Source organism: Rhodoferax sp., assembly GCF_044236835.1.
Classification (GTDB): domain Bacteria; phylum Pseudomonadota; class Gammaproteobacteria; order Burkholderiales; family Burkholderiaceae_C; genus Allorhodoferax.
The window spans coordinates 1-57,422 of record NZ_JBIIGC010000012.1 but is presented as its reverse complement, the minus strand read 5'-3'; the positions used below and the strand labels follow the sequence as shown (position 1 = coordinate 57,422).

General features: G+C 63.3%; 52 protein-coding genes, 2 tRNA genes and 1 pseudogene (1 of these 55 running past the window's edge). 29 read left to right on the top strand and 26 right to left on the bottom strand.

Annotated features, from left to right (window positions below; translation table 11 throughout):
- The 5 genes from flhA to aroQ form a co-directional block, all read left to right on the top strand.
- Positions 1–1,157, top strand: partial view of a flagellar biosynthesis protein FlhA gene (gene flhA / locus ACILRC_RS09930; protein WP_395669207.1) — the 3' portion only. The gene continues 916 nt to the left of window position 1, outside the view; the window shows 1,157 of its 2,073 coding nt (coding positions 917–2,073); its start codon lies off the left edge, out of view; its stop codon occupies positions 1,155–1,157.
- Positions 1,154–2,602 (top strand): flagellar biosynthesis protein FlhF, encoded by a 1,449-nt coding sequence (gene flhF / locus ACILRC_RS09925; RefSeq protein ID WP_395669206.1) that lies wholly within the window; start codon positions 1,154–1,156, stop codon positions 2,600–2,602. The genes flhA and flhF overlap by 4 nt, the downstream gene beginning before the upstream one ends.
- Positions 2,595–3,398, top strand: a complete 804-nt coding sequence (locus ACILRC_RS09920; protein WP_395669205.1) for a hypothetical protein — start codon at positions 2,595–2,597, stop codon at positions 3,396–3,398. Before flhF ends, ACILRC_RS09920 begins: the two co-directional genes overlap by 8 nt.
- On the top strand, positions 3,398–4,114 hold the full coding sequence (locus ACILRC_RS09915; protein WP_395669204.1) for an RNA polymerase sigma factor FliA: 717 nt from the start codon (positions 3,398–3,400) through the stop codon (positions 4,112–4,114). The genes ACILRC_RS09920 and ACILRC_RS09915 overlap by 1 nt, the downstream gene beginning before the upstream one ends.
- Positions 4,115–4,242: 128 nt before the next feature.
- Positions 4,243–4,704, top strand: coding sequence for a type II 3-dehydroquinate dehydratase (gene aroQ / locus ACILRC_RS09910; RefSeq protein ID WP_395669203.1), 462 nt, complete (start codon positions 4,243–4,245; stop codon positions 4,702–4,704).
- Here aroQ and ACILRC_RS09905 read toward each other — a convergent pair.
- The 3 genes from ACILRC_RS09905 to flgA all read right to left on the bottom strand — a co-directional run bounded on the left by ACILRC_RS09905 (position 4,685) and on the right by flgA (position 6,275).
- A complete protein-coding gene (locus ACILRC_RS09905) occupies positions 4,685–5,062 on the bottom strand; it encodes a hypothetical protein (protein WP_395669202.1) in 378 nt (125 codons plus the stop codon). The genes aroQ and ACILRC_RS09905 overlap by 20 nt on opposite strands.
- Before the next feature lie 52 nt (positions 5,063–5,114).
- The gene (gene flgM / locus ACILRC_RS09900; protein WP_395669201.1) at positions 5,115–5,426 is read right to left on the bottom strand and encodes a flagellar biosynthesis anti-sigma factor FlgM; all 312 of its coding nucleotides are present in this window, start codon (positions 5,424–5,426) and stop codon (positions 5,115–5,117) included.
- Between the two features lie 93 nt (positions 5,427–5,519).
- Positions 5,520–6,275, bottom strand: coding sequence for a flagellar basal body P-ring formation chaperone FlgA (gene flgA, locus ACILRC_RS09895; protein WP_395669200.1), 756 nt, complete (start codon positions 6,273–6,275; stop codon positions 5,520–5,522).
- Positions 6,276–6,484: 209 nt separating this feature from the next.
- Here flgA and flgB point away from each other — a divergent pair, with 209 nt between their 5' ends.
- From flgB to ACILRC_RS09835, 12 genes are all read left to right on the top strand, one after another.
- Positions 6,485–6,931 (top strand): flagellar basal body rod protein FlgB, encoded by a 447-nt coding sequence (gene flgB, locus ACILRC_RS09890; protein ID WP_395669199.1) that lies wholly within the window; start codon positions 6,485–6,487, stop codon positions 6,929–6,931.
- A 2-nt stretch (positions 6,932–6,933) separates the two neighbouring features.
- The gene (flgC, locus tag ACILRC_RS09885; protein ID WP_395669198.1) at positions 6,934–7,338 is read left to right on the top strand and encodes a flagellar basal body rod protein FlgC; all 405 of its coding nucleotides are present in this window, start codon (positions 6,934–6,936) and stop codon (positions 7,336–7,338) included.
- 19 nt (positions 7,339–7,357) lie between these two features.
- Positions 7,358–7,999 (top strand): flagellar hook assembly protein FlgD, encoded by a 642-nt coding sequence (locus tag ACILRC_RS09880; RefSeq protein WP_395669197.1) that lies wholly within the window; start codon positions 7,358–7,360, stop codon positions 7,997–7,999.
- A gap of 20 nt (positions 8,000–8,019) precedes the next feature.
- A complete protein-coding gene (gene flgE / locus ACILRC_RS09875) occupies positions 8,020–9,288 on the top strand; it encodes a flagellar hook protein FlgE (protein ID WP_395669196.1) in 1,269 nt (422 codons plus the stop codon).
- Positions 9,289–9,322: 34 nt separating this feature from the next.
- A complete protein-coding gene (locus tag ACILRC_RS09870) occupies positions 9,323–10,063 on the top strand; it encodes a flagellar basal body rod protein FlgF (RefSeq protein ID WP_395669195.1) in 741 nt (246 codons plus the stop codon).
- A gap of 18 nt (positions 10,064–10,081) precedes the next feature.
- Complete coding sequence (flgG, locus tag ACILRC_RS09865) at positions 10,082–10,864, top strand: flagellar basal-body rod protein FlgG (protein ID WP_395669194.1); 783 nt, start codon at positions 10,082–10,084, stop codon at positions 10,862–10,864.
- Entirely contained in the window at positions 10,861–11,562 is a 702-nt protein-coding gene (locus ACILRC_RS09860; protein WP_395669193.1) for a flagellar basal body L-ring protein FlgH, read from the top strand. Before flgG ends, ACILRC_RS09860 begins: the two co-directional genes overlap by 4 nt.
- A 66-nt stretch (positions 11,563–11,628) precedes the next feature.
- Entirely contained in the window at positions 11,629–12,783 is a 1,155-nt protein-coding gene (locus ACILRC_RS09855; RefSeq protein WP_395669192.1) for a flagellar basal body P-ring protein FlgI, read from the top strand.
- A gap of 1 nt (position 12,784) precedes the next feature.
- Positions 12,785–13,681: a flagellar assembly peptidoglycan hydrolase FlgJ gene (flgJ, locus tag ACILRC_RS09850; RefSeq protein ID WP_395669191.1), complete on the top strand. Its 897-nt coding sequence runs from the start codon at positions 12,785–12,787 to the stop codon at positions 13,679–13,681.
- Between the two features lie 9 nt (positions 13,682–13,690).
- Positions 13,691–15,721 carry a flagellar hook-associated protein FlgK gene (gene flgK, locus ACILRC_RS09845; protein WP_395669190.1) on the top strand — a complete coding sequence of 677 codons (2,031 nt, stop codon included), beginning with the start codon at positions 13,691–13,693 and terminating at the stop codon, positions 15,719–15,721.
- 24 nt (positions 15,722–15,745) lie between these two features.
- Positions 15,746–17,119 (top strand): flagellar hook-associated protein FlgL, encoded by a 1,374-nt coding sequence (flgL, locus tag ACILRC_RS09840; protein WP_395669189.1) that lies wholly within the window; start codon positions 15,746–15,748, stop codon positions 17,117–17,119.
- Positions 17,120–17,133: 14 nt separating this feature from the next.
- Positions 17,134–17,502: a VOC family protein gene (locus tag ACILRC_RS09835; protein ID WP_395669188.1), complete on the top strand. Its 369-nt coding sequence runs from the start codon at positions 17,134–17,136 to the stop codon at positions 17,500–17,502.
- A 72-nt stretch (positions 17,503–17,574) separates the two neighbouring features.
- Here ACILRC_RS09835 and ACILRC_RS09830 read toward each other — a convergent pair whose 3' ends face one another.
- The 3 genes from ACILRC_RS09830 to ACILRC_RS09820 form a co-directional block, all read right to left on the bottom strand.
- On the bottom strand, positions 17,575–19,023 hold the full coding sequence (locus ACILRC_RS09830) for a PLP-dependent aminotransferase family protein (RefSeq protein WP_395669187.1): 1,449 nt from the start codon (positions 19,021–19,023) through the stop codon (positions 17,575–17,577).
- A 93-nt stretch (positions 19,024–19,116) separates the two neighbouring features.
- Positions 19,117–19,830, bottom strand: a complete 714-nt coding sequence (locus tag ACILRC_RS09825; RefSeq protein WP_395669186.1) for an NAD(P)H-binding protein — start codon at positions 19,828–19,830, stop codon at positions 19,117–19,119.
- A 32-nt stretch (positions 19,831–19,862) separates the two neighbouring features.
- Complete coding sequence (locus ACILRC_RS09820) at positions 19,863–20,171, bottom strand: hypothetical protein (protein WP_395669185.1); 309 nt, start codon at positions 20,169–20,171, stop codon at positions 19,863–19,865.
- 182 nt (positions 20,172–20,353) lie between these two features.
- Here ACILRC_RS09820 and ACILRC_RS09815 point away from each other — a divergent pair, with 182 nt between their 5' ends.
- The 7 genes from ACILRC_RS09815 to ACILRC_RS09785 all read left to right on the top strand — a co-directional run bounded on the left by ACILRC_RS09815 (position 20,354) and on the right by ACILRC_RS09785 (position 26,288).
- Positions 20,354–20,977, top strand: a complete 624-nt coding sequence (locus ACILRC_RS09815) for a LysE family translocator (protein WP_395669184.1) — start codon at positions 20,354–20,356, stop codon at positions 20,975–20,977.
- On the top strand, positions 20,974–21,909 hold the full coding sequence (locus ACILRC_RS09810; RefSeq protein WP_395669183.1) for a DMT family transporter: 936 nt from the start codon (positions 20,974–20,976) through the stop codon (positions 21,907–21,909). The genes ACILRC_RS09815 and ACILRC_RS09810 overlap by 4 nt, the downstream gene beginning before the upstream one ends.
- 27 nt (positions 21,910–21,936) lie before the next feature.
- A complete protein-coding gene (locus ACILRC_RS09805; RefSeq protein WP_395669182.1) occupies positions 21,937–22,548 on the top strand; it encodes a LysE family translocator in 612 nt (203 codons plus the stop codon).
- Positions 22,549–22,581: 33 nt separating this feature from the next.
- Positions 22,582–23,814, top strand: coding sequence for a PLP-dependent aminotransferase family protein (locus ACILRC_RS09800; protein WP_395669181.1), 1,233 nt, complete (start codon positions 22,582–22,584; stop codon positions 23,812–23,814).
- A 22-nt stretch (positions 23,815–23,836) separates the two neighbouring features.
- Positions 23,837–24,454, top strand: a complete 618-nt coding sequence (locus tag ACILRC_RS09795) for a glutathione S-transferase family protein (protein ID WP_395669180.1) — start codon at positions 23,837–23,839, stop codon at positions 24,452–24,454.
- Between the two features lie 4 nt (positions 24,455–24,458).
- Entirely contained in the window at positions 24,459–25,523 is a 1,065-nt protein-coding gene (locus tag ACILRC_RS09790) for a PhzF family phenazine biosynthesis protein (RefSeq protein WP_395669179.1), read from the top strand.
- A 96-nt stretch (positions 25,524–25,619) separates the two neighbouring features.
- On the top strand, positions 25,620–26,288 hold the full coding sequence (locus tag ACILRC_RS09785; protein WP_395669178.1) for a histidine phosphatase family protein: 669 nt from the start codon (positions 25,620–25,622) through the stop codon (positions 26,286–26,288).
- Here the strand turns inward: ACILRC_RS09785 and ACILRC_RS09780 are convergent.
- The gene (locus tag ACILRC_RS09780) at positions 26,279–27,112 is read right to left on the bottom strand and encodes a creatininase family protein (protein ID WP_395669177.1); all 834 of its coding nucleotides are present in this window, start codon (positions 27,110–27,112) and stop codon (positions 26,279–26,281) included. The two genes, ACILRC_RS09785 and ACILRC_RS09780, sit on opposite strands and share 10 nt — an antisense overlap.
- Before the next feature lie 92 nt (positions 27,113–27,204).
- Between ACILRC_RS09780 and ACILRC_RS09775 the strand changes: the two genes are divergently transcribed.
- The 4 genes from ACILRC_RS09775 (at position 27,205) to priA (ending at position 33,663) form a co-directional block, all read left to right on the top strand.
- The gene (locus tag ACILRC_RS09775) at positions 27,205–29,451 is read left to right on the top strand and encodes a protein-disulfide reductase DsbD family protein (protein ID WP_395669176.1); all 2,247 of its coding nucleotides are present in this window, start codon (positions 27,205–27,207) and stop codon (positions 29,449–29,451) included.
- 69 nt (positions 29,452–29,520) lie between these two features.
- Positions 29,521–29,940: a CoA-binding protein gene (locus tag ACILRC_RS09770; protein WP_395669175.1), complete on the top strand. Its 420-nt coding sequence runs from the start codon at positions 29,521–29,523 to the stop codon at positions 29,938–29,940.
- 64 nt (positions 29,941–30,004) lie between these two features.
- A complete protein-coding gene (hemE, locus tag ACILRC_RS09765) occupies positions 30,005–31,132 on the top strand; it encodes a uroporphyrinogen decarboxylase (RefSeq protein WP_395669174.1) in 1,128 nt (375 codons plus the stop codon).
- A gap of 383 nt (positions 31,133–31,515) precedes the next feature.
- On the top strand, positions 31,516–33,663 hold the full coding sequence (gene priA, locus ACILRC_RS09760; RefSeq protein WP_395669173.1) for a primosomal protein N': 2,148 nt from the start codon (positions 31,516–31,518) through the stop codon (positions 33,661–33,663).
- A gap of 21 nt (positions 33,664–33,684) precedes the next feature.
- On the opposite strand, the gene ACILRC_RS09755 is transcribed toward priA, so the two are convergent.
- On the bottom strand, positions 33,685–34,665 hold the full coding sequence (locus ACILRC_RS09755; protein ID WP_395669172.1) for an AEC family transporter: 981 nt from the start codon (positions 34,663–34,665) through the stop codon (positions 33,685–33,687).
- A gap of 118 nt (positions 34,666–34,783) precedes the next feature.
- Between ACILRC_RS09755 and ACILRC_RS09750 the strand changes: the two genes are divergently transcribed.
- Positions 34,784–36,913, top strand: a complete 2,130-nt coding sequence (locus ACILRC_RS09750) for an ATP-dependent helicase (protein WP_395669171.1) — start codon at positions 34,784–34,786, stop codon at positions 36,911–36,913.
- 113 nt (positions 36,914–37,026) lie between these two features.
- Here the strand turns inward: ACILRC_RS09750 and ACILRC_RS09745 are convergent, their stop codons facing one another.
- The 18 genes and pseudogenes from ACILRC_RS09745 to ACILRC_RS09660 all read right to left on the bottom strand — a co-directional run.
- The gene (locus ACILRC_RS09745) at positions 37,027–37,746 is read right to left on the bottom strand and encodes a hypothetical protein (RefSeq protein WP_395669170.1); all 720 of its coding nucleotides are present in this window, start codon (positions 37,744–37,746) and stop codon (positions 37,027–37,029) included.
- A 311-nt stretch (positions 37,747–38,057) separates the two neighbouring features.
- Complete coding sequence (locus ACILRC_RS09740) at positions 38,058–38,627, bottom strand: hypothetical protein (RefSeq protein WP_395669169.1); 570 nt, start codon at positions 38,625–38,627, stop codon at positions 38,058–38,060.
- Positions 38,628–38,810: 183 nt separating this feature from the next.
- Positions 38,811–39,890 carry an alpha/beta hydrolase family protein gene (locus ACILRC_RS09735; protein WP_395669168.1) on the bottom strand — a complete coding sequence of 360 codons (1,080 nt, stop codon included), beginning with the start codon at positions 39,888–39,890 and terminating at the stop codon, positions 38,811–38,813.
- Positions 39,891–40,006: 116 nt separating this feature from the next.
- Positions 40,007–40,082, bottom strand: a tRNA-Phe gene (locus ACILRC_RS09730).
- A gap of 32 nt (positions 40,083–40,114) precedes the next feature.
- On the bottom strand, positions 40,115–40,789 hold the full coding sequence (locus ACILRC_RS09725; RefSeq protein ID WP_395669167.1) for a response regulator: 675 nt from the start codon (positions 40,787–40,789) through the stop codon (positions 40,115–40,117).
- A 36-nt stretch (positions 40,790–40,825) separates the two neighbouring features.
- Positions 40,826–43,099, bottom strand: coding sequence for an ATP-binding protein (locus ACILRC_RS09720; RefSeq protein WP_395669166.1), 2,274 nt, complete (start codon positions 43,097–43,099; stop codon positions 40,826–40,828).
- Positions 43,096–43,728: a DUF4390 domain-containing protein gene (locus ACILRC_RS09715; RefSeq protein WP_395669165.1), complete on the bottom strand. Its 633-nt coding sequence runs from the start codon at positions 43,726–43,728 to the stop codon at positions 43,096–43,098. Before ACILRC_RS09715 ends, ACILRC_RS09720 begins: the two co-directional genes overlap by 4 nt.
- Positions 43,685–45,001: a 16S rRNA (cytosine(967)-C(5))-methyltransferase RsmB gene (gene rsmB / locus ACILRC_RS09710; RefSeq protein ID WP_395669164.1), complete on the bottom strand. Its 1,317-nt coding sequence runs from the start codon at positions 44,999–45,001 to the stop codon at positions 43,685–43,687. Before rsmB ends, ACILRC_RS09715 begins: the two co-directional genes overlap by 44 nt.
- Positions 45,002–45,040: 39 nt before the next feature.
- Positions 45,041–49,258, bottom strand: a complete 4,218-nt coding sequence (rpoC, locus tag ACILRC_RS09705; protein ID WP_395669163.1) for a DNA-directed RNA polymerase subunit beta' — start codon at positions 49,256–49,258, stop codon at positions 45,041–45,043.
- Between the two features lie 20 nt (positions 49,259–49,278).
- Positions 49,279–53,391, bottom strand: a complete 4,113-nt coding sequence (rpoB, locus tag ACILRC_RS09700) for a DNA-directed RNA polymerase subunit beta (RefSeq protein WP_395669162.1) — start codon at positions 53,389–53,391, stop codon at positions 49,279–49,281.
- Between the two features lie 266 nt (positions 53,392–53,657).
- A complete protein-coding gene (rplL, locus tag ACILRC_RS09695) occupies positions 53,658–54,035 on the bottom strand; it encodes a 50S ribosomal protein L7/L12 (RefSeq protein ID WP_395669161.1) in 378 nt (125 codons plus the stop codon).
- A gap of 40 nt (positions 54,036–54,075) precedes the next feature.
- Positions 54,076–54,603: a 50S ribosomal protein L10 gene (rplJ, locus tag ACILRC_RS09690; RefSeq protein WP_395669160.1), complete on the bottom strand. Its 528-nt coding sequence runs from the start codon at positions 54,601–54,603 to the stop codon at positions 54,076–54,078.
- Positions 54,604–54,858: 255 nt separating this feature from the next.
- Positions 54,859–55,554 (bottom strand): 50S ribosomal protein L1, encoded by a 696-nt coding sequence (gene rplA, locus ACILRC_RS09685; RefSeq protein WP_395669159.1) that lies wholly within the window; start codon positions 55,552–55,554, stop codon positions 54,859–54,861.
- The gene (gene rplK, locus ACILRC_RS09680) at positions 55,555–55,986 is read right to left on the bottom strand and encodes a 50S ribosomal protein L11 (protein ID WP_395669158.1); all 432 of its coding nucleotides are present in this window, start codon (positions 55,984–55,986) and stop codon (positions 55,555–55,557) included. It abuts the gene before it with no gap.
- 143 nt (positions 55,987–56,129) lie between these two features.
- Positions 56,130–56,717 (bottom strand): transcription termination/antitermination protein NusG, encoded by a 588-nt coding sequence (gene nusG, locus ACILRC_RS09675; protein WP_395669157.1) that lies wholly within the window; start codon positions 56,715–56,717, stop codon positions 56,130–56,132.
- 2 nt (positions 56,718–56,719) lie between these two features.
- Entirely contained in the window at positions 56,720–57,100 is a 381-nt protein-coding gene (gene secE / locus ACILRC_RS09670) for a preprotein translocase subunit SecE (RefSeq protein WP_395669156.1), read from the bottom strand.
- Positions 57,101–57,208: 108 nt separating this feature from the next.
- Positions 57,209–57,284, bottom strand: a tRNA-Trp gene (locus ACILRC_RS09665).
- Positions 57,285–57,295: 11 nt separating this feature from the next.
- Positions 57,296–57,422, bottom strand: a pseudogene (locus ACILRC_RS09660) (elongation factor Tu); the annotation flags it as partial.

The following is a 57,422-nucleotide window of genomic DNA, read 5'->3' as shown; positions in this document are numbered from 1 at the left end:
CCAACATGCCGCACTTGGTGTTCCTGTCGATCAGCGCGGTGCTGGCCTATGGCGCCTGGATGCTGGCACGCAAGCCCATCGAGGCGCCAGTGGTGGCGCCGCCGCCCACCAGCGACGGCGAGGCCTCCTGGGACGACTTGCAGCCGGTAGACCAGCTCGGCTTGGAATTGGGTTACCGACTGATTGCACTGGTGGACAAAACCCGTCAGGGCGACTTGCTCAACCGCATCAAGGGCGTGCGCCGCAAGTTTGCCCAAGAGGTGGGCTTTTTGCCGCCACCCGTGCATGTGCGCGACAACCTGGAACTCAAGCCCAGCGCCTACCGCATCTCGCTGCGCGGCGTGATTGTGGGTGAAGGCGAAGCCTTTCCGGGCATGTACCTCGCCATCAACCCCGGCGGCATCACCACGCCGCTTTTGGGTACGGCCACCAAGGACCCAGCGTTTGGCCTGCCAGCGCACTGGATCGACGACAAGCAAAAAGAAGCGGCCCAAATGGCCGGCTTTACCGTGGTTGATTCCGAGACTGTGATGGCCACCCACTTGTCACACTTGATGCAAGTGCAAGCCAGCAAATTGCTCAGCCGCACAGAGACCCAACAACTCGTGGAACACGTCACCAAACTGGCCCCCAAACTGATGGATGAAGTCGTCCCCAAAATGGTCTCGGTTGCGGTCTTTCAGAAGGTCTTGCAGCTGCTCTTAGAAGAGTCGGTGCACATCCGCGACATCCGCACCATCGTCGAGTCCATCGCCGAACACGCAGTCAGCACCCAAGACCCGGCTGAGCTGGCCAAGCGGGTGCGCGTGGCGCTGTCGCCGGCCATCGTGCAGCAGATCTACGGCCCCACCCGCGAGCTCAATGTGATTGCCATCGACCCCAGCCTGGAGCGTTTGCTGGTGCAGGCCTTGGGCAATTCCCAGGGCCAGGCGCTGGACCCCGGCGTGGCCGACATGCTCTCTAAACACGCCGCAGAGACTGCCCTCAAGCAAGAAGAAATTGGCGTGCCTGCCTGCCTGCTGGTGCCCGACCCGATCCGCAGCGCCATGGCCCGGCTGCTGCGCCGCGTCGCACCCCGTTTGCAGGTGCTGGCGCACAGCGAAATACCTGAAACCCACACCATCCGCATTGGTCCGATTCTCCGAGGTGCCACATGAACATCCAGCGCTTTACTGCCGCCACATCCCGCGAAGCATTGGCCAAGGCCCGCATGGCCTTTGGCGAGGGCACACTGATTTTGTCGAACCGCCCCACCGATACAGGTGTGGAGGTGCTGGCCACTGGTGAAGACAGCCTGGCCGAGATCGAACCGGGCCCAGGTAGTGGCTACAACGGCGCATCCACGCCCAACCAAGCCAGCGGCAAATCCAAACCCACTGCACCTGCCAAAGAGCCGAGCTACCGCGAAGTGGCAAGCCAGGTCGAGGAAGACGCGGCACAGCTGGCCATGAGCACCCTGTCGTTCCAGGACTATGTGCGCGAACGCATGGCCAAGAAACGCCAGGCCACCTTGCCCGAGCCGCCCAGGCTGATCCACATTGCGCCCGATCCGCTGGCGCGTCCGAGTGCCCCACCGGAGATACGCACCCCAGCACCCGCACCGCGCAAAACTGCGGCCACGTCAGCACCCGAGGCCGGCATACCGCTCAGTATTGAACGTGAGCTCCATGCGATGAAAGCCATGATGGAGGACCGCTTCAATACCTTGCACTGGCTGGGCCAGGCGCGCCAGAATCCCATCCAAGCCAACCTGATGCTCAAGCTGATCCGGGCCGGCTACTCACCCTCACTATCGCGCTCAATCATGGAGCGCATGCCCGAGACCCTGGACGCGCAGCATTCCACCCAGTGGGTGATGGATGTGCTCGAACGCAATCTGCGCACCGACGCTGGGGGCCCCGAGCTGCATGAAGAGGGTGGCGTGTTCGCACTGATCGGTGCCACCGGCGTGGGCAAGACCACCACGGCGGCCAAACTCGCCGGCCTGTGCGCACGTCGGCACGGCCCCAGCAGCGTCGGCCTGATCACACTAGACACCTACCGCGTAGGTGCCCAGGAGCAGCTGCGCGCCTACGGAAAAATGCTGGGCGTGGTAGCCCACCTGGCCCACGACCGCGCCGCCTTGCAAGACCTGCTGGGCTTGCTGGCAGGAAAAAAGATGGTACTGATCGACACCACCGGCCTGGCCCCGCGCGACCCTCGCAAACGCGAAATGCTGGAGCTGCTGGAGATACCCGAGGTCAAGCGGCTGCTGGTGCTCAACGCGGGCGGCCACGGCGACACTCTGGAAGACACCGTGGGCCAGTTCAAGTCCCCCAAGGGGCAGCAAGTGATCTTTTCGAAGATCGACGAGGCGGTCAAACTCGGCCCGGCGATGGACGCAGCGATCCGCCACCAATTGGTGTTGCGCGGCGTAACCACCGGCCAGCGTGTCCCCGAGGACTGGGAAGCCGCCAGCGCCAACAAACTGGTGCGAGCCTCGCTGCGCTCTTCAGGCAACTCCGCCTTCGACCCCAAGATCACCGACTTGGGTTTCCTGTTTAGCCAGCCTTCCGAAGGCGCCCATTCCTTCACACCGGTTGGTGGGGCCCTGCATGCATGAGGCATTGCACCACCAGGCGACGGGGCTCGTGGGCTTGTCGCGCCACAGCGGCGCCAGCCTGGTCGCCATGGTCCAGCATGGCGATGACAGCAGCGAGATGCCCTTGCTTTGGCAACTCTGCAACGCCATGGTCGGCCTGGGCTACCCGGTCACGGTGCTCGATGCCACCCAAAGCGAATCCGCCCCTAACCCTGGTCTGAGCGAGCTGTTGGAGTACCGCTTCGGCAGCACCCAAGGCGAGTACAGCCCGCGGGACTGGAGTGTGCTGCCCTCGGCGCAGGGCCTGCAACGCATGCGCCCCCTGGCTGGCACCCACAGCAAACACCGCCAGCATCCGCTAGAGCGCCTGGGCGAGCTATTCACCCACCACGGCGTGGTCGTGCTGTACGCAGGCGTCGATATGCTGGTGGACTTACTGGGCGGCACTGCAGCGCGGCCCCTGCTGACCGTCGCGCCCCGCAGCACCTCCCTATTGACAAGCTACATTGCGCTCAAGCGCTTGCTGCGCAAAGGTGGCCTGGAGCCCACCTTGTTGCATATGATGGAGCCCACCGCCCAGGACCAGCAGGCGCAGGCACCCAGCGCGGCTTACAGTCTCACAGAGTGCGCCCGTAACTTTTTGAACTACGACGTGAACCCAATTGCAATGGACCTCAGCCCAGGCCCGCAGTCCGAATTGGACCTGCGCCGCCTGGCCATGCGGCTGCTGGAACATGCCCTGCCCTTGCGTGAACACACGCCAGCGCGAACACTACCCACCGGCTCTGCGCAAGGGCCCGAGGCCAGGAGCCACTGATGTACACCGCCAAGGGGCAACTTGACCGCAATGCACTGATCAAGCAGTACCAGCCACTGGTGCGCCGCCTGGCCCACCACATGATGGCCAAGCTGCCTCCCAGCGTGGAGGTCGACGATCTGATCCAGGTCGGGCTGATCGGCCTTGCCGACGCCCTCACCCGCTTCGAGGCGTCCCAGGGCGTGCAGTTCGAAACCTTTGCGACCCAGCGCATCCGCGGCGCCATGCTGGACGAACTGCGCGAGAACGACTGGATGTCGCGTGGCTCGCGCAAGAGTCAAAAAGACATTGAGACCGCGATGCGCAAACTCGAACACAAGCTGGGTCGCAGCCCGGCCGAGTCTGAAATTGCCAACGAACTCGGTCTGACCCTGGCCGACTACCAAAGCCTGTTGGGCAAGGTACGAGGCACCCAACTGGTCTACCTCGAAGACATGTCGGGCCGCACCGAAGACGACGACACCTACCTGGACCGCCATGTTGTCGACACCGAAGCCGACCCACTGAATATGTTGCGCGACCAGCGCCTGCGTGTCAGCCTGGTGCAGGCCATCAAGACGCTGCCCGAGCGCGAGCAATACGTGATGAGCATGTACTACGAGCAGGACATGAACCTCAAGGAAATTGCCGCCGTGCTGGAAGTCACCGAGTCGCGCGTCTGCCAGCTGCACAGCCAATCGATCGCGCGCCTTCGCGCAAAAATGCGATCCCACTGAGCACTGCCGAATGGGGCGTGCAGCGCGCGGCTTGCGCGCATGCGCACCGGCCTGCACTTACGCGGCAAAATCAACACCGGCAAGGCCGCCAGCGCGGCCGCGCGCCCACCACCCCACAGGACCACGCCATGAAAATTCTGATGCTCCACGGTATCAACCACAACATGTTCGGCAAGCGCGACCCAAAGCAGTACGGGACCACCACGCTCGACGAAATCAATACCAGCCTGCTGACGCTGGGCCAAGCGTTGGGTGTGGAGATCGAGACCTTTCAGACCAACCACGAAGGCGCGATGTGCGAGCGCATCCACCAGGGCTACTTTGACAACGTCGACGCAGTGCTGATCAACGCCGGCGCTTGGACGCACTACAGCTACGGCATCCGCGACGCGCTGGCAGTGCTGTGCTGCCCGGTGGTGGAGGTGCACATGTCCAACATCCACGCCCGCGAGCCCTTTCGCCACACTTCAGTGTTCGCCGAAATTGTGGTCGGCCAGATTTGCGGCTTCGGTGCGAACAGTTACTTGCTGGCCCTGCGGGCCGCGGTGGATGCGGTGCGCGCTCGCAGCGCTATGCCGCCAGCACCTTGAACTGACCCGATTGCGGCGCCACCGCACCAAACGGACTGCTACTTTTCCCATAAGTCGAAGGCGCGGGGGTGGGAACCACGACTTGCAGCGCCTGGTGAACGTAGGCACTGCGGCGCGCCAGGCTCTCACGCAACACGCCCATGCCCTGGGCCAGGGCCACAATACGGTGCCGTTGCGCCGCGTCCATCGTCAATACAGGCTGGGCACCACCCAGCAGCGGCGCCAGTTCCAGCACCAGCGCGTGCAGAGTTGCGCTGGCGTCGGCCAGTGCGGGCGCGTCGCCCGTGGCCAAAACAGTGGCGGCCTGGTTGAAGCTGTGCTCCACGCGGTCCAGATGGTCTTGCAAGGGGGTGGTCATATCAGGTCCTAGGCAGCCCCAAATGGCGCGCAGGACCTGCAGGCGCAGCGGCTTAGCGTGCGCGAACTAGCATTTCCTGGGCATTGGCGAGAAGTTTGTCGGCAATCGCTTCGGCATTGACCTCGTAGCTGCCGTCCTCGATAGCTGCTTTCACCGCAGCCACCTTGGCGCTGTCGACATCCGCTGCTTGCGAAAGATCGGGCTTTTCGAGTGCCCGCGCCAGGTTGGAGACCGACACCGACACCGAAGCCGAACCGGCCGAGCTTTTCGCGGACGCAGCAGGCTCCAGGCTCGCCTTTTGGGCGGCAGGCGGGTTGGTCTGGACGACCGACGCGCTGAGATCTGTGGGTTGACCAATTTTCATAGCATGCTCCAAAACCACGGTATGCGTAGCCTCGTACCGTCAGTATCGGCCCGGTTGACGCGGACTTGAGGGCTTTTTTCACATCTGCCCCACTTAGATGGCCAACAGCACGGTACGGGCATCGACCACCGTGCCACTGGCAATGCGGCCATTATCCATGCGCACCCGCGCGGTTTGCCCAACCACACCAGCGGAGAGGGCCTGTGCCAAGCTGGTCACCTCAAATCCTGGGCCTTGGGCCACGACCCGAACCTGTGCACCAGCGGAAAACACCTGGGCCGGGCGGACCATGCCTTCGCGCAGCACCGCACCGGTGCCCAGGGGGCGAGTAGCAACCTGGCCCAACCAGCCGCTGGGCTCTGCCAGCACTGCCTGACTGGCCTGGGCCCAATCGGCCTCGGCCTGTACCAGATCAGACTCCTCCAGTACCGCACCTGCGGGTACCTGGCCGCGCACCACCCACGCCGGGCCAAAGGCCTTCACCTCAACCGGCAAGGTGACATTCCAGCGCGTCACACCGTCCACACAGCGCAGACCAACCCGGCTGCGTCCCCACAAGCGCCCGCCCACGGGCAGGTAGGGCTCTAACTTGGCACAGGGCGTAAGCTTGAGACGGGGGTCCACTTGGCCCACTGCGACCTCTATTCGCAAGGCCACACCGTGGGGAGCGGCTTGCTCGGCTGCAGCCTCGGCCCATTTTTGGGCCACGGCGCTAAGCGAGGGCGCCTGGGCTTGGGCAATACCAGCGAGCAACCCGACCCCGACGAACAAGCCTGCCGTCCAGCGCCGCACCAAGGCGCAAGGCCGATCGGCGAAGGAACGGTTGGTGGTTTGCTGGTATGTACGCATCGCGGCAGCTCCTGTTTTGCGGTTGCCACCCAGGGCCACCGATGCGCAGAACTATAGGCAGGCAACCGAGCGCAAAGCGTCACAAATACGCGCAAAACCCACCGCTATTCCAAAGCTTGCACGACTCAAGTTTTCCCATAATCGTCGCACGCCCCCAGGACCGGGCCCCTCCGCTACCGCCTGGGATCAACCGCATACGAGGTGCTGCCATGCTTGCAAACTTGACCGCCGCGCTGGACTTTCAGGGCAAGGCCCTCGTGGTCCGTGCCGACCGCCAGCGCGTCATCGCCAGCAACATTGCCAACGCAGACACGCCGGGCTATGCCGGGCGCGACGTCAACTTCAAAGAAGCGATGCAGGCCGCCTTGGGCACCTCCAGCAGCCTGACCCTCAAGCCTACGCCGCCATCCGGGGTCCGGGCCGACAGCGTCAGCCATAGCCAGCACATCCCGCTGCAATCCACCTTGGGTAGCCTGGGCGGCAGCGGACCGGCGCTGGAATACACCACACAAAGCCAGCCCGCCATGGATGCCAACAGCGTGGACCTGGACCGGGAACGGGCCAACTTTATCGACAACGCGGTGCGCTACGAGGCCACCCTACGATTCATTAACGGCAGTTCAAGAACGATCTTGAGCGCCATTCAAGGCCAGTAACCATGTCCATGTTCAGCATTTTCAATGTGTCGGGCAGCGCGATCAGCTCGCAGTCGCAGCGGCTCAACGTGGTGGCCAGCAACCTGGCCAACGTCGATGCGGTCGCCGGGCCCGACGGCCAAGGCTACAAAGCGCGCCAGGTGATGTTCGAAACCGTGCCCATGGGCTCGGAGGCCTCCAGTGGCGTCAAGGTCAGCAAGATTTTGGAAAGCGACGCGCCCCTCAAGCGGGTGCACAACCCGATGCACCCCTCGGCCGACGCAGAAGGCTATGTGACGCAGTCCAACGTCAATCCGGTAGAGGAAATGGTCAACATGATCTCCGCCTCGCGCTCCTACCAAAACAACGTCGAGGTGATGAACACCGCCAAGACGCTGTTACTCAAAACCCTGCAAATGGGCCAGTAAGGCCGAAAGGACATAGACCATGGTTGCCGCCGTTTCTTCCTCTACTTTGTCTAACGCGACCTCGGCCGCCGGCCAGACCAGCGCCCAGGAGCAGTCCGACCGCTTCATGAAGCTGCTGGTGGCACAGCTCAACAACCAGGATCCGTTGAATCCGATGGACAACGCCGAGATGACCAGCCAGATGGCGCAGATCAACACGGTCTCCGGCATCCAGACGCTCAACGAAAGTGTGAAATCGCTCTCCGACCAGTTCACCTCGATGCAGTTGCTGCAGGCCACTTCGATGATCGGTCGCGAGGTGCTGACCCCTGGCAACGCCGTCTCAGTGCATTCCGGCGTGGGCAAGGGCGCGCTTAGTCTGCCTGCCAACGCCGACAAGGTCACGGTTCAGGTGCGCAGCCCGAGCGGCCAGTTGCTCGACACCATCGAACTCGGCGCCAAAGCGACTGGCCGCCACAGTTTTGAGTGGAACGCCTCAGGCTACACCGGCTCGGGCGCACCCACCTTTTCCGTATCAGCCAGCAACGGGGGCAAGGCGGTCAGCGCCACCACCTTGCGGCGCGACACCATCACCGGCGTCGACAACGCAGCAAACGGCGTCAGCTTGGCGCTGCGCAGCGGCGGCACCGCCCCGCACAGCTCCATCCAAGCCATTCTTTAATTCGAAACGAGGACACCACCATGAGCTTCCAAACAGGGCTTTCCGGTCTGAACGCTTCCAGCAAGAGCCTGGACGTCATAGGCAACAACATTGCGAATGCCAACACCGTGGGCATGAAGGCCGCGCGGGCCGAGTTCAGCGACATCGTGGCCTCGACCATCTCGGGCGCAGGCGGCAACAATGGTGGCATCGGGGTGTCGGTGGCGGCGGTCACCCAGCAGTTCACCCAGGGCAATGTGACCATCACTGGCAACAGCCTGGATGTGGCCATCAACGGCGGCGGCTTTTTTCAGGTGACCAAAAACGACGGCACCACCGCCTACACACGCGACGGCCAGTTCAAGCTCGACAAAGAAGGTAATTTGCTGACCAACGCCGGCTCGGCGGTGATGGGCTACCCCACCGACGTGCTGGGCGTGGCGATCGGCACTTCCCCCATACCACTGACCTTGCCCACCACCGCGCCAATTGATGCCAAGCCCACTGCGGTGGTGACTGCCGAGTTCAACCTGGATGCGCGCGCCAAGGACTCGGCCCAAGCGATTGCAGCGGGCCAGACCCCAGACCCACGCTCCAAATATGGCACCTCGCTTACCGTGTTCGACGCCCAAGGTGTGCCGACCTCGCTGAGCCTGTACTTCGAAAAAACCGTTGGCACGCCCAACACCTGGGATGTCTACCCCGACACCAGCCTGCCCGGCACCGCGCTGGGCCAGATCACTTTTGACGCAATCGGCAAGATCAGCGGTCCGCTCATTGGCGGTGTGGGGCCGGGATTTGGCCTGACCTTTGCGGCTGGCACCATTCCCTCGGACAACCCCAACGAAGCCACCGGCTTTCTGCCCCAGGCCATTGATGTCAACCTCAATGGTGCCACCCAGTATGGCGTGACCTTTGCGGTGTCCAACTTGTCGCAGGACGGCTACACCTCAGGCGAATTCACCGGCCTGACCATCAACGAAAAAGGCGTGATCACCACCACCTACTCCAACGGTCAAAACCTCAAAACCGGCGGCATGATTGCACTGGCGGACTTCCGCAATGTGCAGGGCTTGGCACCGATTGGCCGCGGCGAGTACCTTGAGACCTTTGGCTCAGGACCCACGATTTTGGGCCAGCCCACCGCCGGCCGATTTGGCGATCTGCGTTCGGGCGCGGTCGAAGAATCCAACGTCGACCTCACCGCCGAACTGGTCAACATGATGACCGCGCAGCGCAACTACCAGGCCAATGCGCAGACCATCAAAACCCATGACCAGGTGTTGTCCACCTTGGTCAACCTGCGCTAAAGCGTAGCGGCCACATCGCACCGGATAACGCCCCATGGACCGCCTGATCTACACCGCCATGACCGGGGCCAATGCCGCCGCCAACCGGCAAGCCATCCTGTCCAACAACCTGGCCAATGCCTCCACCAACGGCTTTCGTGCGCAGCTCGAAACCTACCGCGCCGTGCCCCTGCGCGGCGAGGGTGCGACCACCCGGGTGTTTGCTGTGGAGTCCAGCGCGGGCTTTTCCGACAAGGCCGGTCCCGCCACCCGCACCGGGCGCAGCCTGGACGCAATGAACGTGGGCAACAGCTACTTTGCGGTGCAGGGGCAAGACGGCACCGAAGGCTATACCCGCAACGGCCAGTTTGAAGTCTCACCGGACGGCACGCTGCTGACTGGCACGGGCAGTGTCGTGCTATCTGGCGACGGTGCACCCATCGTGGTGCCTACCAACGCCGAGGTGTCCATCGGCAACGATGGCAGCATCAGCGCCAAGGTCGGCTCCGAGCCTGCCACCACCATCGGTAGGCTCAAGCTGGTGACCCCCAACGCCGAAGATCCGATCCGGCGCAGCGAGGACGGACTGTTCCGCGCCCTCTCAGGCAACCCGCTGGACAACGACGATACCGCGCGCGTCCAGGTCGGCGCACTTGAAGGCTCCAATGTCAACCCGATCGAAACCATGGTCGGCATGATTCAAACCGCACGGCAGTTCGAAGCGCAAATGCGCTTGCTACAAACCGCCGAATCCAACGACCGCTCGGCCGGGCAGCTGCTCAGCCTGCAAGGCTAAACCTGAAGGACACCGCCCATGATCAACTCGCTTTGGATCTCCAAGACCGGCATGGAAGCCCAGCAAATGCAGCTGGACGTGATCTCCAACAACCTTGCCAATGTCTCCACCAATGGCTTTAAAAAGGCGCATGCTGTTTTTGAGGACCTGATGTACCAAAACCTGCGACAGGTGGGCTCCAACACGTCGGAGCAATCCACCCTGCCCACGGGCTTGCAAGTGGGCTTGGGCGTGCGCACCGTGGCTACCAGCCGCTCCTTCTCGCAAGGCAATTTGCAGCAAACCAGCAACAACCTGGACATCGCGATTCAGGGCAACGGGTTTTTCCAGGTGACCATGCCGGACGGCACCACCGGCTACACGCGCGATGGCGCATTCCAACTGGACAACCAGGGTCGCGTGGTCAACTCCAGCGGTTTGCTGGTGCAAGGTGGCGTCACGGTACCGGCCAATGCCACCAGCGTCTCGGTGGCCAGCAATGGCACCGTGACCGCCTCGGTGCCAGGCAACGCGGCGCCACAGAACATTGGCACCATCACCACCGCCAGCTTCATCAACCCCGCCGGCCTGGAGCCCAAGGGGCAGAACATTTACCAAGAAACCGCAGCCTCCGGCCAGCCCAATGCGGGCACCCCGGGCGCAGACGGTCTGGGCAGTCTGATGCAGGGCTTTGTGGAGACTTCCAACGTCAACGTGGTGCAGGAACTGGTGACCATGATCCAAACCCAGCGCGCCTACGAGATGAACTCCAAGGCCATCCAGACCTCGGACCAGATGCTGCAAAAGCTGGGGCAGCTATGAACTGGCGCAGCCTGTCCTTGGGCATTGCACGCGTCGCCGCCTTGGCCGGTCTGTGCGCAGCCTGCGCACCGCTGCCGCAAAAGGTGGCGGTGGACTTTGCCGAGCCACGCCCCACGCCCACCGCCAGCGCTCAGCCGGTGCCAGCACGCCCGGCCACCGGCAGCCTCTTTAGTACCGCCAGCTACCGGCCTGCCTTTGAGGACAGCCGGGCACGCCTGCTGGGCGACATCGTGACCATCCAGATCGTGGAAAGCCTGGCCGCCAGCCAGGTCTCGAGCTCCACGGTCAACCGCAACACCTCGGCCCAGAACACGATCACCACCGCACCGCTCAACAGCATCATTGGCGCGGACCTCAAGAATCTGGCCACGGCGGTCTCGACCGACAACGACTTTTCAGGCAAAGGCGGCACGCAAGCGGCCAACACCTTTACTGGCTCCATCACTGCCACCGTGGCCGAGGTGCTGCCCAACGGCCACCTGATGGTGGTGGGGGAAAAACAAATCGGCGTGAACCAAAACGTCGATGTGATGCGCTTTTCCGGCACCGTCGATCCGCGCCTTTTGCAGCCCAACAACATCATCAGCTCGCTGCAAGTGGCCAATGTGCGGGTCGAATCGCGCGGCCGCGGTGCCCAGGGCGAAGCGCAAACAGTTGGCTGGTTATCGCGCTTCTTTTTGAGCTTTAACCCGTTCTAAAGTTTTCCAGAATGGTGCCGGGGACCAGTGACCCCTTTGGGGTCCGCCCACACACCGATTTGGACCATGACACACCCAACTTCTACCTTTGACAGCTTGCCGACGCCTGTGCGCCCGGTGTGGTTGCGCGTGTGCGCGTTGCTGGTATGCCTGCTGATGCTTCCCTTTGCGCATGCAACGCGTATCAAGGAAGTTGCATCGATTGAAGGCGTGCGCAGCAATGCGCTCACTGGCTTTGGCTTGGTGGTCGGACTCGATGGCACCGGCGACCAAACCACCCAAATGCCCTACACCACCCAGGGCCTGTCCAACTACCTCAAGCAGTTGGGCCTGACCTTACCGCCGGCCCAGTTGGCCCAGCTGCAAATGAAAAACGTGGCCGCCGTGCTGGTGACCTCGCAGCTGCCCGCCTTCGCCCGGCCAGGCCAGGCGCTCGATGTGAATGTGTCCTCTTTGGGTAACGCCAAATCGCTCAAGGGCGGCACCCTGATCAGCACGCCACTGAAGGGCGCCGACGGCGAGGTGTATGCCCTGGCGCAAGGCAACCTGATCGTGGCAGGTGCCGGCGCATCCGCTGGCGGCAGCAAAGTAACCGTCAACCACCTCAGCGTGGGCCGCATCCCCGAAGGTGCCCAGGTGGAACGCTCGGTGCCCACCGCCTTGCAGGTGGGCGAGAGCCTCAACCTCAGCCTCAATGCCTCCGATTTCCAGACCGCGCGCCGGGTAGCAGAAGCGGTCAACCGCCGCTTCGGTGCGGGTGTAGCACAGGCCTTTGACGGGCGTACCGTGCAGGTGCGCGCGCCGATCAACCCCAACGACCGCATCAGCTTCATCGCCGAAATGGAAGAGCTGCCAGTGCAGACCTCGGTGGCGGCAGCCAAGGTCATCGTCAACTCGCGCACCGGCTCCATCGTGCTCAACCAGTCCGTCACCCTGGGCGCCTGTGCCATCGCCCACGGCAACCTGTCGATCACCATCTCCAGCACGCCGGTCATCAGCCAGCCCAACCCGCTCTCGGGGGGACAGACGGTGGTGAGCGAGCAGACCAGCATCAACATCCGGCAAGAGGCCGGCCAGCTGATCCAGATTCCGGCAGCAGCCCAGCTCTCGGACGTGGTGCGCGCGCTCAACTCACTGGGCGCCACACCGCAGGACCTGCTGGCCATTTTGCAAGCCATCAAGTCCGCCGGCGCGCTCAACGCCGAGCTGGAGGTGATCTGACATGAGCTTGGGCGCCATGCAGTCCAACGCGCTCCGCACGGACGCCTTGGCAGCCGACGTCCAGTCCCTGGGCAAGCTCAAGGCCGCCGCCGATAAGGGCAGCGCCGAGTCCATTCAGGAGGCGGCCCGCCAGTTCGAGTCGCTGTTCATGAAAGAGCTGCTCAAGAGCATGCGCGAGGCCACGCTCAAGTCGGGCATGCTCGACAACGCGGGCAGCGACCTCGGCAGCGATTTGCTCGATCAGCAATTTGCATTGCAGATGTCGGGGCAAGCCGGTGGGCTCTCCAGCCTGATCGCACAGCAATTGAGCCGCCAGATGGGCCAAGCCAGCACTGCCTTGGACACCCAGCCACCACCAGCCGCCACCTCCGTCACAGGATCACCAGTCGCCACCTCGGTGGCGGGGGCACCCGCTGGTTCGGCCTCTGCACGGCAGGCCGCATTTGTGGCGCAACATGCGGCGGCAGCGCAGCGGGTGGCGCAATCCAGCGGTATCCCAGCGGAGTTCATGCTGGGCCAAGCGGGCCACGAAACCGGCTGGGGCCGCCAAGAAATCAAGGGCGAAGGCGGCGCGCAGTCGTTCAACCTCTTTGGCATCAAGGCCGGTGGCCAGTGGCGCGGCAAGGTGGCAGAAACCACCACCACCGAGTACGTCAACGGTGTGGCCGAGAAGCGGGTAGAGAAATTCCGCGCCTACGACTCCTACGAAGAATCCTTCCGGGACTACGCTCGGCTGATCTCCGAAAGCCCGCGCTACGCCAAGGTACGACAAACCCAGTCGGCAGAATCCTTTGCCAGTGCATTGCAACAAGCCGGGTACGCCACCGACCCGGAGTACGCCAGCAAGCTCAGCCGGTCCATCAATGCGACGCTGCAACTGCGTCGGGCGCAGGCCTAAGGAGCGCGCATGGGCATTCTCACCATTGGCACCCAGGCGCTGCAAGCCAACCTGGTGGCGCTGCAAACGACGGGCAACAACATTGCTAACGTCAACACCCAAGGCTATTCACGCCAGCAGGTGATCATGCAGACCATCGAAGGCCAGTTCAGCGGGGCTGGCTATATCGGAAAAGGTGTTTCGGTCGAAACGATTCGGCGCAGCTTTGATGCCTTCTTGACGCGCCAGTCAGCAGTCGCCGGATCGGTGCAGGCCTCGGACGCCATACGGGCCGAGTTTCTCGCGCAGCTGGGCCAGGTGTTTCAGGGCGGCGCGCAGGGCCTGGGGGCGGCGATCAACGACATGATGAACGCCTTCTCCGATGTGGCCAGCGCACCCACCGACATGACCGCACGCACCGTGCTGCTGACACGGGTGGACGAGGCCGCACGGCGCATGTCTGCCGAACCGCAGCGTCTCGACGAAATCCAGAACGGCGTGACGCTGCAATTGCAAGAAAACGTCAGCACCATCAACACATTGGCGAAAAACATCGCCGATGTGAACCAGCAAATCGCACGTGCACTGGGCTCCGGCCAACCGCCCAATGACTTGCTGGACCGGCGCGACCAGCTCATCCGCGACCTCAACCGCCTGGTACAAACCTCGCAAGTGCCCGCCGATGACGGCACGGTCGGGGTGTTCATCGGCGGCAGCCAGGCGCTGGTGCTGGGTAGCAAAGCGGCGGAGGTCTCGCTCACCGTAGACGACTTCGCCGATCCGCTGAGGAACAAGCTCGCCATCGTCCGTGACGGTGTGTCGGTCACGCTCGAAGAAAGCACCCTGGGTGGGGGCGAGGTGAGCGGCTTGCTCAAGTTCCAAAACACCGACCTGGTGGAAGCGCGCAGCCTGCTGGGTCGCATCACGGTGGCGGTCACCGAGTCGATCAATGCGCAGCACCGCCTGGGCCTGGACCTGGACGGCAACGTGGGCGGCAACCTGTTTACCGCAACCCAGTTCACCGCCGCCAACGTGTTGGTCCCGGTGCCGCCAGCCACTGTCAACACCGGCGCCAACGCAGTGGCCGGCGCGATTCGAATCGGCATCAGCGATGCCAGCCGCTTTGCGGCCTCGGACTACGATGTGCGGTTCACGTCTGGCGCCACAGGCGTCGTCACCCGTCGCTCCGATGGCGTGGCCACCGACTTCAGCTTTGCGCCGGGCGACGGCGTGTCGGTGCCCGGTGTGTTCAGTTTTCGCCAGGCGGGCGACCCGGTGGCCGGGCCGTTCACCGGCACTGCCATCGACGGGCTGGCGCTGGGTGCCGACGTCACCACCGCGCCCAATGCGGGCGACCGCTTTCTGCTCAAGCCCTTTAGCACCCAATCCAACGACATCACCCGGGAGTTTTCCACACCGCGCGCGTTGGCTGTGGGCAGTCCAATCGCGGTCTCGCTGACGCCCACCAACCTGGGTTCGCTGGCCGTGTCGAGCCTGCAAGCCAAGACGCAGGCCACCACCGCTGCGGCACCGATGGGCAACTACACCATCTCGTTTACCGTGACGCCCACCGGCACCACCTACGACATCCTTGACAACACCGCTACCAGCGTGGCCACCGGCACCTACACCTCAGGCAAACCCATCAACTTCTTGCCCGTCGGCGCCCCCGGCTTTTCACTCACACTCACCGGCGCACCGAGCCAGGGTGACAGCGTCTCCATCAAGCAAAACAACTTTGCCAACCTCAGCGGCGGCAACGCGAAGGCCATGATGGACCTGCGCGACGTCACCATGTTCGACGGCGCCGCCATGACCGACGGCTACGCCAGCCTGATTGGCACCATCGGCATCCGCTCCCAAAGCGCGAACTACTCGGCCGATGTGTCTTCCAACATTGCGGTCAATGCGGAGAAAAACCGCACCAGCATCTCCGGCGTCAACCTCGATGAAGAGGCGGCCAAGCTGCTGCAGTACCAACAGGCCTACCAGGCTTCGGCCAAGATGATTCAGATCGCGCAAGGCATTTTTGACACGCTGATACAGGGCATCTCCCGATAGTCCCCCAGGCACAGGAGCACCGCTATGACCGTCAACACACTCTCCCGACTAGGTACCGCCAATGCGTACGACAGCACACTGCGCAATCTGCAAACACGCCAAAGCGATCTGTCCAACCTGCAAGAGAGCCTGACCTCGGGGAAAAAAATCAACCGCCCCAGCGACGACCCCACCGGTGCAGCCCAGGCCGAGCGCGCACTCAACCGCATTGCCCGCATCGCCACCGACCAGCGGGCGCTGGAGTCCCAGCGCAACGCCATTGCCAGCGCCGAGAGCACCCTGGGCGATGTGACTGAGACACTGCAAAACATCCGTGCGCTGGTGGTCAGTGCCGGCAACGGCACCCACACCGCCGCCGAACGCGCCACCATCGCAAACCAAATCAACGGCCTGCGCGACCGGGTGCTCACGCTGTCCAACGCCAAAGACAGCAACGGGCTGCCGCTGTTTGCTGCACTGGGCAGTGCACTCTCACCCTTTGTGGGCCCAGCGGCAACGCAACCCGACTACACCTTCGATGGCCTGCCAGGACAGTCGTCGACCGACGTGTACGCGATTCCTTTCACTCTGGACGGCGAAAGTGCCTTCATGCACCAGCCTGCGCGCGATGGCGTCTTCAACATCACCGTGGGTAACCTCACCAGCCCGGGCAACTCCATCCCCACCACCCGGGGCCTGCTGACCGACAACATCACCGTCACCGACACCGCCATCGTGGCCAACACGGCGGCACTGGCGGCAGCCACCGCCGGTGCGCCCGACTATCCTACCTACACCGTGACCTTCACCACAGTGGACTCCACCACCACGCCGGGCACCACCGCAGTCACCTACGAGATCACGGAGACCCCGGCGGTGACCACGGGGGTCAACCCGGTTTTTGCTGGAGCTGCGTCGTACAAGACCGGCGAGACCGCCAAGATCGCCATCACTGGCATCCCAGGCATGAGCTTCAATATCACCGGCACACCACCGGTGAGCGACAAAGCTGCTGGTGCCACGGTGGTGGGCAGCCCGGCCGTGGGCGATGTCATCACGGTGGCACCACGGCGCAGTGTGTTCAGCGTCATTGACACCGCCGTCAACGACATCGGCAAAGCGGCCAACGCCAATGCGGCCACCCAAGCGGTGTCCCAGGCGCTGCACAATATCGACAAAAGCATGGCCCGTGTTTCAGCGATCCGAGGACAGGCCGGTGACTTGCTGGTGCGTGCCGACAGCATCACCAACACCAACAGCAAACGCAACATTGAGCAAGAAGGCAACCGCTCGCGGGCAGAAGACCTCGACATGATCGAAGCCATCTCCGACTTCAACAACCAGCAAACCGGCTACCAAGCCGCGCTGCAGTCCTACGCGCAGGTACAGAAGCTTTCGTTGTTCAACTTCATTGGTTAACCTGCCCGACCCGTATGTCCAGCCTCAACGTCACCGAAATCAAGGCCTTCGTACCCGCCAAGGATTTCGGGCTATCCCAGCAGTTCTACCGGGATCTGGGTTTCACCACGGCCTCCGAGGGTGGGGGCCTGGCGTACTTTCGCTTTGGAAGCGTGAGCTTCTTGCTGCAAGACTTTTGCGCAGAGGGTGTCGCCGAGCACTTCAATCTGCACTTGCTGGTCGAAGACGTACAAGCTTGGTGGGACCATGTGCAGGCCAGCGGCGTCGTAGCCAAATACGGTGTGCGCTGTACCGAGCTGGAGGACCAGCCTTGGGGTATGCGGGACTTTTGTCTTTCTGATCCCGCCGGCGTTTGTTGGCGCATCGGGCAAAACACACGGTAGCGCCCTGAGGGCGCCAAAAGGCGCTGCTACCGCCGAGATCGCTGATGGGCGCTCCAAGGTGCAAAGCGTGTCTCAGGCCTGCTCCGCCATGCGCTGTTGCAAAGTGCGCCAGAACTGCGGCTGCTGGGTGGTCGCGAAGTTGATGCGCATCAGGCTGCTGGGCGCGCGCTCGGCGTGGAACAGCGCGCCGGGTGCCAGCAGGTAGCCCTCGTCGAGCATGCGCTGGGACAGCACATCGGTGTCCACCCCGGTCTGTACCCAACCAAACAAGCCCACCGGATCAGCGGCAAAACTGCAGCCGTGCGCCAGCGCAAGTTTGACGCTGCGGCCCCGCGCTGCATCGAGCCGACTGCGGATGCGCTCGGCGTGGCGGCGCAGCTGGCCTTGCTCGATGCAGCCGGCCAGCGCGCGCTCCAGCAGTGCCGGTGTGGTGAGCGTGGACAGCAGCTTGGTATCCAGCAGCGGCTCCACCAGATCGCGCGGCGCAGCCAGATAGCCCACCCGCCAATTGGGCGCAAGAATCTTGGCAAAGCCCCCGACATAAATTGTGCGCTGCAGCCCATCGAGCGCGCACAGCCGCGTGGCATGTTCCGGGGCGAAGTGGCAGTAGGTGTCGTCTTCGACCACATGGAAGTTGTGCTGGTGGGCCAACTGCAGGATGCGGTAGGCGCAGGACGGGCTCAGACAAAAGCCGGTCGGGTTGTGGAACACGCTCACGCTCACAAACAGCTTGGGCCGGTGGGCTTCGCAGTAGCGTGCCATCACCTCCAGGTCAGGTCCCTCGGCACGACGCGGCACCGGCAAGATGCGCATGCCCAAGGCGTCCAGCCGCGCGAACTCGATGGCCCAACCGGGCTCCTCCACCATCACGTAGTCCCCAGGGCGCAGCAGGGTGCGGCTCACGATGTCGAGCGCGTGGGTGGCGCCCACCGTGGTCATGATTTGCTCGGGCGCGGCCTGCACAGCCACACCGGCCAGCTTGGTCGACAAGGCACGGCGCAGCACGCCGTCACCCAGCGGCTCGCCGTACTGCAACGACAGCGCGTTGAGTGCATCGGTGCCGCAACTTCGGCGCACGGCCGTGGCCAAAAACGTGGTGTGCAGCCAGTCAGGCGGCAGCACGCCCATGCCCGGCTGTGGCTTCGCGCTGATGCCATGGAACATGCCTCGGATCAGCGCGGTCGCATTGAGCGGGGCGCGGTGGTGGACGGTCGCTTGCGCGGGCACGCTGCCGCTGGGCGCACCCTGGGCTGGGGCGGAGCCAAAGGGTACCTGCGCTGTGCCCGACAGCTTACCTTCACGCACATAAAAGCCCCGGTTGCGGCGCGCCTCGACCAGGCCTTGCGCCAGCAACTGGTCGTATGCGCCCACGACGGTGGAAGGGCTCACACCCTGCTGCTGCGCGCACTGGCGCACCGAGGGCAGGCGCGCGCCCGGCGCCAGCAAACGGTCGCGGATGCGCTGCGCAAAGCGCTGCGCCAACTGCTCGGTGAGCGACTGGGTGCTGCTTTTCATCAACATAGGGGACCCTCGGGACATGGAAGAAAGCCTTTGCCAATCACACCGGTGTGGAGCAATCTGCGCACCATTTGCCGGGCACACCACTGCACGGGTTTAAGCCTCGGTCGCGGCAAGGGCCTTCATCTCTTGGTAGGTGTAGATGGCATTCGCGTTGGGTTGGTTGCGGGCCAGCGCAACCATGGCCTGCGCGATCTCGGTGGTTCGGATCGGTCGGTACTGGGCCGGGACCAGCGGCGACACCCAGGGCGCGATGACGGAAAGCAGCTGGGGCGTGTGCACCGACCCAATGATCACCGACGGTCGAAGGATGCTCACACACGCAAGCCCCTGGGCCAGCACCGCGTGTTCGGCCTCGCCTTTGACGCGTGCATAGCGCGGCATGCCTGCGGCGCCCGAGCCGGTGACGCGGGCCGTGATGTCCGCCCCGATGGCAGACATGAACACCAGGTGCTGCACCCGCCCCGAGTCCTTCAACCCAGCGGCAAACGCTGCATTGAGATCCACATCGATAGCGCGGTGCTGCGCCAGCGACATCTGCGCCGTGCCCGCACCCACGCCAAGCACACTGAAGCCGACGGCTTGCGCGTCACTGCCCTGCAACGCCGCCGCCACGGCCTGCCGCAGAGCCTGCGGCTGCATGTCGGGTACCAGGCACTCCTCTAGCCTGGCGTTTGCACTGGCTTGGGCAAGGATAGAACGGCGACCCACCACGACCACGCGGCTGAAGTGCGCAGAGCGCAGGATGTCGGTCAGCAGTGCTTTGCCGACGGAGCCGGAAGCTCCAAGAAGAATGGCTGTGGTGGGCATGGTGTTGGAGTTGTGGCGTGGGCCGTGGTGGCCTAAATGTCTTTGGATTGATCCGAAACGTCGCGGCCCCGCAGGGATTGAATTCCGCGCGGGTCGCTTTTGAACCAAAGCCAATCTGTATCGGTTGCGCCAGCGTTAAGCAAAAACCGATTGACCAGAAACTTGATCCACATCACCAGAAGAATCGCGATGACGAAGAGGACGCCACCCGCAAAGGCATAGGCCAAAACCCACGCGACGGGCACATTGGGCGCGAGGTCCTTGGCCGCAAAACCGACCAGCACTGCAATGGCTGCCGTTGCAATCAGCAACTTGAACCAAGGGAATGACGACTTTTTCATTCTTTGCTTTCCATCTTCCGGGAGTTTGGCAAGCGGGGCTGGGCCGTAGCCCTTGCGCAAGCACCAGGACCCCAGCTTGGTCCGCCAGGTCGCGTGTGCCACCCCCCGCACCATCACAGTTTCAGAAATGTTCCCGCGAACTGTACTGCAAGTGTGCTGCTTACGTCGATAAAGTTGCGCCCATGTCTGCCACCGAATTCACCGCCTTGCTGCTGCTCTGCGCTGCCACCAGCCTCACGCCCGGCCCCAACACCACGCTGTCGACCGCGCTGGCGGCGAACTTTGGTTTGCGCCGGGCGCTGCGCTTTGTGCTGGCGGTGCCAGTGGGCTGGGGGCTGTTGTTGGGCCTGTGCGCCAGCGGCGTCGGCGCTTTGGTGCTGGCGATGCCCGCACTGCGCACCGCCATCTTGGCCGCTGGAATCGGCTACCTGCTGTGGCTGGCCTACAAGCTGGCGGGCAGCGGCACCTTGGCGCAGGCCGACGCCTCGCGCCTGAATGTGACCTTTGTGCAAGGGGTTGCGCTGCAGTTTGTGAACATCAAGGCCTGGATGCTGGCACTCACCGTGGTGGCCGGTTGGCTGGCCGGACACGGTGTCCTGGGACCGCGTTTTGCGGTGGTGCTGGCGGTGCTGATGGGGTTTGGGCTGGTGAGCAACCTCCTGTACGCGCTGGTGGGCTCGCTCTTGCGCAACTGGCTCGCTGGCCCATGGCACAACGGCGTGGGCACCGGCGTGCGCTTGCGGTGGTTCAACCGCTGCATGGCGGCACTTTTGGTCGCCACGGCCGCCTGGATGGCCAGCGCATGAAAGCGCGCATCGCCTCCTTGCGGCCAGAGACACGCGGCATGTGGCTGGGCGTGCTGGGTGTGGCCATTTTTGCGGTCACGCTGCCGATGACGCGGCTGGCCACCGGCAGCGCCGCCGACCCGCAGCTCTCGCCCTGGTTCGTGACCTTTGCCCGCGCGGCGCTGGCCGGCGGCTTGTCGGTGGCGTTCTTGCTGCTCACACGCTCGCCGCGCCCCACGCCGGCACAGCGCAAGCCTTTGTTTTTGGCAATGCTGGGCAATGCCATTGGCTTTCCGCTGCTGCTGGGATTTGCGCTACGCCACGTCACGAGTGGGCATGCCGCTGTGTTCACCGCGCTGCTGCCCTTGGCCACGGCGGCGATGTCGGCCTGGGTGCTGCACCAACGTGCGCGCATGGGTTTTTGGGTGTGTGCGGTGCTGGGTGGCTCGCTGGTGGTGGCGTTTTCGCTGCTGCGCGCCTACCAGCATGGGCCGGGCTTCGGCCTGGAGTGGGCCGACTTGCTGCTGGTCGGTGCCATCGCGTCCGCCGCAGTGGGTTATGTGTATGGCGCACAAGTCACCCCGGCGCTGGGCGCGGAGCGGGTCATCTGCTGGGTGTGCGTGATGGCGCTGCCGCTGACCCTGCCCAGCACCTCACTCCTGTGGCCCGAGCACAGCGTGCGCGCCAGCGCCTGGCTGGCGCTGCTGTACGTGGGCGTTTTCTCCATGTGGGCGGGGTTTTTTGCCTGGTACCGCGGGCTGGCGCTGGGCGGCGCGCTCAAGGTAAGCCAAACCCAGCTGCTGCAACCGTTTTTCAGCATCCTGGCGGCGGTGCCGCTCTTGGGCGAGCCACTGGAAGCGGCCACCCTGTTGTTCGCTGCTGCGGTGGTGGCGGTGGTATTTTTGGGCAAGCGCCAAGCGGTGACGAGCCCAGCAACCACGAGCCAGCGCTGAAAACCAACGCACACTGCAACGCATCCCATGAGCCCAGAGCAACTCATTCCCATCGCCCTCTTTATGGTGTCGAGCTCGATCACGCCCGGCCCCAACAACACCATGCTGATGACCTCGGGGGTCAACTTCGGCGTGCGCCGCACGATGCCGCACTTTTTGGGGGTACAGATCGGGTTTGCGGTGCTGCTGTTCTCGGTGGGCCTCGGGCTGCACGGCGCGCTGGCGCAGTTCCCCATCCTGTTCGACGCAGTGCGCTACCTGGGCGCGGCCTACATGTTGGTGATTGCCTGGAAGCTGGCCCGCTCGCGTGCGGGCCCGGCACAGGCCGGCGCAGCACTGCAGCCCATGGGCTTTTGGGGCGCGGTGGGCTTTCAGTGGCTCAACCCCAAGGCCTGGGTGATGGCTGTGACCTGCATGAGCAATTTTTTGCCGCCCGAGGCGGGCTTGGCGTCCATCGGCTTGCTGGCGCTGCTGTTCATCGCAGGCGGCGGGCCCTGCTCGCTGGTCTGGGTCGCGTTTGGCAGCAGCATGCGCCAGTGGCTGGAAGACCCGGTGCGGCTGCGCGTGTTCAATATCGCCATGGCGTTGGCCTTGGCCGGCTCCATCGTGCCCATGCTGCGCACGCCTATGGCAAGCTAGTCGCGGCCCCGCATACCTCACAAGGAAACCACCATGCCACCTGCTAGCAACTCCACGCACTGGACCCTGGCCCAACGCGCCGCCAAGATGAACCCGTCCGTGATCCGCGAAATCCTCAAGGTCACCGAGCGGCCCGGCATCATCAGCTTTGCCGGTGGCCTGCCCTCGGCCAAAACCTTTCCGGTGGCCGAGTTCGAAGCGGCGTGCGCCAAGGTGCTCAAAGACGACCCGGCAGGGGCGCTGCAGTACGCCGCCAGTGAAGGCTACGCCCCGCTGCGCGAGATGGTGGCGCAGCAGCTGCGCGACCAAAGCGCCGCCGCTGGCCAGCGCTGGGATGTGGACGCCTCCCAGGTGCTGATCACCACCGGTTCGCAGCAAGGCCTGGACCTGGTAGCCAAGGTGCTGATCGACGCGGGCAGCAAAGTGCTGGTGGAGTCGCCCACCTACCTGGGCGCGGTGATGGCCTTCACGCCGATGGAGCCCGAGGTGGTGGGCGTGGCCGGTCTGGCCGATGGTCTGGACCTGGCCGACCTGGCTGCCAAGTCGGCGCAGGCGCGGTTCCTGTACGTGCTGCCCAACTTCCAAAACCCCACCGGGCGCAGCATGGGCGAGGCCAGCCGCGCCGCGCTGAGCCAAGAGGCAGCGCGCACCGGCCTGCCCATCATGGAGGACAACCCCTACGGCGACCTGTGGTTTGACCGCCCGCCACCCGCTCCGCTGACCGCACGCAACCCCGAGGGTGGCATCTACCTGGGCTCGTTTTCCAAGGTGCTGGCGCCGGGGCTGCGCATGGGTTTTATCGTCGCGCCCAAGGCGGTGTACCCCAAGCTGCTGCAAGCCAAGCAAGCTGCCGACCTGCACAGCCCCGGCTTCAACCAGCGCCTGATCCACGCGGTGATGCAAGATGGATTTCTGGACCGCCATGTACCCACCATCCGCAGCCTGTACAAAGCCCAGCGCGATGCAATGCTGCAAGCGCTGGCCACCCACTTCCCCGAAGCTGCATCCCAGCCCGAGCACAACCTGACCTGGAACACCCCGGCCGGCGGCATGTTCCTGTGGGCGCGTCTGCCCCAGGGCATGAACGCCGTGGACCTGCTCCCGCACGCGGTAGACCAGGGCGTGGCCTTTGTGCCGGGAGCGCCATTCTTTGCAGGCCCACCGGACACGCGCAGCCTGCGCTTGTCGTTTGTGACGCCCAGCGTGGACGAGATCCACCTCGGCGTGGCCGCACTGGCGCTGGCGATCCGTGCGCGGCAGGTCTGAGATGGCGCCGATACCTCCTGCCGTGCAACTCTGGGGCCGTCTGAGTTCACTCAACGTGCGAAAGGCGGTGTGGGCGGCGCAGGAAGCGGGCGTTCCTTTTTTGCGCATGGACGCCGGCATGCGCTTTGGTGTGGTCAACACCGCGCCCTACCTCGCGATGAATCCGAATGCACTGGTACCCACCCTGCAAGACGGCGCGCTGGTGCTTTGGGAATCCAATGTGATCGTCCGCTACCTTTGCGCGCGCTATGCACCTGAAAGACTCTACCCCGCCGATTTGGCCACCCGCTTCGAAGCCGAACGATGGATGGATTGGCAGCAAACCACCTTCAACCCGGCCGGTGGTCAGGCCTTTTTGCAGTGGATTCGCACCCCAACGGAACAGCGCGACATCGCGGCAATTGCCAGGTCCGTGGCTGCAACAGAGCCGCTGCTGCGCATGGTGGACACGCACCTTGGCACCCACCCGTTCATCGCTGGTGCGCAGTTCACGATGGCCGACATTCCCTTGGGTTGTGAGGTGCACCGCTGGTTCGGCCTGCCACAGCCCCGCCCCAGGCTCGCCAACATCGAGCGTTGGTACGCTGCATTGCAACAACGCCCGGCAGCGCTCGGCGTATTGGACCTCGAACTGAGCTGACGCTATGTCCCGCCTACCCTTCCACCAAGTCGACGTCTTCACCGCCACGCCCTACCTGGGCAATCCGCTGGCCGTGGTGCACAGCGCCCAGGGCTTGGACGAGGCGACGATGCAGCGATTTGCGCGTTGGACCAACTTGTCGGAGACCACCTTTTTGCTGCCGCCCAGCATCGACGCGGCCGCAGCAGGTGCCGACTACCAGGTGCGCATCTTCACGCCGGCCTACGAAATGCCTTTTGCCGGCCACCCCACCCTGGGCAGCTGCCACGCTTGGCTGGATGCCGGTGGCGTGCCGCGTGATCCGCATTGCGTCGTGCAGCAGTGCAAGGTGGGGCTGGTCAAGATCCGCCGCAGCGAAGCGACTGGCGGCCAGCGGCTGGCCTTTGCCGCGCCACCCCTGTCGCGCACGGTGCCGCAGGCCGCACACCGCAACGCACTGGCGCAGGCGCTGGGCTTGCAGCCCCACCAAATCGTGGACGCGCAGCAGCTGCACAACGGCCCGCGCCACTTCGGTTTTCTGGTGGACAACGTGGAGACCGTGCTGTCGGTGCGGCCCGACCCCTATGCCATGGCGCAGGCGCTGCAGGACGCTGGCGTGACCGGTGTCGGACTCGCGGCGGTGCAAGCCGCGGGCGGGAGCGACGCTGCTTCAGTGGCGGTCCAGGTCGACGCGCAGGAGGTGCCCACGGGACCGGTGTTGGTGGCCCGCTCCAACCGCGAAGCGCGTGCCTTTGGCGCGGTCGCAGCGCGCCAGTTCACCCACCCTGGCAATGACATGCGAAGCAGTGACATGCCGACACACGCCCCAACTGGCGATGAACAGCCCAGCGTCGAAATCCGCTTCTTTGCCATGCACCCCGCATTGGTCGAAGACCCGGTCACTGGCAGTTTCAATGCCAGCATGGCGCAGTGGTTGATGGCCGAGGGCTACGCCCCCGCGCGCTACCTTGCAGCGCAGGGCAGCTGCATCGGCATCGCGGGCCGGGTGTTTGCAGAGCGCGACGACGGTGGCCAGGTCTGGATTGGCGGCGACACCGTGACCTGCATCCGAGGCGAAGTGCTGCTCTAGCCCGCCCCCCCTTAGGCCCCTGTGCTGCGCACCCGCCTGTCCCGCAGGTGCCATCCCTGTGCGGCCCGCATGCGCGCCATCGCGTAGATTGCAGCCATGGGAACCCTTTACCTCGTGCGCCACGGCCAGGCCTCGTTCGGCGCGGACAACTACGACCAACTCAGCGACCTGGGCCTGCGCCAAAGCGAGCGGCTGGGCGAGTATTTTCGTCTCAAAGGCATCCGTTTTGAGGCGGTGCTGCACGGCACGCTGGCGCGCCAGATCCAGACCTGGGAAGGCATTGCCACGGGCAGCGGCCAAGTGCTTCAAGCCAGTGTGTGGCCCGGCCTCAACGAGTACGACAGCGCTGCGGTGATCCGCGCGGTGCAGCCCGAACCCCTGCCCAAACCCGAGACCGCCGAGGCGGTGCGCCAGCACTTTCGGCTGCTGCGCACCGGCCTGTTGCGCTGGGCCCAGGGAACCGCGCAACCCGAGGGCATGCCCAGCCACGCCGAGTTCGTGGCCGGCGTGAACGCCGCGCTGGACCAGGTGCGCACGCACTGCAGTGGCAATGTGCTCTTGGTCAGCAGCGGCGGCCCGATTGCCACCGCCGTGGCCCAGGTGCTGGACGCGCCTGCGCAGGCCGCCATTGAAATGAACCTGCGCATCCGCAACACCGGGGTTTCTGAGCTGGCTTTCAGCCCCTCGCGGCACACGCTGGTCAGCTTCAACAGCGTGCCGCACCTGGAAGACGGCGCCTACGCCGACTGGGTGACCTACACCTGAGGGTGCGTGGGCAGCGGCATGTGGTGCACCTCGGCCAAGAGTTGCGCCAGCGCGCGCCCTGCGGCGTCGACCAGCGCCTGACCTTTGTGCGCGGTGGCAGCCGCGGCGTTGCCTGCCGCTCCCGCGGGGTTGTAGTCCTGCATCTGCCAGGCCAGCTTGGCGCTTTTGCCATTGCCCACAATGGCAAACCTGCGGGCTCGCTCCTCGGAGGCCGAGGCAAAGTTATGCGCCTGCGCCATGTCCACGCGCTCTGGCGCCAGGGCCAGCATCATCGAGGTCTCGATGTCGCCCGCGTGGACGCCAAAGCGGTGCTCGTGCGCGCCAAACAACGCGTTCACATCCTCGCCCTGCGGACCGACCAAGGGCAGCTGGTACCAGTTGACCGAGAACACCAGCATGCCCAAACGGGCGCGCAAATCCCGTGCCACCAAATCCAGGGCGCCCACCTGCCCGCCATGGGCGTTGAACAGCACCAGTTTTTTGACGCCGCTGGCGGCCACACTCTCGCCGATGTCGGTCCACAGGCGCAGCAAGGTCTCGGACTTGAGCGTCAAGGTGCCGGCAAAGGCCGCGTGCTCGGGGCTGAAGCCCACCGCCTGGGTGGGCAAAAACAGCGCGGGCACCGGGTCCGTTAAATGCTGCACCGCCGACGCCACCACACCATCGACCAGCACCGTGTCCACCGACAACGGCAGGTGCGGGCCATGCTGTTCGGTCGCGCCCAGTGGCAGCACCGCGATGGTCTGCGCCAAAGTGCCCTCGGATTGGCGTTGGGAGAAATCGCGGGTGGTCCAGTCGGCCCAGTATCTCGAAGGGGTGTGCATGGCGCTATCTTAGGGCCTGCCCCTATCATTCGGCCATGTCCAGCGCGCCTGACTTCACGCTGGCAATTCGCCGTTCTACCTGAGCCCCCACCGTGATCCAAGCTCTTTCTTTTGTCGTTGCCCTGCTCACCGCCTGTGCAGCCGCGCATGCACAAATTACCCTGGCAGAGCCGGGAGGCGCGCCCGGGCCCACGGTGGTCACCGACCAGGTGCGCGCCGAACTCGTTGCGCTGGCGCCCGAAGGCGTGGGACCCGGCAAGACCCTGTGGGCGGGCCTGCAAATCACCCACCAACCGGGCTGGCACACCTACTGGAAAAACCCCGGTGACTCCGGCCTGCCCACCCGCATGCAGTGGACCCTGCCGCAGGGGCTGAGCGCTGGCGAAATCGCTTGGCCCACGCCCAAGAAAATTCCGATTGGCACGCTGGCCAACTTCGGGTTTGAAGGCACGGTGCTGCTGCCGGTGCCGCTGGCGGTGGCACCCAACTTCCAACAGCCCGCCAGCGGCGCGCTGACCTTGCAACTGCAAGCGTCCTGGCTGGTCTGCAAGCTGGAGTGCATACCGCAAGAGGGCCGGTTTGCGCTGGAGTTGCCCACCCGCACCTCCACAGCGCTGCACAGCGCGGCCTTCAGCACCGCCTGGGCGGCAGCGCCCCAACCACTGCAGGGCACCTCGTCCATGCGACTGGAGGGCCATGCGTTGGTCCTCAGCGTCGACGGCTTGCCAGCTGCATGGGTGGGCAAAAGCATCAACGTGGTGCCCGAGACGCCCGAGATCATCGAGAATGCCCAAGCGCCCACAGTGCAGGACCCCAGCGTGCGCACGTCCGGCACGGCCAACCGTGCCGACAGCAGCGCCGACGCCCCCCCCAAAGGCACACAACTGTGGTCTGAGGGCGCAGCGCCGCAGTGGGCGGTGCGCATTCCCCTGAGCAGCTTGCGCACCGAGACACCCGCCACCTTGGCCTTCGTGCTGGCGCGTGATGGGCAGAGCCTGCGCACTGAGGCGCAAGTCAGCGGCACCTGGCCTGCCGTTCAAACCGCCGCTGCAGGCGGCGCCGCAACCAGCCTGGAGTTCAGCGCCGCCCCACCGGCAGCCAACGGTGGCTGGCTGCTGGCCTTGCTCAGCGCGTTGCTGGGCGGCTTGATCCTCAACCTCATGCCCTGCGTGTTTCCGGTGCTGGCCATCAAGGTGCTGGCTTTTTCCACGGACGGCAGTCGCACATCCCACCGCGCCCAGGGCCTGGCCTACACCGCGGGGGTGGTCACGTCCTTCATGGCGCTAGGCGGTCTGATGCTGGCCTTGCGCGCTGCGGGCGAGCAACTGGGCTGGGGCTTTCAGCTGCAATCACCCGCCGTGGTGGCTGCGCTGGCGCTGCTGTTCACCGTGCTGGGCTTGAACCTGGTCGGCTTGCTGCAGGTGGGCCATCTGCTGCCCAGCGCCTGGGCCTCGGTGCGCTTGCGCCACCCGCTGGGCGACGCTTTTTTGTCGGGCGTGCTGGCGGTGGCGATTGCGTCGCCCTGCACCGCACCGTTCATGGGGGCATCGCTGGGCTACGCCATCGGCCTGCCGGCGGCGCAGGCCATGGGCATTTTTGCCGCGCTGGGTTTGGGCTTGGCGCTGCCTTACCTACTGGCCAGTTGGGTGCCGCAGGTGGGCCGCTGGCTGCCTCGGCCCGGTGCGTGGATGGACACGCTGCGCCGCTTCATGGCCTTTCCAATGTGGGCGACCGCGGTGTGGCTGCTGTGGGTGCTGGGGCACTTGGGTGGCATCGACAGTGCGGCCAGCCTGCTGGCCATTCTGCTGGCGCTGGCCATGCTGGCCTGGTCGGCCAGCCTGCAGGGCCGCAGCCGCAAGGTGCTGCTGACCGTGTCGGTGCTGGTGTGCGCCCTCTTGGTGGCCACCGTGGGCCGCAATGTGCTCAAGGCCGATGCAGGTGCGCCGCCCTTGGATGCCAGCGCGGCAACCACGCCTGGGCAGAGGGTCGCCCTGTGGCAGGCCTGGACTGCGGGACGGGTAGAGGCCGAAATTGCTGCGGGCAAACCGGTGTTTGTGGATTTCACCGCCGCCTGGTGCATCACCTGCCAGCTCAACAAGAAAACCACGCTGTCCAACGCCGAGGTACTGGCCGACTTCGCTGCCGCCAACGTGACCCTGCTGCGCGCCGATTGGACCCGGCGCGACCCCGCCATCACCGCCGCACTGGCCCGCCTGGGCCGCAGCGGCGTGCCGGTGTATGTGCTGTACCAGGCTGGGCACGCGCCGGTGGTGATGTCAGAAATCCTGAGCACCAGCGAAGTACGCGCCGCCGTGGCCACGCTGCGCTCCAGGAGCTGACAGCGTGGCCCGAAATCGCACGGTACATCCGCCAAATCACGCCAAGCAAGCTCCCCGGAGAAGCACCCAATGACCACCATCCAAGCGCACAACAATGCCGTCGAGCACATCCTGGCGCACCACCGCAACGTCGCGGTGGTGGGCCTGTCGCCCAAGCCGCACCGCGACAGTTTTGGGGTGGCGCGCTACATGCAAGCACACGGGTGGCGCGTGGTGCCCATCAATCCGCTGGCCAGCGAGATCCTGGGCGAGACCGCCTACCCCTCACTCACCGAGGCAGCCAAGCACCACACGATCGAACTGGTCAACGTCTTTCGCAACAGCGACGACGTGCCGCCGGTGGTGGACGAAGCCATTGCCATCGGCGCCCAGGCCGTGTGGCTGCAGCTGGGTATTCGCCACGACGCGGCCACCGACAAGGCGCGCAAGGCAGGGTTACTGGTGGTGCAAGACAAGTGCCTGAAGGTGGAGCACGCGCGCCGAACTTGAATGCGGGCTGCCGCCGAGCGTGCGGAACACCCAATGCGGCACCGGCCAGTGCGACAATGCACCCATGAACGCCCTGCCCCCCTCCACCGCCTTCGCCCCCCTGCAAAACGACACATTTTTGCGCGCCTGCAAGCGCCAAGCCACCGCCCACACGCCGGTATGGCTGATGCGCCAGGCCGGTCGCTACCTGCCCGAGTACTGCGCTACCCGCGCCAAGGCCGGCAGCTTCATGGGGCTGGCCACCAACACCGATTTCGCCACCGAAGTCACGCTGCAACCGCTAGAGCGCTACCCACTGGACGCAGCCATTTTGTTCAGCGACATCCTCACCGTGCCCGACGCGATGGGCCTGGGCCTGTCGTTTGCGCTGGGCGAGGGCCCGCGCTTTGCAACCGCGGTGCGCGACGAGGCCGAGGTGGCAAAGCTTGAGGTGCCCGACATGGACAAGCTGCGCTATGTGTTTGATGCGGTCACTTCCATCCGCAAGGCGCTCAACGGACGGGTGCCACTGATTGGCTTCTCCGGCAGCCCCTGGACGCTGGCTTGCTACATGGTCGAAGGCAAGGGCTCGGACGACTACCGGCTAGTCAAGACCATGCTCTACCAGCGCCCGGACCTGATGCACCGCATGCTGGCGGTCAACGCCGACGCTGTGGCCGCCTACCTGAACGCCCAGATCGACGCCGGTGCGCAAGCGGTGATGGTGTTTGACAGCTGGGGCGGCGTGCTCGCCGATGGCGCGTTCCAGGCCTGCTCCCTGGCCTATACCGCGCGGGTGCTGGCCCAACTCAAACGCACCGGCCCGGATGGCGCGGTGGTGCCAAGAATCGTGTTCACCAAAGGTGGTGGCCTGTGGCTGCAAGACATGGCCGCGCTCGATTGCGAGGTGTTGGGCCTGGACTGGACAGTCAACTTGGGGCATGCACGGCGGACCGTTGGCGGCACCGAAAACGGTAGCGGCAAAGCGCTCCAGGGCAACCTCGACCCCAATGTGCTGTTTGCCCAACCTGAGCAAATTGCCGCCGAAGCGGTCAAGGTACTCGACAGCTTTGGCAAGCCCCACCAGGGGTCAGGCACCGGCCCCACGCACATCTTCAACCTGGGGCACGGCATCAGCCAGTACACACCGCCCGACAACGTTTCTGCCTTGGTAGAGGCGGTGCACAGCCACTCCAAAACGCTGCGCGCTTAGGCCCTTGGAGCCGCTCTATACCACGTTTTGGCGGCACGACAAGCACCTGGCAGCCTTACTTATGCACAAAACTTGTGGTGCGGCGCAACAGCCACAGCGCGAGTTCAGCTGCGGTGCCTTACACCGAGTAGCCCTTGTAAGTTGTTGATTCATATAGGTATTGAAGTCTGCATTTTTTGAAGGCAATGTGACGAAACCCTTACGGATCAAGGGTTTGGCGGGTTCCAAGCCGAGATATAAACAAAGTTATCCACAGAAAACTTGAACTACTGACAAATGGTTTGTAAATCAAGGACTTAAGCCACTTTCCTAATATTTACATCAACAAACAACCCCAAGCCAACGCCCTTAATGCACCGCCTTCAGCGTACGCCGCACCTGCCATGCGCCACTGCCTAGCGGTCTTGGTGCCCACCCCCGCCCATGCCAGTTTGGGGTCGGTGCTGACCTACCAAAGCGCCCAGCCACTGCCTGCCGGCACCTTGGTACGGGTACCGCTGGGCAAGCGCGAAACCTTGGGGGTGGTGTGGGACGAGCCCGTCGATACGGCGGCGCTGGAGCCCGACAAGCTGCGCGAAATCGCTGGCGTGCTTGAAGGCGTTGCGCCCCTGGGCCGCAGCTGGCGGCAATTGCTGGGCTTTGCCGCCAGTTACTACCAGCGCTCGACTGGCGAGATGGCGCTTGCGGCGCTGCCACCGCAGCTAAGAGATCTGTCGCTGGCCCAGATTCAGCGGCGCTTGCAACGCGCGCAGAACACACCACCTGCCGATGCGGCAGCGCTGGCACACTGGCCCAGGTTAAGCCCGGAACAAAGCACGGTGGTGGACGACGTTGCGGCACAGGCCGGGCCGTTTTTGTTGTTCGGCGCCACCGGCAGCGGCAAGACCGAGGTGTACCTGCGCTGCGTCCACAGTGCCTTGGCGCAAGACCCGGGCGCGCAGGCACTTCTGATGGTGCCCGAGATCAACCTCACGCCCCAACTCGAAGCCCGGGTGCGCGAGCGCTTTGCGCCGCTCTATGGTGAGGCGGCCATCGTGTCCATGCACAGCGGCATGACGCCACCGCAGCGGCTCAAGGCCTGGTTGGCGGCGCACCATGGGCAAGCCCGCATCGTGCTGGGTACACGCATGGCGGTGTTCGCGTCCTTGCCGGGCTTGCGTCTGGTCGTGGTCGATGAGGAGCACGACGCCAGTTACAAAAGTGGCGAAGGCGCGCGCTACTCGGCCCGCGATCTGGCCGTATACCGCGCCCGACTGGACGGCGCCAAAGTGATCCTGGGATCGGCTACGCCCTCGCTCGAGAGCTGGCACCACAGCCGAAGCGCCGAAGAGGGGGGCCGCTACCAACGGCTGCACATGCCATCGCGCATCGGCCAAACCGGCGCGCTGCCGCTGGTGCGCCGGGTGGACATGAACCACCAGGCCCGCCGGGCGGTGTTTTCAGTGCCGCTGGTGGACGCTATCAAGGAACGGATCGCACGCGGCGAGCAATGTTTGGTCTTTTTGAACCGGCGCGGCTATGCGCCAGTGCTGCACTGTGGTGACTGCGGCTGGAAAAGCAACTGCCCCCACTGCAGCGCATACCGGGTGTTCCACAAACTCGACCGCACCCTGCGCTGCCACCACTGCGGCTGCACCGACCGGGTGCCCGCGGCGTGCCCTGACTGCGGCAACCCGGACATCCTCACCTTGGGTCGGGGCACCGAACATATAGAGGAGCACCTGGCCGAGCTGCTGGCCGATGTGCGCCGACCTGGCAGCGTGACTGAGGCCTGCCCGCAAGGTCTGCCAGTGCGCATCGCCCGCATCGACGCCGACAGCACCCGGCGCAAAGGCGCGCTGGAGGCGCAACTGGCGCAGGTGCATGCCGGCGAGGTCGATGTGCTGGTGGGCACCCAGATGGTGGCCAAGGGCCACGACTTTCGGCGCATCACCCTGGTGGCGGCCATCAACCCGGACGGTGCGCTGTTTTCCAGCGACTTTCGGGCGCCCGAGCGCTTGTTTGGCTTGCTGATGCAAGCCGCCGGGCGCAGTGGGCGCGACGCAACGTTGGACGCGCAAAGCGAGGTGTGGATACAAACCTTTGAGCCGACCCACCCGCTGTACGCGGCGCTCAAGGCATACGACTACCCGGCCTTCGCCGCGCAGCAGCTGCAAGAGCGGGAGCAGGCCGCCATGCCACCCTTTAGCGCGCAGGCCTTGGTGCGCGCCGAGGCCCGCACCCAGGAAGCGGCGCAGGGCTTTTTGAACCTGGCGCGTGCCCAGGCGCTCGACCCCGAGCAGGGCATGGCCCAGTGGGGCAGTGACTGGGCGGGCTTGCTGCAGCACATTGCGCTGTACCCGGCGGTGCCCATGGCGATCCAGCGCGTGGCCAACGTGGAGCGCGCCCAAATGGTGGTGGAAAGCGCATCGCGCGCTGCCCTGCAGAAGTTCCTCGCGGGATGGCAGACGGTGTTGCACCAGACGCGCGCGCTGCCGCAATGCAAGGGCTTGATCCGCTGGGCGATGGACGTCGATCCGTTGGCGATATAGCGCCGCGCGGTGGTGCCCGCTCTAGTTCAGCACCAGCGCCACTGCGCCCGAAAACGTGAAGAACGCCGCCGCGGTGGAGACCAAAATGATGCGGGCTATGCGCCCGTTGTTGGCACCAAAGCGTTCGGCCAGCAGCGACACATTGCTGGCGCTGGGCAACGCCGCCAGCAACACCATGACCTGCAAGGCAAACGGGTCCAGCGGCACGCCCAAGGCCACCGCGCTGGTGCCCGCCAGCAGCACCAAAAGCGGGTGTAAGAACAGCTTGATGCAGGCCACCGGCACCACTTCGGACCAGCGCACCGCGTGGCTTTCGTCCTCGCGCGAGAGCATTTGCGAGCGGGCCAGCACCGCGCCGATGGTGAACAGCGCTACGGGGGACGCCGCATCGGCCAGCAAACCCACTGTGGTCGCCACCGGCTTGGGCAACTCCAGCGCTAGCGCAGACACCAGCGCGCCCAACAAAATCGACCAGGGCATGGGGTTGGCCAGCACGCCCTTGAGCGCGCTTTTGCCCGCCTGCGCCACCGAGGCACCGCCATGCGCGCCAAGACGCGACAGGGCAATGCACAGCGAGGATGTGATCACCATGTCCACCAAGATGGTCACGATGGCCGGCCCGGCGGCGCGCGGCCCCAAGAGCGCCACCAGCAGTGGCACGCCCATGAAACCGGTATTGGGAAACGCACCCACCAGCGCACCAAATGATGCGTCGTTCCAGCCAATGCGGCCCTGGCCGGGCCGCTGCAAGGTCACCGCCACCACAAACGCCACCATGGTGAGGGCGCACAGCAGATAGGTCAGCGCCACACTGGGGTCCAGCAGCTGCGCAATCGGCGTGCTGGCGCCAAAGCGGTAGAGCATGCAGGGAAGCGCAAAGTACAGCACGAAGCCGTTGAGCCCGGGAATGGATGCCAGTGGCAACATGCCCCGGCGCGCCGCCACGTAACCCGCGAGTACCAAGGCAAAAAACGGGAAGGTGACGGTCAGTATTTGCAGCACGCGGCGATTATCGGCGGTGGCTTCGCTAACATCGCAGGCCCGGCGAGTCGTTCGCCATCCCGTCCGCCCTGTCTGCCCACCGCCTTGCTGACGCGCCAAGCGCGCCCGCCGATTGCTGATGTCCACCTCCCCCGCCCACGGGCTCAACACCGCGCAGCAAGAAGCTGTCAATTACCTGCACGGTCCCTGCCTGGTACTCGCAGGCGCGGGCTCGGGCAAGACGCGGGTGATCACGCACAAGATTGCCCGCTTGATCCAAAGTGGCATGGCGCCCAACAACGTGGCGGCCATCACCTTCACCAACAAGGCCGCCGCAGAAATGCGCGAGCGCGCCAAGGGCCTGATCGGCAAGGCCGCCAAAGAGGTGGTGGTGTGCACCTTCCACGCGCTGGGGGTGCGCATGCTGCGCCAGGACGGCGCGGTGCTGGGCCTCAAGCCCGAGTTCAGCATCCTCGACACCGACGATGTGACCAGCATCCTCAAAGACGCCGGTGGCAGCACCGACGCCGCCACCGCGCGCCAGTGGCAGTGGACCATCAGCGGCTGGAAAAGTGCAGGGCTCAATGCGGCACAGGCGCTGGCGCAGGCCAGCGACGACAACGCGCGCCAGATTGCGGTGGTGATGGGTCGCTACGAGGAGCGCTTGAGCGCCTACCAAAGCGTGGACTTTGACGACCTGATCAGCCTGCCGCTCAAGATGCTGCAAAACCACCCTGAGGTCCGCCAAAAGTGGCAGTCGCAGATGGGCCATATCCTGGTCGACGAGTACCAAGACACCAACGCCACGCAGTACGAGATGCTCAAGCTGCTGGTGGGTGGCGGCAGGCACGGTGTTCGCTTCACGGCAGTGGGCGACGACGACCAATCCATCTACGGTTGGCGTGGCGCCACCCTGGATAACCTGAAAAAACTGCCGCTGGATTTCCCCGACCTCAAGGTCATCACACTGGAGCAAAACTACCGCTCCTCCGGCGCAATACTGCGGGCCGCCAACAACGTGATCGGCCCCAACCCCAAGCTGTTTCCCAAGAACCTGTGGAGCGACCTGGGCGAGGGCGAGCCGGTGCGGGTGGTGGACGCCGACAACGAGGAGCACGAGGCCGAGCGCGCGGTGGCACGCATCCAAAGCTTGCGAGTGGAAGGCGGCTTGGCGCAGGCCGGTGCACAGTTCCGCGAGTTCCGGGACTTTGCGGTGCTCTACCGCGCCAACCACCAGGCCAAGCCGTTTGAAAAGGCCCTGCGCAAAGCGAACATTCCGTACAGGGTGTCGGGCGGCCAGAGCTTTTTTGACCGCGCCGAAATCCGCGACCTGTGCGCCTGGTTTCGCCTGTGGGCCAACAACGACGACGACCCGGCTTTTTTGCGCGCAGTCACCACCCCAAAACGCGGCATTGGCCACCAGACGCTGGGCAGCCTGGGCGTGTTTGCCAGCCAGTACAAGCTCAGCCTGTTCGAGGCGCTGTTTTCATCCTCGCTGGGTGCGGTGCTGAGCAGCAAAGCCATCGGCAGCCTGCACGAGTTCGGTCGCTATGTGAACGACCTACAGTTTCGGGCGCGGCACACCCAAGGCTTTGAGGCGGCGGGCAGTTTTCTGGCCGATTGGCTCAAGGAAATCGATTACGAAAAGCACCTGTACGACGGCGAGGACAGCGAAAAAATTGCCGCTGCCAAGTGGGCCAATGTGATGGAATTTTGCGATTGGATGGCGCAGCGCTGCGGTGGCCAAATCGACGACGTGGCGGGCATCACCGAGCGCGAGGTCAAGAGCCTCTTGGAGGTGTCGCAAACCATTGCGTTGCTATCCACCATCAGCGAGCGCGAGAAGGACCAGAACGTGGTGACGCTTTCCACCCTGCACGCTGCCAAGGGTTTGGAGTGGCCGCATGTGCTGCTGGTCGGCGTGACCGAGGGCATGCTGCCGTTCAAGCTCGGCGATGGCGGCGACTCAGCGGACAGCCCACAAGCGCGGGAAGTGCGCGAAACGGAAACCGCCACCCGCTTGCAAGAAGAGCGCCGCCTGATGTATGTGGGCATCACCCGCGCCCAACGCAGCCTGGCAGTGAGCTGGACGCGCCGGCGCAAAAAAGGCCGCGAGATGGTGGCAGCGCAGCCCAGCCGGTTTATTGCCGAGATGGCGCTCGACGCGGCCACGGTGAAAGAAGACCCACGGGAAAAACTGCGGGCTCTGCGGGCCGAGTTCGCTCTCAAGGCTGAGGCAGCGGCAGCGGCGAGAGCAACAAATCTCTGAGCCTAGGTGCGGCGTGCGTTGGGTCCTAGGTGTACCTGAAATTGGCTCTCGCCCGCCACGCTCTACACGGGTTGAAAAGCGGTTTGGCCTTCACCACCTGCGGTGAACGCAGGCTAGAACGTGGTTTCAATTCCACCCGTGCCCGGAATGAAAATTCTCTCCGAAACAAATGTGACCGTTCCAGAGGGCGTGATTCGCATCACGGTCGTCACTGTCGCCTCGACCGTTCCAAAGTTGTTGCGCAGCGTATTCACCAAGGAAAAGAGTGCTGTGTTCGCGGTGTCCGGCAACAGGCTGTATACCAGTGTGGACGTCCCTAAGGACGCGGTTTTCAAGGTGCTGGAATACCGGGTGGCGACATAAATCTGCCCACTGTCATTGACGCGTGCGGTAGTCGGGATCACTGCTGTGCCATTCACCACCGGGTACTCACCGGCGTTAAATGTCTCCCCACTCATGGGCAGGTAATTGGAGTCGACGTAGTAGCTTCCACCGCCAGACGTTGCACCAGAGCCCGGCATAGTCCAGGTAAAGGTGAGTAACTTTGAATACGCAAAACGTCCGTCGAAGGTGGACGCTGTCACAGCACCGCGGGTGTAGGTTCCAGTCCCTGTAGAAATAGTGCTTCCAGCAGTGTCGGTCAATCTAATGATGGTGTTCGTCGTTCCGGTGGCTTGAAAGGCATTGGCATACGCAGCCTGGAGCGAGAAGTTCGACGTGGAAGTAACTGATGCAACCGACGCCGACGTCGTGCTCCCGCCGCCGCCGCCGCCGCAAGCAACCAAACCAACCGAAAGAACCGTTACCGATAAGGCGCGAAAGTATTTGTGCATGTTGGCCTCCCTTGAATCCAGTGACATGGTCAGGAACGCGCCGAACATCCAGTTTGGTCATCCACCGCACGTTTTCTGCGCAAAGTATATCGTCCAGGCCTGAACATTTTCAAGAAAAACGTTAAAAGTTAACAACAGCAGGACGCGCAAGACAGATCGATGGTGGGGAGCGCTTTGGAAGTTGCTTCGCGCGGGATATGCAAAGGCGTCAAGTTTCAACTCACTTCGCCATGCCGACGTTGAGGAAGAAACCGATGCCATGGGCATGGGCTTTGGGGCAGGCAAGCCCACTTTTGCTACCCGGCAAGGCCTCAGGAAACGGCTGCGGTTGCCTCGCCGAGCTTGGGTGCAGCGGGTGTCACCTGCACCTGGGCCTTGGCCAGGTTGCGAAACACCTTGCCGCGGCGCACGCAGGGCCACCACTCGTACAAAAAGATCTGCAACGGCCGCCACATCGCCACCCAACCGCCGATGATCAGGCTCTCGCGCACCGCCCGAACCAAGGCGTTGTCGGCCTGACCCGACAACAGATCCGCACACAGCAGGCACACGCCCAAGAACGCCAGCCCAATCAACAGGCTGGTGCGCCCCTCCATCAACAGCAAGACAAGCTGGCGCTTAGTCAGCTTGGCCTTGTAGTCAAAGAAGTTGTGGATCGCGTCGCGCACCAAAGCCGCGGGGTCTTCCTCAGGCATCTCTTGTATATGCACGATGATCCGGAAGTGGCTGGTGTGATCAAACGCCATGGCCCACGTCTCCAAAAACTCCTGCGCATCCCGGTCTAGGTGGCGGTGGTGAAACGGCGTGGGGTCCATGGAGTTGAACAGCGCCGACAGGCCGTCAATGCGCAGCTCGATCTGGTGCACAGGTGGCGCGCGCATCTTCACTGTCCCGCCCCGTACGCGCAGGTTCGCACCATCCAGTGAGGTAGCAGGCGACGAACTGCATGGGCGTCCATGGAGCCAGTGTGGGGCTGACCGTTAGGCCGTGTGTTGACACGCGTCAAGTGGTGCGCAACGGGCGGCCCCAGTCGCGAACGGTGCTGCAAGGCGCACAAGCGCAGGCTAGCGGGGTTCTCGCCTTTCGTACTGCGCGATCAACTCCACGCTGGCGCGCGACCACGCGTCCATCGCTTGGTAGTTCCCCGATGGCAGCGCATTCAAAAACGCCAGCGCCAGTTGGCGGGTGGCGACTTTGATTTTGGGATTCAAAAGTGGGCCGCCGGTACCGGCGCGGTCGGTGAAGATGCTGTGCGAGCCGTCCTTGAACACTGCTAGCACTTTGGGTGCCGCGCGGTCACGGCCCATGGCATTGAAAACGTCGATTCGGTCCTGCAGCCCCGATGTGTACCCGGGTATCTGAATCACGTCCTGCGTGGCCGTAATGTGCAGCGTCGGAACGTCAATACCGGAAAGTATGGCTGTCGGCTCGCCCTGGCCGTAAAAGGGCGGGGCAGAAATGATGATGGCCGCGCTGATGCGGGGGTCACGCAAGGACACGCTGCGGCCTTGCTGCTCGACCTGTGCGCCGGCAACAAGCATCGTGGTGTTGGCCCCATACGAGTGCCCTGCCGCAACGATTCGGCGGGTGTCGAACAGAGCGCCCTGTGGGCTGGCCAACATCTGGTCGATCGAATACCGAACATCCTGCACCCGCTGCAGCGCCTCAGACGCTTGGGCCGCGTCACTCAAACGCGCCACGAGGGCAAACGGGTTACCCGTCCAGATCTGGCGGTCGCTGCCCACATGTTGCACATGCAAGCTGCCATAGCCATGCGCGGCAAAGTAGCGGCCCAGGTAGCTATAGCCGTCCCTGGAACCACCAATTCCATGCGAAAAAACCACCAATGGAACCGAGCCCGACATCGCCTTGCCAGCAGGCAAATACAACTTCGCGGGCACCTGGCGCTGGCGCTGCGCATCGAACCAATCGAAGTATTGGGTGGTGAACAGCGACGCATCCACATCCAGCGGCTCTGCAGAGGGCAACGCTGCTGCGGGCAATGCTGCCGAGGAAGCGGGTTGCTGCGACGCAAGTCCCTGCACCTCAGCCAAGCTGCCTGCTGCGATGCACGCACTGAACACACCAGTGATAAAGCGCAGGTTGCGCACTGCGAGGAACTTGGGAAGGGAATTGGTTTTCATGGCGGTAAGAAAAATCCTGAGCCCGTCGGCGAAGTGACGGAGGTTCAGGCTACCACCGCGAGATCCGTTGGGTGTGTGCCAAAGAAAAACCCATCACGAGGATGGGTTGATCAATATGGTGGCCTGGGGCGGAATCGAACCACCGACACAAGGATTTTCAGTCCTCTGCTCTACCGACTGAGCTACCGGGCCAAGCCGGGCAGTATAGCACTGCAAAAACGGGCTCAGCCTGGGCTGCGTTTGGAGCGGGTGAGGTCCACGCGCAGCTGCTTGAGCTTGCGGTAGAGGTGGGTTCGCTCCAGCCCGGTTTTTTCGGCAACGCGGGTCATGGAGCCGTGTTCCTTGGCCAAGTGGTACTCAAAGTAGGCGCGCTCAAAGTCGTCGCGGGCTTCGCGCAGCGGCTTGTCCAGTGGGAAACTTTGGATGGGTTCGGGGCCGGGGTCGACTTGGGCTGCGGCCGGGGTCTGCTGCGCTGCGGTCTCTGCGCCAATGGCGGTGCGGGGTTCGGGCGCCGGGCTTTCGCGTTGCTGCACAACGCCGCGGGCCAGACCCTGCTCCACCGCCTTGAGCAGTTTTTGCATGGTGATCGGTTTTTCCAGAAAGGCCAGCGCGCCGATGCGGGTGGCTTCGACCGCGGTGTCAATGGTGGCGTGGCCGCTCATCATGATGACGGGCATGTTGAGCATGCCGGCGCTGGACCACTCTTTGAGCAGCGTCACGCCATCGGTGTCTGGCATCCAGATGTCGAGCAAAACCAGTTCGGGACGCTCGCGCAGGCGGGCAGCGCGGGCCTGGGCGGCGTTCTCAGCAAGTTCGACCTGGTGCCCTTCGTCGTTGAGAATTTCCCACAGCAGGTCCCGAATGCCGTGCTCGTCGTCGACCACCAAAATGTTTGCCATCGTGTCCGTGGGTTTGCTGTGAAGGGCTTGCGCCGCTTAAGCGGCGCTGTCGTGCGCGGGCAATGATAACGACACTTGTGCGCCGACCACCTTGCCATCCTGCATGCGGTTGGTGATGTCCACGCGCGAGCCGTGTTCGTCCGCTATCTTCTTGACCACCGCCAGGCCCAGCCCGGTGCCTTTGGTTTTGGTGGTGACATAAGGTTCGAACGCGCGCTTGAGGATGGCGTCTGAGAAGCCGGTGCCGTGGTCCATCACACTCAGGCGCACGCGTTGGGACGTGGGCTGCCACTGGGTGCGCACCGTCACTGCGGCGCGCGGGCGTCCGGCTTCGGCGGCGGTTTCGCTGGCGTCTTGGGCGTTTTGCAGCAGGTTGTGAATGACCTGGCGCAACTGCTGCGCGTCGCCCATGACCTCGGGGCACTGCGCATCCAGGTCCAGGGCAATGGCCGCGCTGGTGGACTGGGCCTCATACAGGTGCAGCACATCGTGGATCAGCGCGTTGAGGTCCACCGGCTTGAGCTCGGCAGCGGGCAGGCGCGCGTAATCGCGAAACTCGTTGACCAACCGTTTCATGGCGTCGACCTGGTCCACGATGGTCTTGACCGACTTGTTGAGCACCGCCTGTTCAGCGGGCGCGAGCTTTCCGGCAAGCTTCATCTCCAGGCGCTCGGCCGACAGCTGGATCGGTGTGAGCGGGTTTTTGATCTCATGCGCCAAGCGGCGCGCCACCTCGCCCCAGGCCTGGGCACGCTGGGCGGAAACGATCTCGGAAATATCATCGAACACCAGTAGGCGCTCGTGCTCGGGCAACTCCGCGCCGCGGGCCACCAGGGTCAGCGCGCGGTCAAATGGGCTGTGCATGGGCGCCTGGCTGCCGCCAAGCTCGAAAGGCTGCTGCCAGTGGTCCGTGCCCTGCACATGGGCGCGCTGGGCGAACTCCGAAAACTGGCGCTGTACGCCAACACCAAAGTCTTCCAGACCGGGCACTGCGTCAATGGCTTGGCCTAGGTAACGTGCCAAGGGCACCTGCAAAATGCGTTCGGCACTGGGATTGAAAGAGCGTACCGCACCGTCGGCCGAGAGGACCATCACACCTGCAGTCAGGTTGTCCAGGATGGTTTGCAAGTGGGCCCGCGCCGCATCGACCTGGGCCATGCTGCGCTCGACCTCTTGGCGCGCGCCGGAAAGCTGCGCGGTCATGGTGGCAAACGCGCGGGTCAGGCCACCCAGCTCGTCGCGCCCCTGCATGGCCAGCTTGGGCGTGAGGTCGCCTGCAGCAACCTGGTTGACACCCTCGGCCAGCACCAGCAAGGGTCGCACGATCTGGTTGCCCAGCAACACCGCCAACAAGATGGCGCCAAACACCGCGAGAAACAAACTCAGCGTGAGCGTGCCGATGTACATGCGCTTAAGCCCTTCGCGCGCCAGAGCGCGCTCTTGGTACTCGCGGTTGGCAGACTCGACCGCCAGCGCGTTGGCCACGAGGTTGGCTGGCAAGGTTCGGGTGACCAGAAGGTAGCGGGTGTCGGGCGTGAGGTCGAGCGAATCTGAGGCCAGCGGCACCAGCACCCGAATGCGCGCCGTGCTGGCCTCGGTCGGTGCGGCGTCATCGAAGCCCTCAACCCAGGCGTGCGACCGGTCGGCGCGGGCAGCGCGGAACTGTGCGGGGCTGGGTTTGTCGGGAATCAGCTGGATGCGGGTCTGACCGGTGCTGGCCAGCAGCTGGCCCGAGCCGGTCCACAGTGCCACGCTGGTCGCACCAAGCTGTTCGGCCACACGCTCGATTTCCGCGCCCCCACCGTTTTGGGCCGCCTCTGGCCACTGAGCCCCCGATGCGCGGACCTTGGCATTGAGGTCGTTGGTCAGGGTTTCCAGGGTGACCCGGCCCAAACTCAGGCCCGCATCCAGTGCGCCTTCAACCTTTACGTCAAACCAAGTCTCGATGGAGCGCGACACAAACTGGTAGGACACCACGTAAATGAGCAGCCCCGGAACAATGCCAACCAGCGCAAATATGGCGGCAAGCTTGACCAGCAGTCGGCTGCCAAACTTGCCCTGTCGCAGGCGGCCCACCAGCCGGTACGCCACCCAGGCGATCGCCAGCAACAAAAGCGTGGCCACCGCCATGTTCACGTAGAACAGCACCGCGTAATTGCGCTCGTACAGTTCGCGGTTGTTGGTCGCCTGCATCAGCATGTACAACAGCAACAGTCCGATCAGTACCATGGTCAAAGCGACCACCGCGGTGGTGCGGCGCATGGCGCGCGAGGTGTGCAGGCCGCCAGGGCTTGCGGCGGGGACGTTCATTTGCCGGTTTCGATCGCAAGCGGCGCCTGGGCGGCCACCGCAATATCCCAGTCACTGTCGCCCAGCATGCCGATCTGGAACGGCCGCGGCAGCTGGGCCAAATCCAGTCGAAAGCGGAATTCAACACGGTGCTTCTGGGAAAGCTCCACGTTGCCAGCGTCGGCAATAGCCCAGTTCGAAACCCGCCGTATGGCGGCCAGCGCCAGGGCCAGAGTGTCAAAAGTTTGGTTGAGCGCCAGGCCCATGGGCGCGGCGGCACCCACTCCCGAGGTCACATTGAGTCGCCAGCGGCCGGTTAACGGCTGGTAGGCCAACCGAAAACTGCGTGCCGCGCTGGCAACCCGACTGTCATACCAGTACCAGCGTTCCCGCAAGACATCGGCGGTCATGACAAACACCATCGGAATGCCCTTAAGTAGGGCGTCCTCTACCGCCGGTGCCAGCTCAAACTGGAGTTGCGCTGACAGGGCAATCTGCTCGTCAACCCGCTCAACCCGAAGCTTCACGGTTTCGATCTGGCCCTGTGCCTGCGCCACCGCTGAAAACACCAGGCACGCCAGTGCCAGCCAGCGACGCCAAGCCCATTCAAGCAGCGCTTTTTTGCAGAAGGGCGTAGAAGAATCCGTCATGGTCAGTGCCCGGATTGTCCGGGAGAGGCACCGATCCGGTGCCTTTTTGCGGTATTAAATGCCCAGGCGACGGCAGCAAGCAGGCGTCGGTGTTGTGTGCAAGAAACGTTTCCACCTGGGCTTGGCCCTCTTGGCGGAACACCGAGCAGGTGCAATACAGCAAGCGCCCCCCCGGCTTGAGCAAGGGCCACAGCGCGCGCAGCAGCGTGGCTTGCACTGCGGCCAACTGGGCGATGTCGGTTTCGCGGCGCAGCCAGCGGACGTCGGGGTGGCGGCGCACGATGCCCGAGGCGGTACACGGGGCGTCGAGCAAGATGGCGTCAAAGGGCGCGCCGTCCCACCAGGATGCCGTAGCACCCACATCGGCGATGTGCACCGTAGCGTGCAGGTTCAGGCGCTGCAATGTCTGGTCGATGCGCCCGGCGCGACGGGCATCGGACTCCACGGCGACCACTGCAGCATCGGTGCGCTCTAGCAAGTGTCCGGTCTTGCCGCCGGGCGCCGCACAGGCGTCGAGCACGCGCGCATCTTGGGACAAGCCGACGCCTTCCAATAGCAGTAAAGCGGCAAGCTGCGCAGCCGCGTCCTGCACCGACACCTGCCCAGTGGCGAAGCCGGGGAGTTCGGTCACCGGAACAGCACGTGCCAATGCAACGCCACATGCGCCCACCGGTTGCGCTTGCAGGCCAGCATCGGCCAGTGCGACCAAGTACGACTCGCGCGACCCTTGGCGGGCGTTGACACGCAAGACCATGGGCGCGGGCCGGTTGGCCGCTTGCAAGATACCTTGCCAGTGCTGGGGGTGGTCGGCTTGCAGCCGTTGGATCCACCATAGCGGGTGATTCCATACTGCCACAGGGTCGGTGTCGGTTTGCGCAATCCACTGGGCGGGCTCGCGCAAAAAGCGCCGCAAGCAGGCGTTGATGAATGCCGCCTGGCGGGCCATGTCGGGGCTGCGCTTGGCGGCCTCGACGGCTTGATTCACCAGGGTGAACGCGTCGTACGGCGCAGCATCGGGCGACCAGACCAAGGCCAGGGCGGCGCACAGCAGCGCGTCCACCTTGGGCGCGGGTGTGCGCGGCACCAGCAGGGCACGCAGTGCGCGAGCGCGGCCCAGGTTGCGCCACACGTGAAACGACAGGGCCTGCACGCCGGGGCGCAGGTCAAGGGGCACCGCCTCCAGGGACGCGGTGCCCGACGCACCAACGCCCACCTGTGCCAGCACCTGGGTGAGCGCCTGCAGCTGGCGCCACAGGGGAACGTTGTGCGCCACCGCCTCGGCCCTCGCTCGTCAACGGTGTGCGCTACGCGTTCAGTCGCTGGCTGCGTCCTGGCTGGCCGCACTTTGCGCCATCGCGTCGGCCAGCTCGGCGGCTTCGGCGTCGGCAATGGCACGGCGCTCGGCGTCGTCCATCTTCTCGCGCACGGCCCGGGCTTCGTGGTAAGCCAAGCCGGTACCTGCGGGAATCAGGCGGCCGACGATGACGTTTTCCTTCAGACCGCGCAGCTCGTCGCGCTTGCCCATGATGGCGGCTTCGGTGAGCACGCGGGTGGTTTCCTGGAAGGAAGCCGCGCTGATGAAGCTGTCGGTGGACAAAGATGCCTTGGTGATACCGAGCAACAGGTTGGTGAAGGCCGCAGGGATCTTGCCCTCGCCGCGCAGACGGTCGTTGGTGTTGAGCATCTCGGAGCGCTCCACCTGTTCACCGTTGATGTAGCCCGAATCACCTGCCGACTCGACCACCACACGGCGCAGCATCTGGCGAACGATCACTTCGATGTGCTTGTCGTTGATCTTCACGCCCTGCAGGCGGTAAACGTCTTGCACTTCGTCGACGATGTAGCGGGCCAGCTCTTCGGAGCCCAACAGGCGCAAGATGTCTTGCGGATCGGCCGGGCCATCGACCACGGTTTCGCCCTTGTTGACCACCTGGCCCTCGTGGACCAAGATGTTCTTTTCCTTGGGCACCAACTCTTCCCAGACCTTGCCTTCGGGGTCGGTGATTTGCAGCCTGACCTTGCCCTTGGTTTCCTTGCCAAAGGAGATGGTGCCGGTCGTTTCCGCCAGCACGCCCTTGTCTTTCGGCGAACGCGCCTCGAACAACTCGGCCACACGCGGCAGACCGCCGGTGATGTCACGGGTTTTCTGGCCTTCGATGGGAATGCGGGCCAGCACTTCGCCGGGGCCCACATCCATGCCGTCGCGCACTTGCACCAAGGCACCCACTGGGAAGCCAATGGTCACCGAGTGGTCGGTGCCAGGAATCTTGACTTCGTTGCCTGCAGCGTCGATCAGCTTGACTTGGGGGCGCACCACCTTGGCAGCACCGCGGCGCTTGGGATCGATCACCACCAGGGTGGACAAGCCGGTGACTTCGTCCACCTGCTTGGCGACCGTGAGGCCCTCTTCCACATTCTCGAAGCGCGCACGTCCGGCGAACTCGGTGATGATGGGGCGGGTCAGCGGGTCCCAGTTGGCCAAAATCGCACCGGCCTTGACGCTCTGGTCGGTCTTGACCGTCAGGGTCGCGCCATAAGGCACTTTGTGGCGCTCGCGCTCGCGGCCGTGCTCGTCGTGAATGACAACTTCACCCGAGCGGGCAATCACCACCAGTTCGCCCTTGCTGTTGGTGACATAGCGCATGGTGGCGTTGAAGCCGATCACGCCGTTGGACTTGGCTTCCACACTGGAGGCGATGGCCGCACGCGATGCGGCACCACCGATGTGGAAGGTACGCATGGTGAGCTGCGTGCCGGGTTCGCCAATCGACTGCGCGGCAATCACACCCACGGCCTCGCCACCGTTGATCAGGCCGCCACGGCCCAGGTCGCGGCCATAGCACTTGGCGCAAATGCCGAAGCGGGTTTCGCAGGTCAGCGCGGTACGCACTTTGACTTCATCCACGCCGGCAGCTTCGAGCTCCTCGATCTTGTCTTCATCGAGCATCTCGCCAGCATTCGCCAGCACGGCGCGGGTTTCGGGGTGCAGCACATCGTCGGCAGCGCAGCGGCCCAGAATCCGGTCGCGCAGCGATTCGATGGTTTCGCCGCCCTCGACAATGGCGCGCATCAGGTAGCCGTTGTGGGTTTCGCAGTCCTGCTCGGTCACCACCAAGTCTTGTGTCACATCGACCAAGCGGCGCGTGAGGTAGCCTGAGTTGGCGGTCTTGAGCGCGGTGTCGGCCAGGCCCTTGCGGGCGCCGTGGGTGGAGATGAAGTACTCCAGCACGTTGAGACCTTCACGGAAGTTGGCGGTGATGGGCGTCTCAATGATGGAGCCATCGGGCTTGGCCATCAAGCCACGCATGCCGGCCACCTGGCGAATCTGCGCGGCGGAACCGCGGGCACCGGAGTCGGCCATCATGTAGATGGAGTTGAACGACTCCTGCTGCACTTGCTTGCCATGGCGGTCGGTGACGATCTCCTTGGAGAGCTTGGCCATCATCACCTTGGAGACTTCGTCGCCCGACTTGCCCCAGATGTCGACCACCTTGTTATAGCGCTCGCCCGCAGTCACCAAGCCGGAAACGTATTGCTGCTCAATCTCTTTGACGTCCTTTTGGGCGCGGCGGATGATTTCGTGCTTCTCTTGCGGCACCAGCATGTCGTCGATGCAGATGGAAATGCCAGCCTTGGTCGCCAAACGGAAGCCCGCCTGCAACAGCTTGTCGGCAAACACCACCGTCTCTTTCAAGCCGCACTTGCGGAAAGACACGTTGATGAGCTTGGAGATTTCTTTCTTCTTCAGGGCCTTATTGATGTTGGCAAACGGCAGGCCCTTGGGCAGGATTTCGGAGAGCAAGGCGCGGCCAGCGGTGGTTTCCCACAGCGCAGTCGATGCAACAAACTCGCCGCTTTCCTTGTCTTTGGTGTACTCGGTCAGGCGCACGTTAATGCGCGAGTTGAGTTCCACCTCGCCCGCATCGAACGCGCGCTGCACTTCGCCGGTGTCGGCAAAAATCAGGCCTTCGCCCTTGCCGTTGATGCGCTCACGGGTGGTGTAGTACAAGCCCAGCACCACGTCTTGCGAGGGCACGATGGACGGCTCGCCGTTGGCGGGGAACAGCACGTTGTTGGAGGCCAGCATCAGCGTGCGGGCTTCCATTTGCGCCTCCACCGACAAGGGCACGTGCACCGCCATCTGGTCGCCGTCGAAGTCGGCGTTGAAGGCCGCGCAGACCAGGGGGTGCAGCTGAATGGCTTTGCCTTCGATGAGGATGGGCTCAAAGGCCTGGATGCCCAGGCGGTGCAGCGTAGGTGCGCGGTTGAGCATCACCGGGTGCTCTTTGATGACTTCTTCGAGGATGTCCCAGACCACCGGCGTGCCAGATTCAACTTCCTTCTTGGCCGCCTTGATGGTGGTGGCAATGCCCATGGCTTCCAGCCGCGCGAAGATGAAGGGCTTGAACAACTCCAAGGCCATCAGCTTGGGCAGACCGCACTGGTGCAACTTGAGGGTGGGGCCCACAGTGATCACGGAACGGCCGGAGTAGTCCACGCGCTTGCCCAGCAAGTTCTGACGGAAGCGGCCCGACTTGCCTTTGATCATGTCGGCCAAGGACTTGAGTGCGCGCTTGTTGGCGCCGGTCATGGCCTTGCCGCGGCGGCCGTTGTCCAGCAAACTGTCCACGGCTTCTTGCAGCATCCGCTTTTCGTTGCGGGCGATGATCTCGGGGGCCTTCAATTCCAGCAAACGGCGCAGGCGGCTGTTGCGGTTGATCACGCGGCGGTACAGGTCGTTGAGGTCAGAGGTCGCAAAGCGGCCGCCGTCCAGCGGTACCAAGGGACGCAAGTCCGGTGGCAGCACGGGCAGCACATCAAGCACCATCCACTCGGGTTTGATGCCGGACTTTTTGAACGCTTCAAGCACCTTCAAACGCTTGGCGTTCTTCTTGATCTTGAGCTCGGAGCCAGTCAGGTCGTTGCGCAGCTTCTCGATCGAGCCTTCGATGTCGATGCTTTGCAACAGGTCCTTGATGCCTTCAGCGCCCATCTTTGCGGTGAACTCATCACCGTATTCCTTGAACTTGGCGTCGAAATCGTCCTCGGTCATGATGCTGAACTTCTTCAGCGGCGTCATGCCGGGGTCGGTGACTACGTAGGCTTCAAAGTAGAGCACGCGCTCGATATCGCGCAGCGTCATGTCCAGCACCAGGCCCAAACGACTGGGCAGGGACTTGAGGAACCAGATGTGGGCGCAAGGTGCCGCCAGATCGATGTGGCCCATGCGTTCGCGGCGCACTTTGGTCTGGGTGACTTCCACACCGCATTTCTCGCAGATGACGCCACGGTGCTTGAGGCGCTTGTACTTGCCGCACAGGCATTCGTAGTCCTTGATGGGCCCGAAGATCTTGGCGCAAAACAGGCCGTCGCGCTCTGGCTTGAAGGTGCGGTAGTTGATGGTCTCGGGTTTCTTCACTTCGCCGAAAGACCAAGAGCGGATTTTTTCGGGCGAGGCCATGCCGATTTTGATGGCATCGAAATGCTCATCGGGCGTGAACTGCTTGAACAGGTCGAGTAAAGATTTCATGTGACTTCTTTCCCTTATCTTTAAGAACGTTCGAGTTCAATGTCGATGCCCAAGGAACGAATTTCCTTGACCAGCACGTTGAACGATTCGGGCATACCGGCTTCGATGGAGTGCTCGCCCTTGACGATGTTTTCATACACCTTGGTACGGCCTTGCACGTCATCGGATTTGACCGTGAGCATTTCCTGCAGCACGTAGGACGCACCATAGGCCTCCAGCGCCCACACTTCCATTTCGCCAAAACGCTGTCCACCAAACTGCGCCTTGCCGCCCAGCGGTTGTTGTGTGACCAGGCTGTATGGCCCGGTGGAGCGGGCGTGCATCTTGTCGTCCACCAGGTGGTGCAGCTTGAGGTAATGCATGTAGCCCACGGTGGTGGTGCGCTCGAATGGGTCGCCGGTGCGGCCGTCGTATAACTGCGCTTGGGTGCGGGTGGCGGTCAAGCCCTTGGCCTTGGCCACTTCCTCCGGGTAAGCCAATTGCAGCATGTCGCCAATCTCGGCTTCGGTGGCACCGTCGAACACGGGTGACGCAAACGGCACGCCGTGGGTCAGCTCTTCGGCCATGTCGCGGACTTCGGAATCCGACAACTGCTTCAGGTCTTCCTTGCGGCCTGTGCCGTTGTAGATTTTTTCCATCAGGCCGCGGATTTCAGCCACAGCGGCTTCGCGCTGGAGCATGTCACCGATGCGCTGGCCCAGGCCCTTGCCGGCCCAGCCCAGGTGCACTTCCAGCACCTGACCGATGTTCATCCGCGAAGGAACGCCCAGAGGGTTCAGCACGATGTCCACGGGTGTGCCGTCAGCCATGTAAGGCATGTCTTCCACCGGAGTGATCTTGGAGACCACGCCCTTGTTACCGTGGCGACCAGCCATCTTGTCACCGGGCTGCAAGCGGCGCTTGACCGCGATGTAGACCTTGACCATCTTCAACACGCCTGCGGGCAACTCGTCGCCCTGCGTCAACTTTTTGCGCTTTTCTTCAAAGGCTAGGTCGAAACTGTGGCGGGTTTGTTCCAGCGAGTTCTTGATGCTTTCCAGCTGTCCCGCCACGTCTTCGTCGGCAGGGCGGATGTCAAACCAGTGGAACTTCTCCACCGAAGCCAGATAGGCCTTGTCGATCTTGGTGCCCTTGGCCAGCTTTTGCGGTCCACCGTTGGCGGCCTTGCCGTCGAGCAGCTTGGCGATACGGTCGAATGCGTCGGCTTCCACGATGCGGATCTGGTCGTTCAAGTCGAGGCGGAAGCGCTTCAGCTCGTCGTCAATGATCTGCTGTGCGCGCTTGTCGCGGGTGATGCCTTCACGGGTGAAGACTTGCACATCAATGACGGTGCCTTGCGAGCCCTGATCAACACGCAGCGAAGTGTCTTTCACATCGCTGGCTTTCTCGCCAAAGATGGCGCGCAACAGTTTTTCTTCTGGCGTGAGCGTGGTCTCTCCCTTGGGTGTGACCTTGCCGACCAGCGTGTCGCCGGGCAACACTTCAGCACCCACGTAGATGATGCCGGACTCGTCCAGACGGTTGAGCTGCTGCTCGCTCAGGTTGGGAATATCACGGGTGATTTCTTCCGCGCCCAACTTGGTGTCACGCGCCATCACCACGAGTTCTTCGATGTGGATGGAGGTGTAGCGGTCTTCAGCCACCACGCGCTCGCTGATCAAAATCGAGTCTTCGAAGTTGTAGCCGTTCCAGGGCATGAAGGCCACAAGCATGTTCTGACCGATGGCGATTTCACCCAGGTCAGTCGATGCGCCGTCGGCGATCACATCACCCTTGGCCAGCTTGTCGCCACGCTTGACGATCGGGCGCTGATGGATGTTGGTGTTCTGGTTGGAGCGCTGGTACTTGATGAGGTTGTAAATATCCACACCCACTTCACCGGCCTGCGCCTCGCTGTCGTTGACGCGCACCACGATGCGGGTTGCGTCCACGTAATCAACCACGCCACCGCGGGTTGCGGTGACCACAGTGCCGGAGTCAATCGCAGCAACGCGCTCAATACCGGTGCCAACCATGGGCTTTTCGGGACGCAACACTGGCACGGCCTGGCGCGACATGTTGGCGCCCATCAGCGCGCGGTTGGCGTCGTCGTGCTCTAGGAACGGCACCAGTGATGCCGCCACCGACACAATTTGCGCCGGTGACACATCCATGTACTGGATGCGCTCGGCGCTGCACAGAATCGACTCGCCTTTTTCGCGGGCCGAGACCAAGTCACCGGTCAGCAGGCCGTCCTTGTTCAGGGCGGCGTTAGCCTGCGCGATCACGTACTTGCCTTCTTCGATCGCCGACAGGTAATCGATGTCCATCGTCACCTTGCTATCTACCACGCGGCGGTAGGGTGTCTCGATGAAGCCGTATTCATTGAGGCGTGCGTACAAAGCCAAGGAGTTGATCAGGCCGATGTTTGGACCTTCTGGCGTCTCGATAGGGCAGACTCGGCCGTAATGGGTGACGTGCACGTCACGCACCTCGAAGCCAGCGCGTTCGCGGGTCAAGCCACCCGGGCCCAGTGCCGACACACGGCGCTTGTGGGTGATCTCGGCCAGCGGGTTGGTCTGGTCCATGAACTGTGACAACTGAGAGGCGCCGAAGAACTCCTTGAGCGCTGCAGAGATGGGCTTGCTGTTGATCAGGTCGTGCGGCATCAGCGGCTCTTGCTCGGCCTGGCCCAGACGCTCTTTGACGGCCTTCTCGATACGGGCCAAACCGGTTCGGTACTGGTTCTCGGCCAATTCGCCCACGCAACGCACGCGGCGGTTGCCCAGGTGGTCGATGTCATCGACTTCACCACGGCCATTGCGCAAGTCCACCAAGATCTTGACCACCGAAAGAATGTCTTCATTGGTCAGCACCATGGGGCCGGTCGACTCGGCGCGGCCCATTTTGGCGTTGAACTTCATGCGGCCCACGCGCGACAAATCGTAGGTGTCGGGGTTGTAGAACAGGCGCTGGAACAGCGCTTGCACGGCGTCTTCCGTGGGCGGCTCGCCGGGGCGCATCATGCGGTAGATGGCCACGCGGGCGGCGAACTCGTCGGCGGTTTCGTCGATGCGCAGGGTTTGCGAAATATAGGCGCCCTGGTCAAGTTCGTTGGTGTAGATGCAGGCCAGTTCCTGAATGTGGGCGGCGCGCAGCTTCTTGAGCAACTGCTCGGTCAGCTCTTCGTTGGCCTTGGCCAAAATCTCACCGGTTTCAGCATCGACGACGTTGCGCGCAACGATGCGGCCCACCAGAAAGTCTTCGGGCACGCTGATGTGCGTGGTTTGGGTTTGCTCAAGCTCACGCGTGTGGCGGGCGGTGACGCGCTTGTCTTTGGCCACCACCACCTTGCCGCTCTTGTCGGTGATGTCAAAGCGGGCGACTTCACCGCGCAGGCGCTCGGCCACAAACTCCATTTGGGCGCCGCTGTCCATCAGACGGAAGTTGTCATTGACGAAGAAGTTGGCCAGGATGGATTCGTTGTTCAGGCCGATGGCGCGCAACAAAATCGTGACCGGCATCTTGCGACGGCGGTCGACGCGGAAGTACAGCAGGTCTTTGGGGTCGAACTCAAAGTCCAGCCAGGAGCCGCGGTAAGGAATGATGCGGGCCGAGAACAGCAGCTTGCCCGAGCTGTGGGTTTTTCCCTTGTCGTGCTCAAAAAACACGCCGGGGGAGCGGTGCAGCTGCGAGACGATGACGCGCTCGGTGCCATTGATGATGAAGGAGCCCTTGGTGGTCATCAAGGGCACTTCGCCCATGTAGACCTCTTGTTCCTTAACTTCCTTGACCACCTTGTTTTGCGAAGTGGACGATTCACGGTCGTAAATGATGAGTTGCACCTTGGCGCGCACTGCAGATGCGTAGGTCAGGCCTCGGGTCTGGCACTCACGCACATCAAAAGCCGGCTTGGCCAAGTTGTACTCGAGGTACTTCATCTCGACGAAACCGTTGTGCGACACGATGGGGAAGGCCGCCTCGAACGCAGCCTGCAAACCCTCAACCGTGCGCTTTTTGGGCGGCACTTCCGCTTGAAGGAACGCGGTGTAAGCATCCTTCTGCATCTGCAACAAGTAGGGAATTTCGAGCACGCTGTCGCGGTTGCCGAAATTTTTGCGAATGCGTTTGCGTTCTGTGTATGTGTAAGCCATTAGATCTCCGGGCAAAAACTGAAGGAATCCTGGGGGTCCTAGGCGACTGTCGCGTTGAGCACCGCTCTCAACAGGCTTGGTGATTGGCCACTACCAATCATTGGCGGACGGCTGCGCATTGCACACAACCCGTACCAAGGCATCTTCTGCAGTCGGTTTCAGAAGACACTCCAAAGTGGTTGCCGCCAACCAATTTGGAGTGGACTCTGTAAGCACAAAAGCTGGAGTGCCCTTAGCGGACACCCCAGCCTTTTGCGCGGACTGAATTACTTCAGTTCAGCCTTGGCACCGGCTTCCACCAGCTTCTTGAGGGCGGCTTCGGCGTCAGCCTTGGCAATGCCTTCCTTGACCGACTTAGGAGCGCCGTCCACCAGGTCCTTGGCTTCCTTGAGGCCCAGGCCGGTGATTTCGCGCACTGCCTTGATGACCGACACCTTGTTGGCGCCAGCCTCGGTCAGGACGACGTTGAATTCGGTCTTCTCTTCCACTGCTGCAGCGGCACCACCACCACCACCCGCAGCGGGCGCGGCCATGGCGGCTGCGCTCACACCAAACTTCTCTTCGATGGCCTTAACCAGGTCGTTGAGTTCCATGACCGTCATGCTGTCGAGCGCGGTCAAAAATGCGTCTTTATCGAATGCCATTTTGATTTCCTAACAATATTGGTTACTACAACAGCGGGGCCTAGGCCGCCACTGCTTCTGCTGGGGCAGCGGATGCCGCGCCTGCGCCTTTTTGTTCCGCCACTGCGGCCAGCACACGGGCTGTACGCGAGATGGGGGATTGCATCAAGCCCAGCAGCTGTGCCAGCAACACTTCCTTGGAAGGGATGCTTGCCAGTTGCTTAACGCCGTTGACGTCCAGCACTTTCCCACCGTACGCACCGCCACGGATCACCAACTTGTCATTGGTTTTCGCGAAGTCGGCCACCACCTTGGCGGCGGCTACTGCGTCTTGGGAAAAGCTGTAAATCAGCGGGCCGGACATCTGGTCGGCCACAACCTCAAACGCACTACCAGCCACGGCTCGGCGGGCCAAGGTGTTTTTCAACACACTGAGGCTCACACCTTGGCTGCGGGCGGTATTGCGCAGTTTGGTCATGTCCGCAACCGTGATGCCGCGGTACTCCGCAATCACGAGCGTTTGAGCTTTTGCGGCGAGGCTGGTCACATCCGATATGACCGCTTCTTTCTCACTGCGATTCAGACTCAAGGTCTACTCCTTTCAATGTGCCTTGCAGCTTTCGCTGCTTGGGCACGCCACATTGCAGCGACCAACTGTTTACAGAAAACTTCCGTATGCAGCGGGATCGCCATCTGCGTTGGCTTTGGCGGCGATTGGAATCGCTGCCTGTTTTAAGCACAGCTGCCTGTGCGCCAACGGTCTTGGATGGCCTGGACGCACCTTGGAGTACGTCCAGCCCACCACATCGGGCACTGCTCGCGCAGCACCCAGATTCCTAAGCGCTTATCCGCTGATGGTTTGGATGTCCACACGAACACCCACACCCATGGTCGAGGACACCGCGACCTTGCGCAAATACACACCCTTGCTCGACGCGGGCTTGGCTTTGGTCAAGGCCTCCACCAGCGCAGCCAAATTGCCCTGCAGCTTGTCGCTTTCGAACGAGCGGCGGCCGATGGTCGAATGCACGATACCGGCTTTGTCGACACGGAATTGCACCTGGCCGGCCTTGGCGTTGCGCACCGCACCTGCCACGTCCGGCGTCACGGTGCCCACCTTGGGGTTAGGCATCAAGCCACGCGGGCCCAAAATCTGGCCCAACGTACCCACGACACGCATAGCGTCCGGAGCGGCAATGACCACATCGAACGGCATGTCACCGGCCTTGACCATCGCGGCCAAATCGTCCATGCCGACGATGTCGGCACCCGCAGCCTTGGCTTCTTCGGCCTTGGCACCTTGGGCGAACACCGCCACGCGCTTGGTCTTGCCGGTGCCGTTGGGTAGCACTACGGCGCCACGCACCACTTGGTCGGACTTCTTGGCATCAATACCGAGTTGCACTGCGACGTCGATCGACTCATCAAACTTGGCGTTGGCGAACTCCTTCACCAGCCCCAGGGCATCGCCCAAGGGATAGAGCTTGTTGCTGTCAACCTTGCCCACTTGGGTCTTTTGCTTTTTGGTGAGCTTGGACATTTAAACGCCCTCCACATTCACGCCCATCGAGCGGGCCGAGCCGGCGATAGTACGAACCGCTGCATCCAGATCGGCTGCAGTCATATCTTTCATTTTGGTCTTTGCGATTTCCTCGAGCTGCGCGCGGGTGATCTTGCCAACCTTGTCCACGTGCGCACGGGCAGAGCCCTTGTCGAGCTTGATCGCCTTCTTGATCAGCACGGTTGCCGGCGGTGTCTTGATGACGAAAGTAAAGCTCTTGTCCGCAAATGCGGTGATCACCACCGGCAACGGCAGTCCAGGCTCTACACCTTGGGTCTGCGCGTTGAACGCCTTGCAGAACTCCATGATGTTCAAACCACGTTGACCCAATGCCGGGCCGATGGGTGGGGAAGGATTGGCTTTACCAGCTGGCACTTGCAGCTTGATAAATCCGACGATTTTCTTTGCCATGTTTTCTCCTTGCGGGTGGTAACGCCTTGGTACTGACCTATTCAGACCGCGGCTCCCCGGGGGTTAACGACTCTTCCTCTTCAAACCACTGCACCGAGTCGGCAAGTGCAGCTTGTCGGGGACCGCTCCCCACACTCCTGTCGTCAGGTTTTCTCGATTTGAGAGAACTCCAACTCCACCGGCGTGGATCGCCCAAAAATGGTGACCGAGACACGCACCTTGCTCTTCTCGTAGTTGACGTCTTCCACCGAACCATTGAAGTCGGTGAACGGGCCATCCTTGACGCGCACATATTCGCCAACCACAAACTCGATCTTGTGGCGCGGCTTCTCGGTGCCTTCTTGCATCTGGCTCACAATCTTCATGACCTCGGCCTCCGAGATCGGGGCGGGGCGGTTCTTGGCTCCACCTACAAATCCGGTCACTTTGTTGGTGTGCTTGACCAAGTGCCAAGTGTCATCATCCATCACCATTTCAACCAGCACATAGCCAGGGAAAAACTTGCGCTCGGTGGTTTTCTTTTGGCCGTTCTTGACCTCAACCACCTCTTCCATAGGCACCAAAATGCGACCAAACTTGTTCTGCATGCCCGCACGGTTGATCCGCTCAAGAATGTTGCGCTCCACCGCCTTTTCCATGCCGGAATAAGCGTGCACAACGTACCAACGCAAATCCGGGTTGGCCGACTGCGTCGCGGCCGCTGCGGCCGAGTCTGTTGCTGCGTCAGTCATTGCTACTTCCATCCCAGAATCAAGTCGTAAAAAAGCCATTCCAGAGTTTTGTCCGTCAGCCACAAGAACAGCGCCATGATCAAGACAAAGCCGAACACATAAGCAGTGATCTGGATCGCCTCCTTGCGCTCAGGCCAGACCACCTTTCTGACCTCTTTCCACGCGTCACGACCAAAAGCCACAAGCTGGCGTCCGGACTCCGCGGTCAGAAACACACCCACTGCCGCCGCCAAACACGCCAGCAACGCACCCCATTGCACCAAGGGCCCCTGCTTGGATAGCAGGTAAAAAGACGCGAGTGCGGCGACCACCAATGCAGCAGCCGCACCCAACTTGGCCTTGTCGGCGCCGGTGTTCACTGTTTCAACTTGTGTCGTGGCCATAGTTTTCTTACTTAACAGAGGGTTCGATACGCTTAGCAAAATCAGCCATCCTAAGACGCTGAAGCCCGCTAGGGTTTAGCGGGCTTGTTTGCCGCCCCGGTTACCGGGTGGCAGGGGCAGTAGGAATCGAACCTACAACCTTCGGTTTTGGAGACCGACGCTCTGCCAATTGAGCTATACCCCTACAGCAAATCCTTACGCAATGATCTTGGCAACGACGCCCGCGCCCACAGTGCGGCCGCCTTCGCGGATAGCAAAGCGCAGACCCTCTTCCATGGCGATCGGGTTGATCAGCTTCACAGTGATCGACACGTTGTCGCCA

Coding starts and splice junctions, on each gene's coding strand:
- flgG (WP_395669194.1), top strand. CDS start 10,082: ATGATCAACTCGCTTTGGATCTCCAAGACCGGCATGGAAGCCCAGCAA.
- ACILRC_RS09720 (WP_395669166.1), bottom strand. CDS start 43,099: ATGAACGTCCCCGCCGCAAGCCCTGGCGGCCTGCACACCTCGCGCGCC.
- ACILRC_RS09820 (WP_395669185.1), bottom strand. CDS start 20,171: ATGAAAAAGTCGTCATTCCCTTGGTTCAAGTTGCTGATTGCAACGGCA.
- ACILRC_RS09815 (WP_395669184.1), top strand. CDS start 20,354: ATGTCTGCCACCGAATTCACCGCCTTGCTGCTGCTCTGCGCTGCCACC.
- flgJ (WP_395669191.1), top strand. CDS start 12,785: ATGAGCTTGGGCGCCATGCAGTCCAACGCGCTCCGCACGGACGCCTTG.
- flgA (WP_395669200.1), bottom strand. CDS start 6,275: ATGCGTACATACCAGCAAACCACCAACCGTTCCTTCGCCGATCGGCCT.
- flgM (WP_395669201.1), bottom strand. CDS start 5,426: ATGAAAATTGGTCAACCCACAGATCTCAGCGCGTCGGTCGTCCAGACC.
- ACILRC_RS09825 (WP_395669186.1), bottom strand. CDS start 19,830: ATGCCCACCACAGCCATTCTTCTTGGAGCTTCCGGCTCCGTCGGCAAA.
- flgB (WP_395669199.1), top strand. CDS start 6,485: ATGCTTGCAAACTTGACCGCCGCGCTGGACTTTCAGGGCAAGGCCCTC.
- ACILRC_RS09920 (WP_395669205.1), top strand. CDS start 2,595: ATGCATGAGGCATTGCACCACCAGGCGACGGGGCTCGTGGGCTTGTCG.
- ACILRC_RS09805 (WP_395669182.1), top strand. CDS start 21,937: ATGAGCCCAGAGCAACTCATTCCCATCGCCCTCTTTATGGTGTCGAGC.
- ACILRC_RS09870 (WP_395669195.1), top strand. CDS start 9,323: ATGGACCGCCTGATCTACACCGCCATGACCGGGGCCAATGCCGCCGCC.
- aroQ (WP_395669203.1), top strand. CDS start 4,243: ATGAAAATTCTGATGCTCCACGGTATCAACCACAACATGTTCGGCAAG.
- ACILRC_RS09745 (WP_395669170.1), bottom strand. CDS start 37,746: ATGCACAAATACTTTCGCGCCTTATCGGTAACGGTTCTTTCGGTTGGT.
- rplA (WP_395669159.1), bottom strand. CDS start 55,554: ATGTCCAAGCTCACCAAAAAGCAAAAGACCCAAGTGGGCAAGGTTGAC.
- ACILRC_RS09725 (WP_395669167.1), bottom strand. CDS start 40,789: ATGGCAAACATTTTGGTGGTCGACGACGAGCACGGCATTCGGGACCTG.
- ACILRC_RS09790 (WP_395669179.1), top strand. CDS start 24,459: ATGTCCCGCCTACCCTTCCACCAAGTCGACGTCTTCACCGCCACGCCC.
- ACILRC_RS09770 (WP_395669175.1), top strand. CDS start 29,521: ATGACCACCATCCAAGCGCACAACAATGCCGTCGAGCACATCCTGGCG.
- ACILRC_RS09750 (WP_395669171.1), top strand. CDS start 34,784: ATGTCCACCTCCCCCGCCCACGGGCTCAACACCGCGCAGCAAGAAGCT.
- flgL (WP_395669189.1), top strand. CDS start 15,746: ATGACCGTCAACACACTCTCCCGACTAGGTACCGCCAATGCGTACGAC.
- flgE (WP_395669196.1), top strand. CDS start 8,020: ATGAGCTTCCAAACAGGGCTTTCCGGTCTGAACGCTTCCAGCAAGAGC.
- rpoC (WP_395669163.1), bottom strand. CDS start 49,258: ATGAAATCTTTACTCGACCTGTTCAAGCAGTTCACGCCCGATGAGCAT.
- ACILRC_RS09780 (WP_395669177.1), bottom strand. CDS start 27,112: ATGCACACCCCTTCGAGATACTGGGCCGACTGGACCACCCGCGATTTC.
- ACILRC_RS09810 (WP_395669183.1), top strand. CDS start 20,974: ATGAAAGCGCGCATCGCCTCCTTGCGGCCAGAGACACGCGGCATGTGG.
- ACILRC_RS09835 (WP_395669188.1), top strand. CDS start 17,134: ATGTCCAGCCTCAACGTCACCGAAATCAAGGCCTTCGTACCCGCCAAG.
- ACILRC_RS09860 (WP_395669193.1), top strand. CDS start 10,861: ATGAACTGGCGCAGCCTGTCCTTGGGCATTGCACGCGTCGCCGCCTTG.
- ACILRC_RS09715 (WP_395669165.1), bottom strand. CDS start 43,728: ATGACGGATTCTTCTACGCCCTTCTGCAAAAAAGCGCTGCTTGAATGG.
- rpoB (WP_395669162.1), bottom strand. CDS start 53,391: ATGGCTTACACATACACAGAACGCAAACGCATTCGCAAAAATTTCGGC.
- ACILRC_RS09880 (WP_395669197.1), top strand. CDS start 7,358: ATGGTTGCCGCCGTTTCTTCCTCTACTTTGTCTAACGCGACCTCGGCC.
- ACILRC_RS09785 (WP_395669178.1), top strand. CDS start 25,620: ATGGGAACCCTTTACCTCGTGCGCCACGGCCAGGCCTCGTTCGGCGCG.
- ACILRC_RS09830 (WP_395669187.1), bottom strand. CDS start 19,023: ATGTTGATGAAAAGCAGCACCCAGTCGCTCACCGAGCAGTTGGCGCAG.
- flgC (WP_395669198.1), top strand. CDS start 6,934: ATGTCCATGTTCAGCATTTTCAATGTGTCGGGCAGCGCGATCAGCTCG.
- flhF (WP_395669206.1), top strand. CDS start 1,154: ATGAACATCCAGCGCTTTACTGCCGCCACATCCCGCGAAGCATTGGCC.
- priA (WP_395669173.1), top strand. CDS start 31,516: ATGCGCCACTGCCTAGCGGTCTTGGTGCCCACCCCCGCCCATGCCAGT.
- ACILRC_RS09915 (WP_395669204.1), top strand. CDS start 3,398: ATGTACACCGCCAAGGGGCAACTTGACCGCAATGCACTGATCAAGCAG.
- ACILRC_RS09800 (WP_395669181.1), top strand. CDS start 22,582: ATGCCACCTGCTAGCAACTCCACGCACTGGACCCTGGCCCAACGCGCC.
- flgK (WP_395669190.1), top strand. CDS start 13,691: ATGGGCATTCTCACCATTGGCACCCAGGCGCTGCAAGCCAACCTGGTG.
- ACILRC_RS09855 (WP_395669192.1), top strand. CDS start 11,629: ATGACACACCCAACTTCTACCTTTGACAGCTTGCCGACGCCTGTGCGC.
- rplL (WP_395669161.1), bottom strand. CDS start 54,035: ATGGCATTCGATAAAGACGCATTTTTGACCGCGCTCGACAGCATGACG.
- hemE (WP_395669174.1), top strand. CDS start 30,005: ATGAACGCCCTGCCCCCCTCCACCGCCTTCGCCCCCCTGCAAAACGAC.
- ACILRC_RS09735 (WP_395669168.1), bottom strand. CDS start 39,890: ATGAAAACCAATTCCCTTCCCAAGTTCCTCGCAGTGCGCAACCTGCGC.
- secE (WP_395669156.1), bottom strand. CDS start 57,100: ATGGCCACGACACAAGTTGAAACAGTGAACACCGGCGCCGACAAGGCC.
- nusG (WP_395669157.1), bottom strand. CDS start 56,717: ATGACTGACGCAGCAACAGACTCGGCCGCAGCGGCCGCGACGCAGTCG.
- ACILRC_RS09905 (WP_395669202.1), bottom strand. CDS start 5,062: ATGACCACCCCCTTGCAAGACCATCTGGACCGCGTGGAGCACAGCTTC.
- rplK (WP_395669158.1), bottom strand. CDS start 55,986: ATGGCAAAGAAAATCGTCGGATTTATCAAGCTGCAAGTGCCAGCTGGT.
- ACILRC_RS09740 (WP_395669169.1), bottom strand. CDS start 38,627: ATGCGCGCGCCACCTGTGCACCAGATCGAGCTGCGCATTGACGGCCTG.